Source organism: Vibrio variabilis (genome assembly GCF_003263785.1).
Classification (GTDB): Bacteria; Pseudomonadota; Gammaproteobacteria; order Enterobacterales; family Vibrionaceae; genus Vibrio; species Vibrio variabilis.
The window spans coordinates 1-57,671 of sequence record NZ_JYJK01000049.1 but is presented as its reverse complement, the minus strand read 5'-3'; the positions used below and the strand labels follow the sequence as shown (position 1 = coordinate 57,671).

The following is a 57,671-nucleotide window of genomic DNA, read 5'->3' as shown; positions in this document are numbered from 1 at the left end:
CACTTTTCACCACTGACCTTAAGCACACCATTTGGCATCACTTCATGGACGGTGACCGTAATAGCGCCCTCAAGCTTATTACCTTGTGAGCTAGCGGCGCTGCCGTCAAAAGCACGGTTGCCGCTGATGCCTACCGCCGTCTCATTGATCGTGGTACCGCCTATGTTGGCTGCACCAAAATCCACGTTCGATGACTTACCAAACTTGGTATCGGCTTTTTTACTCGACTGGGTTTCTTCCACCAGCAAAATAGTGAGCACATCGCCGACGCGGTAGGCGCGGCGATCTTGAAATAACGTGAGGTTGTATTGATGACGGTACAAACTGCCATTGGTTGCCTCAGGCAGCGCGTAGTTTAGCTCTGGCGGCGCATACTTCTGCTCATCTGGCTCGGGCGGCACAAACTCGGGTCTGGCTGCACATCCAGCGAGCAGCAGCACCGTCAGTGCCACTATGCCTTTTTCTATTAGGCGTCGCGAAAACCCTTTCATATTACTACTTCCTTTCACGTTATCTCCCGCTCACTCAACTCATTACTCAACGAATTTGGTTTCCGAAATTCGTTACACCGCTTGCGCGACAAACTTGAGCATGTCATCGGCCGCCGATACGACCTTAGCGTTCATTTCATAAGCGCGCTGGGTGGTGATCATATCGACCATCTCTTCCACCACTTGCACGTTTGAACCTTCCAGTGCGCCTTGTTTGATGCTGCCTGCACCTTCTTCACCTGCAATCAGCTCTTGTGCCTGACCGCTCGCTTCAGTCTCTTTAAACAAGTTGCCGCCAATGGCTTCAAGACCAGCTGGGTTGATGAACTTAGCTAGGGTAATTTGACCCAGTTCTTGTGGTGCAGGGCCGTCGGCAGTGGTTGCCGTCACCGTGCCATCGACACCCACAGAAACCGTCAATGCGTTGTCTGGGATTTGTACTTGCGGCTCAAGCGGTAAGCCTTGGCTATTGACCATCAGGCCTTCAGAGTTGACATGAAACTGGCCGTTACGGGTGTACATGATCTGGCCATCGGAGTTTTCGATTTGGAAAAATCCCTGTCCCATGACCGCTAAATCCAGCTCTTGCCCTGTGTTTTGTGAGCTGCCCTGTGTGAACACTTTTTGAGTGCCCACAACACGAACACCACTACCCAACTGAACACCTGTTGGGAGTTCGTTTACTTGGTCTACCTGAGCGCCGGGCTGGCGCTGAATGCTGTAGAACAAGTCTTCAAATACCACTCGGTCACGCTTAAAACCAACGGTATTAACGTTGGCAAGGTTGTTGGAAATCGCCGTCATTTTAGTGTCTTGGGCGGCCATCCCTGTTTTACTGACCCACAATGCTGAATGCATGGTTTACTCCTGTTGGCGAGCCTTCTAGCTCGCACTCATTAATTTGTTTCCGGATTGCGCTAGGGTTTCCGCGGTTTTCATCATGCGGATCTGCATCTCGAAGTTGCGAGTGAGAGACATCACGCTCAGCAGCTCATCAATCGCTGAAACGTTACTGCTTTCGATATGCTCAGGCGCTAGATTGACCGTCGCATCCGCCGCAAACGGCTGACCATCAAGGCTGTGCAGTAGCTGTCACTCTCTTTTTGCAGCTGAGTGATCTCCGGCTTGACCAGTTTTAGCGTGCCGACTTCCACTTCTGCGCCGCCACCCGGTGGGATCACCGACACACGGCCGCGTTCACTGATTTCCACTTTTTGAAATTCAGGCAGCACCATAGGGCCGTTATCACCAACAACGGCAAAACCATTGATGGTCATGGCACCCAAATCATCGACTTTGATATTACCGGCGCGGGTATAGGCTTCGTTGCCCGCTGGGGTTTGAACACTGATGTAGCCTTCACCCATGATGGCAATGTCGAGCGGGCGACCGGTTTTCACCACGTCGCCTGAATCAAATCGCGTCGCGGCTGAGTTGGTGACCACCATAGTGCGGCCATCGAAACCTGAGCCTTGCAATGGAACGCTGTTAACGCGTTCCATATCGGCACGAAAGCCCGCCGTATCGGCGTTCGATAAGTTGTTAGAACGAACATGCTGCGCTTTAAGGACGCGACTCGCGCCCGTGGTCGCAGTAAATAGCAAGCTATCCATGGCCTACCTCTATACCGCGTTAAACAGCGCTTGAGTCAATTTGTCAGACGTAGAGATCGTCTTCGCGTTCGCTTGGTAATTGCGCTGCGCCGTCATCAAGTTCACAAGCTCTGAAGTCAAATCAACGTTTGAACCTTCCAGTGCGCCCGGAGTCAGATCGCCCAACACGCCCGTACCCGGCGTGCCCACCACTGGCGCACCCGAGCTAAAGCTTTGTGTCCAAGCGGTACCGTTAGTTTTCGCCAAGCCTTGAGGGTTTGCGAAGTTCGCTAGCACCACCTGACCTTGCAGCTGTGACTGACCATTGGTGTAAGTCGCGAATACCATGCCGTTGTTTTCAACACGCACACCCGCAAGCTCACCAGAGGTGTAACCATTTGGGCTGTTGGTGCTCACGCCAAACGCAGCGCCAAATTGAGTGCTGCCAGCAAGGCTGATATCAATACTCATACCGCTAGCACCTGCCGCAGGGAAAGCAACATTAAAACTGCCCGTTGGAGAAGCAAGAGTACCGTCAGTGTTAAAGTCGACTTGCTGCGTTGTCGCAGGCGTCGTCGGCGAACCATCTACCTCAACATTCACCTGCCATGTGTTATCAGCCGTTTTGGTGAAGTACTGGGTCACTGTGTGTGAGTTGCCCAGTGAGTCGTACACTTTTGAGGTGTAAGAAGAGTTAAATGAATCCGGATTTGAGGAATCAAATGGCGTAACGGTTTGGTCAATCGCTGTCGCACTGGCATCGAAGTTGGCGATAAAGTCCAACTTATCCGTTGCTTGTGCCGCTAGAGAAGAGGTGCTGATCTTGATGTCGCCGACAGAGCCTTCAAGTAGGTTGTTGTTGCTATCAACACTGTAGCCTTGCAGCTTAGCGCCGCTATTACCGACTACGTAGTTGTCTTTATCGGTGCCAAACACGCCAGAGCGGGTGTACAGTGTTTGTCCCATACCATCTTTAGTGACAAAGAAGCCGTTACCATTGATGGCCAAGTCCATCGCACGACCTGTGCCGGATACCGAACCATTCTTGTCGAAGTTTTGTGAAATCGATGCCACTTCCACACCGCCTGCCTGCATACCGTTATAGACGGCAGAAAACTCGGTACGCGCTTGTTTAAAGCCGTACGTCGATGCGTTGGCAATGTTGTGACTGATAGTGTTTAGCTGAGTATTGGTAGCATCCAAGCCACTTAAAGCAATATTAAAACTCATGATGTCCTCTTAATTCTGATAATTATGGGTTTTACACTCGGCGCTAAGCACCAAACTGACTGATTTGATAGAAAGGCACATTGCCCACGCCAGCGACATTGACCATCGCCGCGCCGCCTGTGCTAGGAATACGGACTTGTTGAACTTCACCTGCCAGCAGCAAATTTGGCTGCGCTTGACCGTCTTGCACTTCGACTGAGATAGAGTACTTGCCCGGCTTAAGACCCAGCTCTTCTGGGTTAATGGTGAAATCCACATCACCGGCAGGATGAGCGCCAAGTGGCACCTTGGTTTTCTGACCAAACTCGTCCTCTACCACCACGTTGACTTGGCTCGATGAGTGCGCAAGCTCAATACGACCTTTTTGCGCGCCGTCCGCCAGTTCAACCTCATTGCTGCCGACATACACGGTTTGACCCACTAGGCTTGCCGTCGATAACACCTGCATGTTGTCGAGAAGCACCATGCTGTTTTGCATCAGCGTCGACATGTTCTCGGTACTTTGCACCTGAGAGAACTGCGCCAGCTGGCTCACGTACTCGGTGCCATCAAGCGGGTTAAGCGGATCTTGGTTTTGGATTTGCGCCACCATTAAGGTGATAAACTCGTTTTGTAGCGAGCTGGCGCTGTTGGCGTCTTGCGGATTCGCAGACACGTTGGCGTTAGTTTGCTGAGTGACGGGAGAGTCCGCATCCAGCGCGGTGAATTGTGCAATACTCATTAGCTGCCCTGCCCTAAACGAAGTAATCCTTGCTGCATGCTTTTCACATTCGACAAGACTTCGACGTTGGTTTCGAAGCTGCGCGATGCTGACATCATGTCTGCCATTTCCGCCACCACATCAACGCCCGGGTAATAGACATAACCCTCTTCATTAGCGAGTGGGTTATTGGGCTCAAAACGCTGCTCAGCCTTAGCGCCACTCTTCACCACATCGACAATGCGCACTTCGGCATTGGGGTACACCCCTTGCTCACTCGCCAGTTGAGTTTGGCTATATACCGTGGCAAATACCGGCTTGAGCGGTTTATAAGCATCATCTGGGTTGGCCGACACGGCGTCTGCGTTGGCAAGGTTACTGGCCACGGTATTGAGTCGTACCGTTTGCGCCGTCATGGCCGAGCCTGCGATAGAATAAATATCGGTAAATGACATGATTAACGTCCCTCAATCGCTTTCGCTAGCCCATTAAACTTCATGTTCATGAAGGTCAGGCTAGTTTGAAAATCCATGTTGTTTTGGGTGAATTTGGCCTGTTCAACGCCCAGCTCCACCGTATTACCGTCTTTGCTGTTTTGGTACGGCACGGAATATTGAGTGGCAATGTCCAACTTTGGTGTCGTGCTGTGCACGCCATTGGCACTGGCTTGCTTCATCACCGTGGTAAAGCTCAGGTCTTTTGCTAGGTACCCAGGTGTATCGACATTTGCTAAGTTACTGGCTAACACCTTAGTTCTCTGAACTCGAAAATTGAGTGCTTCGGGATGCACGCCTAACGCACTGTCAAAACTGATTGCCATCTCTTTGTCCTTAAATGGGCGGTCGTCCCTAACTAACAACAAGATGCGTGCCAGTTTTTTATTTAAATAAAAACAATGAATTACACAAAACAAAGGAAGAGGAACTTCCGATTCACGGAAGCGAGATATGACATGGGGAAATGGATCATAGGTCTATTATTGGGGACAATATCACTGTCTGCTTTCGCCACCAGCCACGCAAAAATGACGCGGCTGGATATCGAGCAAGCGGTGCGCCGCGCGCTTGATTTGGAGATTGAGCAGCTCGCCGAACGCCATCGCTGGGGTAAGCACGACGCCAAACTGGTGATATTGGTTCCAGAGTCAGCAAAACATCTCGACCAGTGCCTAGCACCGCTCATCATCAGTAGCCGTGACCATCAAACGCTGCCTGTAGGCAATTTAAAACGCAGCGTCAGCTGTGAAGACGGCGTGAATGATTGGCGCATCAACGCCAGCATCAAGGCGACCTTATCCTTGCCTGTGGCAGTGGCAACCACCACGCTCAATCGTCATACCACGGTGGATGCCAAATCGGTTCGACTCGAAACGCGCACCTTGTCGCGCGCGACCGCCTTCGTCACCGACGTGTCGACACTGCGTGGCAAACAGGTCACTCGAAGAATGCGCGCAGGCAGATCATCGATGCCAAGTTTGTCAGCAATCCCCGTTGGTCGAAAAGGGCAATGAAGTGGTGATCATCGCCGCCAAGGGAGGCTTTAATGCCACGACCAAAGGCGTCGCTCTACAAACGGGAGGTGAAGGTGAACAGATCAAAGTGCAAAATAGCCAGTCGAAGAAAGTGATTCGCGCCGTCGTCACTGGCTTGAACCAAGTTCACACTCAATTTTAATTTTCTGACTCAAGGTAACAGTTTTCACTCAGCACGCTCGAAATCGATGCAGAGATTAAGATAGAAAAAAAGGGCAACAATTTAGGTGGGCAGATTTAATACTGTCGCTCGCTTTGTCGCCCTATACTGTTATCGACATCTTGATAGGACAGCAACACCATGAAAATCGACAAAGTGGCTGGCGGACATGTTCCACAAACCAACTTCAACCAGTCTAAAACTCAAACCGCAGAAACGCCGCAGCGTAAAACCGTGTCTGAAGCGGCATTCAATGCCAACACAGCCGCACTAGACAAGGCACAAGCCGAACTCGCTGCTATGCCCAATGTGGATATGGCCAAAGTCGAAGCGGTGCGTAGTGCGCTGGCAAATGGCGAATTGGGTCTGGATGTTAAAGCCCTGTCGCAAGCGGTGATGCGTTTTCATACTGGTCACGAATCCTAAGCAAGCGACCCCATTGAGTGGAGTAACCGACCATGGCCGCATCGAAAACTGAGCTAGTACAAACGTTCGTGCTGAGCATTTCTGAAGACATTAAGTTGTACCGAAAGTTGCTCGCACTACTGCAACATCAAAAAGCCTTGTACCTCAAGTTCGATGGCGAATCGCTGAGCGACAATATCCAGAGCCAACTGCCAATATTGAATCAACTTGGCCGCAATGCCAGCGAGCGAAGTCAGGCACTCACCCAATTGAAACTGCCTTGCTCGGAAGTTGGGGTTGAACGCTTGATTAAAGCACTGCCTGCAAAGCTGTCAGACAACGTGAATAAGCAATGGCACATCCTTGAGTCCTTGATTACACAGTGCCAAAAATACAATCAAAACAACGGACAAAGCTCCGCCGCTTTCCAAGAATTACTCGGCGAGTTGACGGGTCAAAAGCAGCACAGTTATGAGGAACATGCTCGCGCGGTTTAGCCGTTATTGGAGCCGACCTCACTGGTATGCTTTGCTAGTGATAAGTTTGCTGTGCTTTGGGCACAGCGTGAGCTATGCCAAACCGACCAAGGTGCCCCTACCCAAGCGGACATCGCCCCACACATCGCCACCTTAAAACCCTATCAAACCCATATCACTAATAAGTTTGAAGAGTTCAGTCCTTTAGTGGATGAGATCTTCAAACAGCTAAGCAAAAGATCACTACCTGAAAGCTTAGTGCTGGTGCCTATGCTGGAGTCTTCCTATAATCCAAAAGCTGTCTCGCCAGCCAAAGCCGCAGGACTTTGGCAACTCATGCCGGCCACCGCCAAACGCTTTGGGTTAACCGTAGACCAAAACCTCGATCAGCGATTTGATATTGAGCCGAGCACACGTGCTGCGATGCAATATCTGTCATTTTTATATCGCAAGTTTGACGGTGATATTAACCTGACTCTGGCAGCCTACAACGCGGGAGAAGGGCGAGTGCAGCGCGCGATCAACAAAGCGGGCAGTCGTGAGTTTTCAAAGCTCGTCCTGCCCAATGAGACCGTGCACTATGTAAGGCGCTTCTACGCCTTGATGAGTCTGGTCGACATTTCATCACTCAAAGGAAACCACGTCGATACTTTATGGTTGTTTGCCAGTGAACCTTCATGGCAACAAGCTCCATTGATCGATCTGACACCGCTGCCACCGCTGATCTCACTTTAGTTGAGCTCGCTGCAATCTTGTGTGATTCGTCACCACAAACTGCTGTTTTCAGAATGCCATTCACTGGTAAGATGCAGACATTGTTTACTCCATCCTAACGCTCACTCTTCATGCAAAACGAACGCAAAGCCCTGCTGTTTGGGTTATCTGCTGTCCTACTGTGGTCTACGGTCGCGACGGCATTTAAACTCACATTGGCTGAATTTACGCCTGCGCAAATGGTCGCCGCTGCATCGGTTGCCTCCACCATCGCTCTGGTCATTGTTTGTGCCGTAAAAGGAACACTCTCCCAACTTAAAACCACGTTTTTTTCCAACCCTTGGTACTACCTATTATTGGGCTCATCAACCCACTCGCCTATTACCTCATTTTGTTTAAGGCATACGACTTATTGCCAGCATCGCAAGCACAGCCTATCAACTACAGCTGGGCAATAACGTTAACCTTAATGGCGGCCGTGTTCCTAAAACAAAAAATCCGCCCGCAAGACTGGTTTGCGTGTGCACTCGGCTATTTAGGTGTGGTGGTCATCGCCACCAAAGGGGATGTGCTTGGGCTGCAATTCGATAGCCCAGCAGGTGTGGCTCTAGCGCTGCTTTCTACTTTGCTATGGGCGGGCTATTGGATCCTGAACACCAAAAACACGGCCGATCCGGTTGTTGGTGTACTGCTTGGTTTTTTGGTGGCGTTGCCATTTGCTTTCGGTGTCGCGATCTATGAGGGCGCGGCTTGGTCGAGTATCACCCTAAAAGGCTGGCTAGCGGTGAGCTATGTGGGTCTGTTTGAAATGGGGATCACCTTTGTGCTTTGGCTGAGCGCTTTGAAGCTGACGCAAAACACGGCGCGTATCAGTAACCTGATCTTTGCTTCGCCATTTATCTCATTGATGCTGCTTGCCACCGTTATCGGTGAAGAGATCCACCCATCGACACTCGTCGGCTTAGTGTTGATTGTGATTGGACTGGTTGTGCAGCAGCTGAAGAGAAAACCTAAAGCCTAATCGCTTGATAGCACCTTATTACTACCGTCGCGAGCCTTTGTGTTCGCGACACCTTCCAATATTTTTCCTACTCTTTTTTGCCAGCCTCCCATGAGGATGCATTATCCACCTCAAGGTAATCAGCACAAACATCCACTTTTAACTCATTTTATAGATACACCGACCAAACCAAGGCGTCCTTTTCATTCCGCCACATTGCATCCTGCTGAAATTACTGTAGAAATAAATGGGTTGGAAATAATTTTTTATCGTTTCGTAAATAATTTTTTACAGCGATTGCAGTACGGATAATAATCATAAAGGACTCATGTCATGGATACTTCACTCCCTTCAGAGCCAGCATCACGCACAGGCTTATCTCACTTAGTACGTTCTCTTGGTCCAGGCATTATGATGGCAGCGGCCGCCGTTGGTGGTTCTCACCTTGTCGCTTCTACTAAAGCAGGCGCCATCTATGGCTGGCAACTCGCCGCACTGATCTTGCTCGTTAACCTGTTTAAATACCCATTTTTTAGAGCTGGGGTTCAGTACACCGTCGGTACAGGCAATAGTCTGATTCAAGCTATGAAGGATTAGGCCGTGGATACCTTTGGGTATTTACGCTACTGACGGTCATTTCCGCGGTAGTCAATACGGCAGCACTACTCTTGTTTAGCGCTAGTTTGCTCGGTTACTTCTTACCCTTCGAGTTGTCCTCGCTTGCCCTTTGCGGTGTTGTGCTGGTGACCTGTATTGGGATTTTATTCGCCGGTCACTACAAAGCGCTCGACGGACTGTCCAAAACGATTATGGCCACATTAACAGTGGCAACCGTGACAGCGGTGATTATCGCAGCGTCTAACGGCAGCGTTGCACCCGCCGATTATCAAGCGCCATCTCCATGGACCATTGCCGCCATTGGCTTTATCGTAGTCACCATGGGCTGGATGCCAGCACCGATTGAGATCTCCAGCATTACATCCATGTGGCTTAAGAGTCAGTGTAAAAAGCAAACCGTGACCGCGCAGTCGGCACTGTTTGACTTTAATGTTGGTTACATCGGTACGGCTATATTGGCCTTGGTGTTTGTTGCATTGGGTGCACTGGTTATCCACGGCTCAGGAACGGAGCTGTCGGCATCGGGCGTAGGGTTCTCACATCAATTGGTGGGCATGTACGCATCAACCATTGATGAATGGTCACGCTACCTAATCGCTGTGATTGCCTTCTTCTGTATCTTTGGCAGCACCATTACCGTTATTGATGGCTATTCGCGTGCGATTGCCGAGTCACAGCGACTATTGCAAAACCAATCAGAAGAAAATCCAAAGAGCTATCAAGCTTGGGTCATCCTGGTGTCTGTTGCGGCTATATCGATTATTGCTTTCTTCGCTAAAGCACTGATGCCAATGCTCAACTTCGCGATGATCATGGCGTTTGTTACCACACCGATATTTGCACTACTCAACTACATTTTGGTCTCTAAAACCGAGCTGCCAAAAGCGCTGCAAATGGGCAGTAAACTCAAGGCGCTATCCATTATCGGTCTTATTTACCTATTTGGTTTCCTTGCCGTGTTTATTTGGTGGAAATGGTTGATGTAGTTGACATTACACCCTTGATATCAAAAGCCTAGGGACAGTATCGTCACCTAGGCCTTTTTTGTAGAGGGAGGAAAAGGTATTCGGCGCTTACGCCATCGCCTCCAAGAACTCATTCACCTCTTGCGCACGGATGCTACGTGACTGCCGAAGATGATTTGAATGTTTTGGCCTTTGTTGACCAGACCCATAGGGTTCGATTCTTGGATTTTCGCCTCATCCACCAAAGATGAGTCGCGAACCTCCACACGCAATCGGGTGTAGCAGTTTTGCACATCTACGATGTTATCTTTACCACCTAGACCTTCAATGATAGCAACCGAGTTGAACTCACCGACTGCGCTATCAATTGCCGCTGTTTTGTTGCGGTTCTTGTAGTCTCTTTGGTTTGTAGCTTCATTTCAGCTTCACCACGACCAATGGTTTTCAGGTTAAGGTGCGTGATCAGCGCGCGGAACACAAAGTAGTACACGGCTAGCTGAACCAGACCAATCGCCACGTACATCGGCCAATCGGTTTTGTCTGTACCTAGTGGAATGTTGTAAACGATGAAGTCGATAAGACCGCCTTTACCTACCGCCACGACATCCAGCAGAGACAACACAGCCATGAATAGACCAGTTAGGATAGCGTGCACAACAAATAGAATTGGCGCGACGAAAAGGAATGAGAATTCAATCGGCTCAGTAACACCCACCAAAATAGAAGACAGCACTGCAGGGAACACAATCGCTTTCACTTTTTCGCGCTTGTCTTGGTCAGCACAGTGGTACATGGCGAGACCCGCACCCGTCAAACCGAAGATTTTTACTAGGCTGCGTGAATCAAACACGATTGAGCTAGAAAGACGCGTCGTCTCTGGGTCACCAATTTCAGCAAGGAAGATGTTCTCGATGCCGCAGTAGTTTTGACCAGCCACCATGGCACAACCACCAAGATCAGAGAAGTGCATTGGCACCCAAAGCAGGTGATGAAGACCCGTTGGAATAAGTATACGCTCTAGGAAACCGTACACGCCAACGCCCATAGAACCTGCGCCGCGAATGCTCTCGCCAAAGCCGAAGATAGCATGCTGAACCGGTGGCCAGATGTGGGTAAACAGAATACCAAGGCCAATCGCAACTGGGATCATGATGATAAGTACCAGACGAGATTCACCGTATAGTGATAGCGCGCCTTTCAGTACCTTTTGGCTGTATTTATTGTGGAAGTAAGCGTTAACAATACCGATCAGCATGCCAACGAAGATACCTGTATCAACCACTTGCAAGCCAAGGATGCTCGCCTGACCGGTGCCCCCTAAGTCACCATCTAATAGCAGACCATTAAACTTCATATAGGTATGCATGGTGTACAGGTAGATGAAGTAGATGATCAGCGCGTTAAAGCCAGCGAGGTGCTTGTCTTTTTTCGCAAGCCCCATCGAAATACCGACAGCAAAGATGATATGCAGGTTAATAAGAACGCTCAGCGTCGACCAAACCAACACTTCCCCCATCCCTTTAAAGAAAGGGGCATCTAAGAAAGGCAGTACTTCGACAATGCCAGGGTTGGTTGTTGCCGCTCCGATAGCAATCACAAAACCCACTAGTGGAAGGACATATATCGGTGCCAACATGGCGCGCGATAAGTCACTCATATAAGTGGTTATAGCTTCTTTGTTCATTATTGATGTTCCTAAATACGCTATTAATTATTTTATTTCTGCAAATCACTTTATTCAGAAAAGAAGTCATAACAACTTTGTTGTACCGAGAATGTGATGAATGACCTAATATAGAACCAATTTATTATGTTATTGTGATATTGATATAACCAATAATTTTTGGAAATGACATCGTGCTATACGTAAAAGTATTAGAGAGCTTAAAAGAGAAGATCAACGCGGATGTATACTGCGTTGGCTCAGCATTACCGACAGAAAAGCAGTTAATTGAAGAGTACCAAGTCAGCCGCATCACCATTCGCAAGGCAGTGGATGAACTGGTTAAACTCAAGCTGGTCGAAAAGCGCCGTGGTTCTGGTACCTATGTACTGGAAAAGCAATATTCGCATCAGCTTAATAGTTTGGCCGGTACCTCTGAAATTCTGACTCACAACAATAAGACCGTGAAGTATCAGGTGACGCAATTTTTGATGAGTAGTGATAATGCACCCGTCCATAAACTCCTAGGACTCAAACCTAATGAGCCTTGTATTATATACGTCGAGTGAAGTTTATTGATGACCAGCCAAGGATTGTCGAAGACAGCTATATGCCAGTTGCACTGTTTCCCGACCTCAATATCTCTACGTTACAGAAGTCGAAATTCGATTATGTCGAACATGAGAAAGGAATGCTGATACAAGGCAGTCGCCAAGAGTTCACCGCCGTCGACTCTGATGAGGAGATCATGGCCTTGCTTGGAATGGAGAAAAGCCACCCAATCATGAACCTGCGCTCAATATCCAACCTCGAAGATGGGCGTTATTTTGATTATACCGAGGCTTGGTTTCACCCTAACGCTCACAAGCTGGCTATCTACTTATCTCGTAAAAGAGGGCATAGAAAACCCGTATTTCCATAACCAATCCCAACTATTGTTTGAATACGATCACACATTAAAGGTATTTAATTTGTCACATCAAAACAAATCCATAGGATAAGACCTATTCAAGATAGGTTATAAATCACATGACCTTTTAAATATCCGAACAGCATTCAAAAACACATTGGAGTTGGTTATGACCAAACAACCACAAATCATCGCAATCGCAGGCGGCGGCTCAACATACACTGCCGGTATCGTTAAAGCTCTTCTAATGAAAGGGGATGACTTCCCTATCGCGGAAATCCGCATGTACGACATCGATGCACAGCGCCAAGACAACGTTGCAGTATTGGTGGACTACGTGGTCAAGACTCATGCTCCACACGTGAAACTGACAGTGACGACGGAACCGGAAGTGGCTTTCTCTCACGCTGACTTCGTGTTTGCTCAAATCCGCGTCGGTCAGTACAAGATGCGTGAAACCGACGAGAAGATCCCACTGCGTCACGGCTGTGTAGGCCAAGAGACTTGTGGTGCAGGTGGTCTGGCTTACGGCATGCGTACTATCTTCCCAATGATTGAGCTTATCGATCATATGGAGCGCTTCGCTAAAGAATCTTGCTGGATGCTGAACTACTCAAACCCAGCGGCGATTGTGGCGGATGCAGTTCACCGCCTACGTCCAAACGCTCGCGTACTTAACATCTGTGATATGCCAGTGGCGATTGAGCGTAACCTATCAAACATCCTTGGTGTGAACCGTTATGATCTCGACGTTGAGTACTTCGGTCTGAACCACTACGGCTGGTTTACTTCTATCAAGGTTGATGGCGAAGAAAAGATCCCATTCCTTCGTAACCACATCCAAAAATTCGGCATGTTGACTGAAGAAGAAGTGGAGAACGCGTGTCACTCTGAACCTTCTTGGATCAAGACCTTCAAGAACACTCAGCCTCTGATGCAGATGTTCCCAGAGTACGTGCCAAACACTTACCTTCAATACTACCTAATGGCCGACGATATCGTGGCTCAGTCTAACCCAGAGCACACTCGTGCTAACGAGGTCATGGAAGGTCGTGAGAAGAAGATGTTTGAAGCGATTGAGCAGATCAAAGCATCAGATGGCAACGTAGAGGGCAAGTTCCACGTTGGCGTGCACGGTGAGTTTATTGCAGACGTTGCGATGTCTATGGCTTATGATCTACGCCAGAAGTGGCTAGTGATCATTCCTAACAACGGCATCATCAAAGGCTTGCCAGATGATGCAATGGTGGAAGTACCTGCGCTACTCGGCCGCGATAAAGTTTACCCAATCCAAGTGGGTGAAGTGCCACACTTCTACCAAGGCATGCTGCAGCAACAACTCATGTCTGAGAAGTGCTTGGTTGATGCTGCAATTGAAGGCTCTTACGACAAAGCACTCCAAGCCTTTGCGCTTAACAAGACCATTCCATCAGCGAAAGTGGCGAAGCTTATCCTTGATGACATGATCGAAGCGAACAAAGAGTACTGGCCGGAACTTAAGTAATCCAATCCTGACCCTTGAATGAGAAGACAAGAGAACGAATGATGAAAAACAAACAAATCAAAGATCTTAATGCCTCAGCGGTGGGTTTTGGCTGCTGGGCAATCGGCGGGACTTGGAACAACGTCTCTGACAATGAATCCATCAACGCAATCAAAGCGGCAATCGATAACGGCATCAACTTTTTCGATGTTGCACCGGTTTACGGTAAAGGTCATGCGGAAACGGTACTCGGCCAAGCGCTGAAAACCGAGTCTCGCGACAACATCATCATCGCGACCAAATGTGGCCTGCCATGGTCTCAAGATGAGCGTAAAAAGACCCGTAAAGATCTGACAAAAGAGAGCATCTTCAAAGAAATTGATGACTCACTCACGCGCCTGCAAACTGAATACATCGACCTGTACCAAGTGCACTGGCCAGATCCAAACACGCCAATCTCAGAAACCGCAGAGGCACTGGCTGAGCTTAAACGACAAGGCAAAATTCGCCACGTTGGCGTGTCGAACTACTCGCTCGATATGACGCGTGAAATGATGGCAGGCGTTGAAGTGGCGACCTTCCAAGGTCTCTACAACCTACTTGAGCAAAACCCAGAGCATTACCACAACATTCCATTGCAGTACCGTGCGCGTGAAGAAGCGCTGCCGTTCTGTAAAGAGCACGACATGAAATACCTGCCGTACTCACCGCTGATGCAAGGTCTGCTGACGGGGACGTTAAAACGCTCTGGTAACTGGGATGAAAACGACGACCGTCGCAACAATCCAAAACTCAACGGCGACGCGTTTGAACCTTACTTCAACTGTGTGAAAGAACTAAAAGCACTGGCCAAAGAAGCCAACATTCCGCTTTCCCACCTAGCTATCCACTGGCTTGTGGCGCAAGAAGAAGTAGGGCCTGTGATTGCCGGTGCGCATACCGTAGAGCAAGTGATTGATAACGCGGCGTTTATGCAATCGACATCGAGCACTGAGCTGCTAGCACGTGCAGAAGCGATTGTCGCGAAGTGGGAACTTAACTAACTCGCATGCAACATCAGTTGGCTTAAAAACGACAAAAGCCGCATCCTAGGATGCGGCTTTTACATTTGATTCGATTGTTGTGTTGGAACGATTAGACGTGCTGACCCGCAACAAAACCTGATGACCAGCACCATTGGAAGTTATAGCCGCCCAGCCAACCCGTCACGTCCATCACCTCACCGATAAAGTACAAGCCTTGGATAGACTTACACTCCATGGTTTTAGATGAAAGATGGTTAGTGTTCACGCCACCCAGCGTCACCTCTGCGGTGCGATAGCCTTCGGTACCATTAGGTGCAATCGTCCAGTTTTCTAGAGATTCGCGAATCGCCACCAGCTCTTTTGGGTTGTACTGCTTCAGCGGTTTATCAGCAAAGACTTTACGCTCAATCAGCACTTCGACCAAACGCTTTGGCAGCACACGCGCCAAGGTATTTTTCAGGCTTTGGTTAGGGTGTTTTTCTAGTGATCGCGTTAGAAGCTTTTCAATATCCGCCTCTGGCACTAGGTTTACCGACACGTTTTGTCCCGGCCTCCAGAAGGATGAGATCTGCAGCACCGATGGGCCAGACAATCCACGGTGAGTAAACAGCAGAGCTTCTTTGAAGAGCGTACCATCATTTGCGGTGATTTCCGCTGGAATCGCGATACCAGATAGCTCAGCGAAGTCTTCTTTGTCTTCTTTATGCAGCGTAAACGGCACCAGACCCGCTGTCGTCGGCACGACTTCCAGACCAAACTGCTCAGCTATCTTATAACCAAATGGCGTCGCGCCCAGTTTTGGCATTGAAAGGCCGCCTGTGGCCACCACTAAAGAGTCACATTCAATCGTGTCGGTATCGGCGTGTAATGAGAAGCCTTGCTCAGTTTTCTCAATGCTGTGCACATCCGTTTGGTAGCGGAACTGAATGTTTGGAGATTCACACTCAGAGAGCATCATCTTAACGATGTCTTTCGCTGACTCTAAGCAGAACAGTTGTCCATGGTCGCGCTCTTCAAACTCAATGCCGTACTTACTCACCAGCGAGATGAAATCCCAGTTGGTGTACTGCGACAGCGCCGACTTTACGAAGTATGGGTTCTGACACAGGTAGTTGTTTGCCGACACGTCGTAGTTAGTGAAGTTACACTTACCACCGCCAGAGATCAGAATTTTTTCGACCCGGTTTTTTGGCATGATCCAGCACCAGCACGCGACGACCTCGCTTACCCGCTTCTGCTGCACACATCAACCCCGCAGCGCCTGCACCAATAATTACCACATCAACTTTCTGATTCATCACGGTTTTCCGACAAAATTTAAATAAAAAAAGGATGTGCGTATTGCACATCCCTTCAACAATCTGGCGCTATTCTAGCGGCTTAATCGACTAAAGCCAACTCCTCCAGCATTGCATCTCAAGCTGGAAACTGACACCAGGTTCATTGCCACGCTTACGCCTGCAACGTGCCCTGTTTAATGCTCTTCACCGTCTGCTAAAGCATGAAACCTGCGAGCAAGGTTACCCCAATCAACGCGACGCAGAGCACAAACAGCTCACGCACGCGATCGCACTTTTCGGTAAACACCGGATCATGGTGGTGATGGTATTCTTTGCTTTTGAGATAGTGAAACAGCCTCACTTGCTTCGACATGTTGCCGTGCGTCGTGAAAAATCCGCGTCCGTCGACTTGCTGGTACAAGAGCGGATGCGCCTCACGCATGATAAAAATAAGTGAGCGTAGTGCTGTGAGATACCTCGCCATATTGACTGAGGTAATGAGCATCAATGCTAATAGAATAGTGTCTCCACTGATCATCTTTTCCTCCCTACGTCCTCCTAGACACCCAAGAGAAAAAGACAATCAATGGTCTTTTAAGCGCTGATATTACTCAGCTGGGGCGTCCATAATGGAAGAAGAACCCTCTTTTGCTAACGTTGCCAAGTCCTTGTCGATGAAGAACAGCGCCTGTCCATTCTCACCTACGAGTTCTAGCTTATCTAAGATCCCTTTAAACAATTTTTCTTCTTCATGCTGCTCCGCAACATACCACTGAAGAAAGTTGAACGTTGAGTAGTCTTGAGCCGAGAAGGCAACGTGCGCCAGCTTGTTGATTTTCTCCGTAATCATCTGCTCATGTTTGTACGTTTCGCGGAACACATCGCCCAGGCTTTCAAAATCGTGACGAGGTGCTTCAATACTGCCCAAGATTGGCAATGCACCGGTTTCGCTTACGTAGGTAAACAATCTTTGCATGTGCTGCATTTCTTCGTCCGCATGCTTACGAAGAAATTCTGCCGCGCCTTCAAATCCTTTGTCTTCACACCAAGCACTCATTTGTAAGTATAGGTTGGATGAAAAGAATTCGAGGTTAATTTGCTCGTTCAGGTGTTGAACCATAGATGGAGAAAGCATTTACGACTCCTAATTTCGTAACTGGAATTAACGCCACTATAACATAACTAATTGAGGAGTCTTCTGATCTCATGCCCAAACCTGGCAACATCTGTGTACTCAGCGCTTACTTTGATTCTAGAAAACTTTGGCGACTTTGCTCACATTTTGTCGTCTTGTTGTTGAGAAAATTATTCAGAGACGCTCGATTCGTTTAGTAACGACAAGGCAGGGTTTTATAGCTATGACGACTGATTTGGGATCACATCAGCATAATTTTTGGGCGCTTAATGCTATGTTTTTAGTAGGACGAACGTCAGGAGGAGTGCGTTATGAGTTACAAACATATTATGGTCGCATTAGATCTCTCAGAAGAAAGCAAAATGCTCATAGACAAAGCGGTCTCACTCGCGAAACCACTGGATGCCGAGGTGTCATTTATCCATATCGATGTCAACTACGCCGAGCTTTACACTGGCTTGATTGACCTCAATATGGCTGAGACGCAGCATCAGGCCATGGAGGCCTCGATGACTCAGCTAAGAGAGTTTGCTGAGTACGCGAATTACCCGATTAAACATTCTTTGGTTGGCAGCGGTGACTTAAGCAATGAGCTGCGCGATACCATCGGTGAATACAATGTCGATTTGGTGGTGTGTGGTCATCATCAGGACTTTTGGAGCAAAATCCTGTCGTCTACCAGACAGCTTATCAACACCTCACCCGTCGACATGTTGGTCGTGCCAATCAAAGACTAAACCTTCTATCGGGTCTCAAGTGAGGCCCGATTTGATCCGTCCTCTTTCCCATCACAAAAGTGTTACACTAGCGCCCATCTTTTAATCGAACGATGAGATTTTCGATGGGTTATCTCTATTCTGTCACTCTGCTGTGGGCGTTCTCATTCAGCCTTATTGGAGTGTATCTCGCGGGTCAAGTTGACTCTTGGTTCTCGGTACTCATGCGTGTGGTATTGGCCGCACTGGTGTTTATTCCGTTCACTAAATTCAAGCAAGTGCCCAATTCACTTAAAGCCAAATTGATGGCGATTGGTGGCATTCAGCTAGGATTAATGTACTGCTTCTACTATCAATCGTTCTTGCTGCTCTCTGTACCGGAAGTACTGCTGTTCACTGTCTTCACTCCGATCTACGTGACACTCTTTTACGACTTGCTCAAAGGTCGCTTCTCACCATGGTATTTGGTAACGGCGGCAATTGCGGTCGCTGGCGCGGCGTTCATCAAGTTTGCTGGCATTAACGAAAACTTCTTGATGGGCTTCTTGGTCGTGCAAGGCGCGAACCTTTGTTTTGCTATCGGTCAGGTGGGTTACAAATACGTGATGGAGCAAGAGCAGGTTGAGCTGCACAGCACAGCGTGTTTGGTTATTTCTACATTGGCGCGACTGTGGTGGCGACCATCGCATTCTCGATTTTTGGTAGCTTCGATAAGATGCCGACGACGGGTGTGCAGTGGGGCGTGCTTATTTACCTAGGCACCATTGCTTCTGGGTTGGGCTACTTTATCTGGAACAAAGGCGCGACAATGGTTAACGCTGGCGCATTGGCGGTAATGAATAACCTTCTGGTGCCAGCAGGGCTTATCGTTAACATTGTGATTTGGAATCGCGATGTGGACTTGGTGAAACTGTCGATTGGTGGTGGGATTATCTTGCTATCACTGGTGGTGAACGAGCTTTGGGTCAAACCAAAAGCAGAAGCCCAACTGGCAAACAGCTAGGCTTCACTCAACACAAAGACCTTATTAGTGCAGCTGTTCTGGCTGCACTTTCATTACCTGCTTTTCGACCGTGGCTGCCGCTAACTGATACTTGTGCTCCAGCTTGCTCTGTTTGCGCAGTAGCTTCTGACTTTTCTTCAGTACTTTACGCAATTTCTTCTGTGCCTTTTTCTGCGCTTTGAGTGCTTTTTTGGCACGCTTCAGCGACTTCTTATCGATTGTTTCTAGGCTTAACTCTTCGGCCATTGGAACATCGGTCGCGGATTTAGGCTCGGCTTTGTTGGCCGTCTTGGTGAGTTTCGGCGTGGTTTTGGTTGGTAGCGCTTCGGCCAACACGCCACATTGCTGCTGTTCAGTCAGAGGCTTGCTCTGGCAAGATGCTGGCGGGATGGCAGCCGGTTTGCAAAGAGTGGATTTATCGGCGGATGAACGTGAGCAAGAGCGGCACAGGAACTTAGGTTCTGCGACCAAACGATGGATGTCACCAAGGTTGTCACTGATATCGCGACGATTCAACTTGCACAGACGTTTAGTCATACTACTCAATCTCCAACTAACCACAACGAAAACAGGAATGATTCTTAGTTAGATATAACGTCAATTAGCAGCGGTTGCAAGTAACTTGCTCCAGTTACACCAGAGCAAGTTACTCAAAAAACATATAGGAAAGGATTAACTCATTGATGCGTTAACATAAACATCGAAGCGATTTTTTTTGGTCTCAATCGCCATTGTCGGTTTTTTCTCATCCAGCCATTCAGCGTAGTCTGGACGTTTGACCACAACGCGTTTTGCCGCAAGCTTAAGAGCTGGCTCCAACAGTCCGTCTGCATCGGTATCTGCGCCAACCAAAGATTGGAAAACACGCATCTCTTTTTTCACCAGCGCCGATTTCTTTTTGTTCTCTGGGTGTGGATACATAGGGTCTAGATAGACAACATCTGGCTTGATAAAGGCGTTGTCATCGGCAAGTTCACCTAAGGCAACTAAGCTCGACGCATGCAACAGAGACATACGCTCACTCACCCACTCGCCAATTTCCGGATCTTGTTTGGCGCGCTCAAGACCGTCATCAAGCAATGCGGCGACCACAGGGTGACGCTCCACCATCTGCACCTTACAGCCAAGAGATGCGAGAACAAAAGCATCGCGCCCTAGGCCTGCAGTACCATCAAGCACCGTTGGTGTCGCTCCCTTGTTTAAGCCCGCAGCTTTGGCGATAGCTTGACCTTTGCCACCACCAAACTTGCGTCTGTGCGCCACCGCGCCCCCGCAAGGTCAACGTAAATCGCACCCAGCTTCGGCTCATCCAGCTTTCGAAGCTCGAGTCTTTGTTCGGTCAACACCAACGCAAATTCGGAATCGTCAGACGCCACCAATCCCCAACGCTCAGCAAGTTGCTGAAGCTCTGGTTGAAGTGGTTGATGTTCGCAAATGAGTTGAATGTGCAAAGTGAAGCTCCGATAAAAGGCAATGGGCGCCAGTGTACCTCAAGTCGATAGCGCGACCAATAAGCGTGATCGACACAAAGACGGCTGCGCAAAAATAGTGATAAGCTTGTGCACCAATGAAACGGCACGTGTTCAGCGATGTCGCCCATTCACTCAGACAAAGGATTCGATATGCACGGCACCAACAATCTCGACGATCTGGATAAAGCGATCCTAAAAACCTTGATGGAAGACGCTCGTCGCCCGTATGCCGAAATGGCAAAACAGTTTGATGTGAGCCCAGCGACGATTCACGTGCGTATTGAGAAGATGAAAGCGGCCGGGATCATTGAAGGTACAGAAGTAGTAGTGAACACCAAAAAGCTCGGTTATGACGTGTGCTGCTTTATCGGTATCAACTTATACGCCGCGCGCGACTATCACTCGGCGCTAGAAAAGCTCAATGCCTTGGATGAAGTGGTCGAAGCCTACTACACCACTGGTGCGTATAACATCTTCGTGAAGTTGATGTGTCGCTCGATTGAAGAGCTGCAGCACGTGCTGATCGATAAGCTGCAGGCGATTGAAGAGGTGCAATCGACGGAGACGTTGATTTCGTTGCAGAATCCGATTAGTCGGAATGTGAATCCTTAACCGTTCACCTCAACAAAAAAGGCGCTCATCAGAGCGCCTTTTTTACTATTTCAAGTGAGAGATTAAACCCACTTAGTCTTAGTTGCTTCTTTCACTGCTGACATAACCAGCGTCGGTAATGATGCTGCCATGATAACACCGAATAGGTGACCTGCTGCGAGTGCTTCCGTGTTGAAGATTAGCTGACCTAGACCTGTGTAGATAACCCCTAGCGATAGAATCGCTGACACCGCGACTGCACCTAGTAGGTACGGGTTGGTGAATGGGTTTCTGCGGTATAGCGACGTAAATGTACGTGAGTCAAATAGGTGCCATAGCTGTGCAAATACTAGCATCGCAAATGCCATTGTCTGTGCGTAGTTCGCAGAGAAGCCGTTAGTTAGTGCCCAGTTGAACGCCATGTAGCTCATGCCACCTAGTGCTAGACCACGAGTTAGGATACGAGTACCTAGGTGGTCGCTGAAGAAGCTCTCGTTACGTTTGCGAGGCTTACGCTCCATCAGATCTTTCTCTTCTGGCTCAACACCTAGCGCAAGCGCTGGTAGACCGTCTGAGACCAAGTTGATCCATAGAATCATCAGTGGAGTTAGCGGCAAGATAGCCTCTGGCCCCATCATTAGAAACGCAAACAGGATAACCGATACTTCACCCACGTTCGCAGTCAGAGCCTGACGAATGAACTTACGAAGGTTATCGAAGATTTGACGACCTTGACGAACCGCTTTCACGATAGTGCTGAAGTTGTCATCCAGTAGAATAAGGTCACCTGAGTCTTTCGCTACAGACGTACCAGTGATACCCATAGCAACACCGATATCTGCACGGCGCAGTGCTGGTGCATCGTTCACACCGTCACCTGTCATCGCTGCGACTTCATTGTTGAACTGCTGAGCCTGAACGATACGCAGCTTGTGCTCCGGCGTTACGCGAGCAAATACCGCTACTTCTGGACAGATTTGACGAAGCTTATCATCGTCCATCTCATCAAGCTCTGCACCGGTCACAACCAGATCTTTCTCGCTACGGATGATACCGATATCACGTGCAATCGCTGCCGCTGTTAGCGCGTGGTCACCAGTGATCATTACCGTTCTCACACCTGCTTGGTAGCAGCTTTCAATCGCATCGCGTACTTCTGGACGCGGTGGATCCATGATGCCGTAAAGACCCAGTACCGTAATGTCTTTCTCTAGCTCTTCGAAGTCACGTTCTAGGTCTGCTTCTGTTAGCTCTTTGAAGCCAACGGCTAGCGTACGCAGTGCGTCTTGAGCAAAGTTCTCAATTGCCGCTTCGTAGTTTGCAACGATCTCAGCACTTGGGCTCGTCGCTAGTGCAAGGTTGCCGTCCGATGCTGCTGTCGTATGCTCAACAGACGTGCCGTCAACCATAAAGCCTGCTGCGTTGCGAAGAATCACATCTGGCGCACCCTTGATAGCAAGGAAGTGGTTGCCTTCAGGGCCTTTCACGATAACCGATGCCATCTTACGAGAAGAATCGAATGGGAATTTTTCAACGATAGAGTAGCCACCTGACGTTAGCATCTCAGACTGGTTCAGACCTGCCTTCGCTGCTGCCACAATCAGTGCACCCTCAGTTGGGTTACCACGCACGGTCGACTTGTCGCCGTCCATGATGTACTCAGAATCGTTACATAACGTCGCGACAACTAGACCTTTCATCATCTCAGGCTTTGCTTCGCATCTGTGCTGTGCGATAGCGGCTTGAATTGACCTTCAGGGCTGAAGCCTTTACCGCTGACTTCCCAGTAACGACCGCTTGCATCGTACGCCTTCATTACCTGCATTTGGTTTTGAGTTAGCGTACCTGTCTTATCTGAACAGATAACCGTGGTCGAACCTAGCGTCTCAATCGCAGCCAGCTGCTTAGCAAGCGCATTGTTCTTCACCATACGAGTCGAACCCATGGTTAGAACGATAGTGATTACCGTAGGAAGACCTTCAGGAATCGCAGCTACAGACAGTGAGATACCTGTGTTTAGGATTTCTAGCCAAGGCATGCCGTAGTAAAGACCAATAGCACATACAACCGCTACCACGCCCAGTGCGACTAGCATTAGCGTCTTGGCGATGGTGTCCATGCGCTCTTGCATTGGCGTCTTGGTTTCTTCGGTGTTCGCCATTAGGTCAGCAATGTGACCTACTTCGGTCTGCATACCGGTCGCAACCACTACACCTAGACCTGTACCCGATGTCACCATCGTGGTCATAAAGCCCATGTTTAGCTGGTCGCCAAGACCCACGGTTTCGTCTTCGATAACCTTAGACGTCTTGTCTACTGGCTCAGACTCACCTGTTAGCGCTGCTTCGTCGATAGATAGACGGTTAGCCTCAAGAATACGTACATCAGCTGCTAGGATGTCACCTGTGCTGATTTTTAGGATATCACCCGGAACGATGTCGCTCGCTGGGATGTCCATCCACTCACCATCACGCTTAACCTGTGCCGATGGTGCCGCCATTTGACGTAGCGCTTCCATGCCTTTCTGAGCTTTGAACTCTTGCCAGAAAGCAATCAACGCGTTGATAAAGATGATCGCCGTAATCGCGATTGCATCCACTAGGTGCCCAGTGAAATAGGAAACAATGGCACCGACACCAAGAATGAAGATAAGTGGATTCTTAAATTGGTGAAGAAACAGCTCAAGCGCAGATTTGCCCGCCTTCTCTTGCAGCTCGTTTTTTCCGTATTGTGATTGACGCTCGGCGACTTCCTTTGAAGTCAAACCTTGCTCCGTCGACACGCCCATCATCTGCTGGGTATTCTCAACGGTTTCAGTAAACCACTTTTTAGTCATGGGGTAACTCTCCAAGTAAATTCAGTCGACATCGGTAGAATGACAAACCAATAAAAAACAATCGCTGAATAAAATGATGAAAACGCCCCGCTCTGAATTTGCATTTTTATTAACAATTAATGCGTAAGCGGAAAGCCAAATTACGTTACCTGAAACCCAATATCCTTGTAATTAACTTTCGGAGTGCTTGCATGCACTCTAGGACGCTTCTTTGACTCACAACAAACTTAGATTTTATTCGAACCTCAAACTCAGCAAGGCTTTGTAAGCAAAATTAAATAACACCTAATTTTGGCTGAAAGGATACTTCTGTTTTTCGAAGTGTGAAAGTGGGTGACATTATCGGGAGGATGGTTGGGGAGTGCATTTTGATAACGAAATGGGTTTTGGAGGTTTTTATTCAATAGTTATTCAACTGAAATATATCATTTGGATCGAAAAAGCCCCCAACCAAAGGTCAGGGGCTCTCATCTATATCAAGCTTATTAACTAAGCACTAATCCCAGAATGACGCAGCAATGCATCAATCTCAGGCTCACGACCTCGGAAGCGCTTAAACAGCTCCATCGGCTCTTCACTGCCACCCATTTCCAGGATGTTGTTTAGGAAGCTTTGACCTGTCTCTTTATTAAAGATGCCCTCTTCTTCAAAGCGAGAATATGCGTCTGAAGACAACACCTCAGCCCATAGGTAGCTGTAGTAACCAGCACTGTAGCCACCAGCAAAGATGTGGCTAAAGCTATGCGAGAAGCGGTTCCACTCTAAGCTTGGTAATACGGCGACTTTAGACTTCACATCCGCTAGTGTCTCAAGTACACGCGCGCCAATGTCTGGATCGTATTCTGTGTGTAACGTGAAGTCGAACAGACCGAACTCAAGTTGGCGCAGGATAAACATCGCCGATTGGAAGTTCTTCGCTGCCAACATCTTGTCGAGCATGGCTTTTGGTAGCGGCTCACCCGTCTCGTAGTGACCGGAGATAAACGCCAGCGCCTCTTCTTCCCAGCACCAGTTCTCTAGGAACTGACTTGGTAGCTCAACCGCATCCCAAGGCACACCATTAATGCCAGATACCGCACCGGTATCGATCTTAGTCAGCATGTGGTGAATACCGTGGCCAGTCTCGTGGAATAGTGTTACCACTTCATCGTGAGTGAACATGGCAGGCTTATCGCCACTGGTTTGTTGAAGTTACATGTTAGGTAGGCCACTGGAGTTTGCAGTTCGCCGTTAGCATTGATGCGGCGCACTCGGCATTCGTCCATCCATGCACCGCCACGTTTGTGCTCGCGTGCATACAGATCTAGGTAGAAGCTGCCGCGCAGTGTGCCTTCACTATCGAAGATATCGAAGAAACGTACCGACTCATGCCAAGTATCCACACCTTCACGTTCAGTAATTTTCATGCCGAAGACGCGGTTAAGCACCTCGAACAGACCGCTAACCACTTTTGATTCTGGGAAATATGGGCGCAGCTCTTCATCTGAGAACTGGAATAGGTGCTGCTTTTGCTTCTCGCTGTAGTAAGCGATATCCCAAAGGTTTAGCTCAGTGACGCCGAACTCTTTTTCAGCAAACTGGCGCAGCTCTTCAACTTCACGCTCACCTTGAGGCTTCGCCTTGGTCGCTAGGTCGTTCAAGAAGCCAAGCACTTGCGCTGGGCTCTCTGCCATTTTGGTTGCCAGTGATTTCTCACTGAAGGTGCCAAAGCCAAGCAAACGAGCAATTTCATGGCGCAGTTTTAACTGTTCTGAAATGATATCTGTGTTGTCCCACTGACCTGCAGTCGGGCCGCGATCAGAGGCGCGAGTGACATACGCTTCGTACAACTCTTTGCGCAGCGCTTGGTTATCACAGTATGTCAGAACCGGAAGATAAGATGGGATATCGAGTGTTAATAGGTAGCCTTCAAGCTCTTTGGCTTCAGCGGCCGATTTCGCTGCTGCCAGCGCCGATTCCGGCATGCCCGCAAGCTCTTTCTCATCGGTGATGTGCTTGGTCCAACCCATAGTGGCATCGAGGACATTGTTAGAGAACTGCGAGCCTAGCTCTGACATGCGTTTGCTGATTTCGCCGTAGCGATGCTGCTCGTTAGCTGGCAAACCAATGCCTGAAAGCTCAAAGTCTCGTAGGGAATCTTTGATGGTTTTTTGCTGAGCTTGACTGAGCGCAGCAAAATCATCGCTGGCCTTGATCGCTTTATAAGCCTCATACAGGCCTTTGTGTTGACCCACCCAAGTGCCGTACTCTGACAAAATAGGCAAACAGCTCTCATACGCTTCACGCAGCTCGTCGCTGTTGACCACAGAGTTCATATGGCTCACTGGTGACCAAAGGCGGCTTAGCTTGTCATCAATCTCTTCGATTGGCGCAATAACATTGTCCCAAGTCGGGTTGGTATTGCCTTCAAGCACAGCATCAATTTTTGCGCGGCAGGCATCAATCGCTTGCTCGACTGCTGGTTTCACATGTTCTGGTTTAATGTGTGAAAAAGGAGGTAAGTCGGTAAACGTCAGTAGTGGGTTTGACATGCAGCGTCCCTTTTTAGTTATTGGGTTCCCTCACTCATTGGGTAGCAAGTGAGCGTAATTATTAAATAAATGTAGTCTTTGGACTCGAATTTCAATCCTTGCGACATAACGAAGTTGTAAGATCTCTGCCGCTTCGAGAAAGAAGAGGTTATACTTCGTGCATTATTGTCTAACCGAGTCTTTATTTTGCTGAGCTATCGTCACAGTTTTCACGCGGGCAACCATGCCGATGTCGTGAAGCACATAGTACAAAGTCTTATCCTTAATTCTCTAAAAAACAAGGAAAAGCCATTCGTTTATCACGACACCCATTCGGGCGTAGGTCGCTACGATCTGACCCACGAATGGTCAGAGAAAACGGGCGAATACAAGCAAGGTATCGGCAGGCTTTGGGGTAATTCAGACATCCCAGAAAACATCGCCAGCTACATCGAGTCGATTGATACGCTAAATAACGGCGATGCACTGCGTTACTACCCAGGTTCACCGCGTGTAGCACGCGCACATCTGCGCCCGCAAGACCGTATGGTACTGACCGAACTGCACCCAAGTGACTTCCCGCTACTGGAGCAAGAGTTTCATCGCGACCGTCAGGTGAAAATCTTTAAAGAGGATGGTTTTAAACGCCTTAAAGCGAGCCTGCCACCAGCAGAGCGTCGCGGCTTAGTACTGATTGACCCGCCCTACGAGCTCGCTAGAGAGTACCGCGATGTGGTAACTGCTATTGCACAGAGCCATAAGCGCTGGGCAACCGGTATTTACGCGATTTGGTACCCAGTGGTGAATCGCTACGACATCGACGACATGATTGATGGTCTAGAAGGGCTCGGCATTCGCAAGATCCTTCAAATAGAGCTTGGGGTCTCTCCTGACACCAATGAGCGCGGCATGACGGCTTCGGGCATGATTGTTATCAACCCGCCGTGGATGCTAGAGCAGCAAATGAAAGAGATTCTGCCATACCTTAAAGAGAAGATTGCCCCAGCAACAGGTCACTTTAAAGTCGAATGGATTGTGCCGGAGTAATCTAACTCTGCCCCACTTCCAACGCAGCAGACTGATCTCTGCTGCGTTCAGTTTCCATCAACCTCAGCAATCGCCCTTTCTTAATATCAATCGCTATTAGTCATAATCAACTCCGCTTTTTCCCATTAGAGAAAGTTGCTAGACTCGATTTATCATACGGACAGAGATTGTTGCTCACATTTTGGGTCGTTGAGTTCTGACGAAATCGCCCCAATATGCTTTAGTACTAGCAATCAAAATATTTATAAGCTCTTGGAGAACGTAATGGCAACGCATTTTGACTATATCTGTATTGGTGGCGGCAGCGGCGGTATCGCATCTGCAAACCGTGCGGCAATGTATGGCGCGAAGGTTGCGCTTATCGAAGCGAAAGACCTAGGCGGTACTTGTGTAAACGTTGGCTGTGTACCTAAAAAAGTGATGTGGCACGGCGCGCAAATTGCTGAAGCATGAACCTATACGCGGAAGACTATGGTTTTGACGTTGACGTTAAAGGCTTCGACTGGAACAAACTGGTTGAGAGCCGCCAAGCGTACATTGGTCGTATTCACCAATCTTACGATCGCGTACTCGGTAACAACAAAGTAAACGTTATCAAGGGCTTTGCTAAATTCGTTGACGCAAAAACCGTCGAGGTTGATGGCGAGCTATATACAGCAGACCACATCCTAATCGCAGTCGGTGGTCGCCCAACGATTCCAAACATCCCAGGTGCTGAATACGGTATCGACTCAAACGGCTTCTTCGACCTAGATGCACAACCTAAGCGTGTTGCTGTTGTAGGTGCAGGTTACATTGCTGTTGAGATCGCAGGCGTTCTAAGCGCACTAGGTACAGAGACACACCTGTTCGTTCGTAAAGAGTCGCCACTGCGTAGCTTCGATCCAATGATCATCGACACCCTAGTCGAAGTGATGGATGCAGAAGGCCCAACACTGCACACTCAATCTGTGCCAAAAGAAGTGGTTAAAGAAGCAGACGGCAGCCTGACTCTTCACCTAGAGAACGGCGAGAGCCAAAACGTTGATCAGCTTATCTGGGCGATTGGTCGTCATCCAGCAACAGACGCAATCAACCTAAGCGCAACAGGCGTTGAGACTAACGATCGCGGCTACATCAAGGTAGACGAATACCAAACAACCAACGTTGAAGGCATCTACTGTGTGGGCGATATCATGGAAGGTGGTATCGAGCTAACACCTGTGGCAGTGAAAGCGGGTCGCCAGCTTTCTGAGCGCCTATTTAACAACAAGCCAAACGCGAAAATGGACTACGACCTAGTTCCAACCGTGGTATTCAGCCACCCACCAATCGGCACTATCGGTCTCACTGAGCCAGAAGCGGTTGCGAAATACGGCGAAGATAACGTGAAAGTGTACACATCAGGCTTCACAGCGATGTACACTGCAGTCACTAAGCACCGTCAACCTTGTAAGATGAAGCTCGTATGTGCGGGCGACGATGAGAAAGTGGTTGGCCTGCACGGCATCGGCTTTACCGTTGACGAGATGATTCAAGGCTTTGCGGTAGCGATGAAGATGGGCGCAACCAAAGCAGATTTTGATTCAGTGGTTGCTATCCACCCAACGGGCTCAGAAGAGTTCGTGACTATGCGCTAAAAGCCGCGCAGCACACCTACTATGATTACAGCCCAGTTTCGACTGGGCTGTTCTACATCTAAAGTTTCGAACCACAACGCACCTTTGTGTAATCCAGCAATAACACATTCCTATCTAGCTTGAAACGCCTCGCAACGCTCTCATCACATCCTCAGAATTAATGGTTTTCACAGTAACTAGCACATAGCCTTTGTTTTAGTTTTTTCTGCTAGCTAACAGTTCTCATCCAGCATGAGCCTCTGCAAACTAGCCAAACTAAATAAAAGGAACGTGAAATGAAACCTTCTCATTTGTTGGCGGCTGCGACACTCGTTAGTGCCAGCTTGCCCGCTTTTGCAGTCAACCCACAGCCCGATCCAACCAACCCCACGGGTTACGTGTTACTGCGCAGCGAAGTACAAGCCAGCGAAGCCGCCCAAACCAGTGACCCTATGTATGCGGTATGGGCAAACGCCCTCTCCACGGCACCAAACACTGTCGTCAATGCGATTGACGCAGGATTGGCGACCAATCCCGCAACGTAAAACGTGCCGAGCGCGTCTTCCCACGTTCAGAATGGGACTTTCTTACTCAAATGGCCGCTCCAGAGTACACCTACCAGCGTTTTTTGCAGGCCATCGGTAAGTTTCCTGCGTTTTGTGGCGACTACACCGATGGACGCAATGCCGACGCCATCTGTAAGCGCTCTATCGTCACTGCCTTTGCGCATTTCGCCCAAGAAACTGGCGGACATATCGCGCTTGATAACACTTGGGATAACCCACTTGCTTTGGAAGAGTGGCAGCAAGCTTTGGTTCATGTGCGTGAGATGGGATGGTCTGAAGGGCAAGAAGGCTATACCACTGGCTGCGGCCAAAATGATTGGCAAAACAAGCGCTGGCCATGTTCACCGAACCAAGGCTATTTCGGTCGCGGCGCCAAACAGCTTTCCTACCATTTTAACTACGGTCCTTTCTCGGAGGTGATGTTTGATGGTGACGCGACGGTACTACTTAATAATCCCGCTCTGGTTGCCGATTCTTGGTTAAACCTTGCGTCTGCGATTTGGTTCTTCCTAACCCCACAAGCACCTAAGCCTGCAATGTTGCATGTTATTGATCGTACTTGGACACCCTCACAGCGTGAGATAGACGCAGGCATTGGCTATGGCTTTGGTACCACGATTAATATCATCAACGGCGGCATTGAATGTGGTGAGCAAAACAAAACCAAAGGCCAACCGGTTAACCGTATTCGCTACTGGGAAGGACTTGCAGCACACTACCAGATCCCTATTGAAGCCGATGAAGCCAATACCTGTTGGCAACAAACACCTTATGGCAGCCTCAATCTCAATGGTGCGACCGATGTTCTTTACACCAACTGGGAAGCTAGCTGGAAATACCATGCCGATCGTCCGGGTGGTGTCTCGTTTGAATGTAATCTAGTGGGCTATCAAACCGCCTATTCGGCGCTGGTTCCAGGCGATTATGAAAAGTGTGTCACTAACTTCTACGGCTCTCACGCTAACTGGCCAGAAGTGCGCATTGTCGATGCATTGCCAACTGATGATGGCACCGGTGGTGGAGACACTGGCGGAGGTAATGGTGGTGGCGACGCCGGTTCAGGCACTCCCTCTGGTGTCATTATATGGGAGGCTGGAGTCACTCAAGCTAAGGTAGGCGATACCGTGACCCATCAAGGAAAGTGTTTTACCGCCAAAAACAAACCCGGTATTTGGGAAACACCGACGCAAACTAACTGGTTCTGGCAGCAAGTGAATTGCCCGGCTTAAAAATATCACCAAAATCTATAAATTACTGATTTATTATAGAAAATAGAGCGGCAGTTCGGTATCCTTTAGCCTGGTTAAAAAGGACGCATTGGCCAGACATTGAAACATGGACATCGCACTGAGCTGCTGCTCAACTTCCACTATATGGATGAGGCTGAGCAAGCCACATATCTTGATAAACTAAAATTCTCAGATCCCAAGTTACACCAGGAACTGCTCAGTGAACAGAGCAGCGTACATTCCGATCTAACGCAAATATTAGGTCGACACGCCAGTGTGCATGTCGATGGCTCTGCGATTGCTCAAACCGAACTCGGACCCTATCGAATAAGTGAGCGGATTGGGCGCGGCGGCATGAGCCAAGTCTATCTGGCTGAGCGTTGTGATGGCCGATTTGAGCAATCCGTCGCTATTAAAGTGTTTGAGCCTCATCTAACCAACATGGTTGGCAAGGCTATGCTGTATTGGGAAGCACAGCTTCTGGCCAAGCTCAATCACCCTAATATTGCCAATGTATTGGATGCCAACGAAACCGACTCCTCGGTATTTTTGGTGATTGAGCATGTAAAAGGTCAATCGCTTACTCACTGGCTTACCACCAACCCCAGCTATAGCGTGAAACTAGCACTGTTTTACGATATTACCGATGCCATTCACCACGCTCATGCGCAAGGCGTGTTTCATGGAGATCTCAAGCCAGAAAATATCCTGGTCGACGAGAATGGCGACGCCAAGGTGATCGATTTTAGTATCGCTACCCATGATGCTCGCTATACCGACCTGCACATTTACAGTGCTGACTATGCCAGTCCAACGCAAAAACAAACCGGTAAAGTCGATGCCTCAAGCGACATTTATGCCCTTGGTAAAATTTTCAACAAACTGTTTCCCAGCCACCAGCACAACTCTGAAGCGCAATGGGTCTATCATAAATGTACTCAGCCAAGTACATTTCAGTACTTTCGAATTGCAGAGTTGAAGTCGGACATAAAAGCTCTTCAGCACAATAAGCCCATCGACCACCCCGATGCAAACGCCCTTTATCGATGTCGTAAGCTGTTAAAGCGCAGACCTCTCGCCAGCGCCTTGACAGTACTACTCTTGACTTCCGGCTTAGGCTTTGTTTCTGCTCTAATTAATAAGAACCTTGAACTCCAACAGCAGCAACGCGTCTCCAATGAGCTCCTGCTTGAAATGACCCAACTGCTGTTCCACGGCCATCGCAGCGATGCCGTCTCTTTGAAAACCATGCTGGATTTAACCAGCATGCGTTTGCTGAATCATCAAGATTTACCGATTGATATCAAGCAAAAGCTGGTACTGGCGATGTTAATGCCAGATCAGAACTCTGCCGAACAAGAACAAAAAGACATAGGTACAACCTCAGAATGAAGCGTATGAATCCTACCTGGATGGCTATGGTGGCCTCCCTTGCGAGTACGCAAGTTTTCGCAACTGATATTCAAATTGGACATTTTATCGATGCGCCAGTCACAGGCCTTTACTACGAAACCAGCTCCAAGCTCAGCGGCTACACCCAACAAGGCCAATTTGAGTTTAAAGACGGCGATGAAGTGCGTTTTTATTTAGGCAGCACAAATCAACATAAACTGCTGGCTACAGTGGCAGCCCAAAAGGTAGTGACACCAAATCTCGCCTCAACCACCCCGAGTAAAAGCCTCAATATGGTTCGACTCTTGCTCGGCATCGATACCGAACCTAACCGAGAGGATCTCATCAATCTCGACAGTGAGTGGCTATCTTCAGATAAGGTTCAAACACTACTCAAAGCACTGGATCTCAACAACCTACCTGAAAACCTCAGCGTGTCAGATAAACCGCTCGCCAGTGTGCAAGAGGCGGCAAAACACCTAGAGAGCAGTCAACAATACATAGAGCAGAACTTTACCTCCAAACAGGTACTCACGGCGCCAGTGGACGTCAAACTCGTCAACACCATTCTCAAGCGCCGTGATTGGCGAGGCAACCTGTGTTTTTACGATACCGCGCGGCGCGACGAGCCCAATTATCACGGCCCGATTGGCAGCACAACCTACAAGATTGTTGATGGCGGCATGATTCTTTATCCAGATGTGGGCGACTACTATGGCAGCCGTGATGGCTCCGTAAGCAGCTGTGAGGTCAATGTCAGTCAAAGCTACCAAGAACAAGAGTTTGAGAAGATAGATGACTATTCCGACTGGGGCGGACTCATCGCTTGTGCCCACACTGGCTGCACCCATCGAGACCTCAACGGATTCGATATCGAAGATTTTGATGATGAAGGCGACTGGAAGTACCGTACCGTGGCAATCAGCTACAACACCACCACCAAACTACTGACTCAAAAGTCTCAAGGACTAGGCAAGAAAGCGCAGGTAGAGCACGACAATCTAACCGAGCACCTATGGTTTACCTCGGCTGTAAATGAAAAGCAGTCAATTGATTTCCAAGGGTATTGGCGACAGCGGAATCTGGCATCTGGCGATACGCGCTGCCTGTACATAGCCGATCAACGTGTAATGCAAAGCAAGAATGAAGCCTGTACAAAGAACCGCCAAAACTACACCCAAGATGTCACAGCAGAGTTTGGCGACATGTGGTGGCTTAGCAATGACGTAGGCACCGCGAGCATTGAACAGCTCAACAGCGGCGTAAAATGGTACGCCAGCGACAACACGCCCCTTTACAGCTTGTGGGAGTTCTTACCGACCCAGAAGGAGTGGAGCGACGGCAAGATCTATCGCCGCTTCCAAGACATTCAAGTCGACCAGTTCGGCAAGCAACAAGCTCGAACCACCGCAGTGTTTGAGCTTGAACGATTAGCAAACGATTCGTGGATATAGGTAAGCCAATGCAACTGACTGATATCATTGTCCGTTGGCACAACGGTGATAAGCAGGCTGAGGGGCTGCTGTTTCATTATGCCTATGAACAACTAAAGAGCATCGCCCACAAAGAACGGGTACGTGCTCTGGATAAATTTGGTGAAAATGCTGAGCACCACGAGCAAGAGGTAAACAACACCACCGCTTTGATCCATGATGCTTACGTCAAGCTGTCCCAACACGACGTTAGCTATCTTCAGAATCGGAAACAGTTTTTCTTACTGGTCTCCAAGGTCGTGCGCCAGATCCTTATTGACCAGTCCAGAAAGCGCCTCGCACAAAAGCGCCAACCGACAACGACGACAACACGAGACCAACAGAACTTTGAGCAACTGATGAGCTTTGATAGTGCGTTGGGAGAACTCAAAAAACGCTTCCCCCGCCAATCAGAGGTACTCCAACTGCGCTACTTTGCTGGCCTTAAAAACAAAGAAATCAGTGACATGATGCAATGCAGCCCCAGCCTTATCGAGAAAGACCTCAAGTTCTCTCGCAGTTGGATGCAATCACAAATCTAATTTTATTTTTACGGCTTTTTGCTGCAATTACGTTCCTTGTTGCTCAATGGATAAATGATTAAAAAAGGTCATTAACCGAGTGAAACCAAACAAGGAACGACCCTATGAAACAACTTAGCGCAATCGCCATCGCGGTTTCTTTGATTCTTACTGGCTGCGGCGGAAGCGATAGTGGTGATGATGGCACCTCAACTGGCGGCGGTGAACAAACTAAGCCGTCATTGCAGCGACAAGCTCTTGATGGCTACTTAGTCGATGCTGATGTCTACGTTGACCGTAACCGCAACAACATTGCTGAAACCGATGAGAAGTTGACGGCGACCACCGATTCACAGGGTAAGTTCACCATTTCAGAAGCCGATGCTGAGTTCCCAGTCATCGTCCGCGCCGTTGCGGGTCGCAGTTACGATACCGATAAAGGTGGTAGACTGATCAACACATTTGAGATCGCGGCACCAGCGGGTACCGCCGTTGTCAGCCCATTCTCAACCATTGCCGTTCTCGAACAGAAAACGCTGGAAGAAGTTGCGGCAGATTTAGATATCGACAGCACCATCTTAGATGCAGACTACGTAGCGGCAAAACAAGCTAACACCGATGCGAAACAAGTGCATGCCATTGCTCGCTCACTGACGCTTCAGCTAGATAGTGATCTCGCGAGCTCAGAAGCAAACCTTTCTGACATCAAAACTCAGCTCACAAACATCCAAGATAAAATTGCTGAGCAGGTCAATAGCAACGTCGATCTAGACACCATCATCGTCGATGAAAAAGGTAACGTTAGCGAATCTCCAAAATCCGTCAAAAACATGATGGTTGGTTCGACCTATTACTATGTTTCGACCAACGATTACTATTTCCATAAAGAGGGCATTTCAGAAATCACCTTCCACGAGAACAAAGTGAGCTTTATTGATGACAACGGCAAGGTTGGTGAGCAGCCTCTTACCTACACCGATACTGGTTACATTACTTCGGACGGCGAAGAGACCATCATTTTGCTTGGTGAGAAACTCAGCCTAACTGTGACACCTCAAAACGATCTGTTTGTGGCAAGCCAGGTTAACTTTGGTGACAACGGCTACGAAAAGCGTGCGGTAACAACTTCTGATTTCGCAGGCAAAACACTGTATCACTTCTGGGATGACTCTACGTCGAGTAAGGCGGATCCTGATATGGCAAAAATTGTTCTCAATGAAGACGGCAGTGGCGTGATTGTGGAAAGAAATGGACTCAATTGGCCAGAGACTGAAATGCAAGGCTCATGGCGCATTAGCGACCAAGGAGACCTCGTTCTCAGCGCTAGTGACTTCGATGAAGATTGGGTTATCTCATTCACGACATTAACAAGCCAAGGCTTGCATGTGGCGTACGAAGACAGCCGCAACCAATCTAAGCCGCTGCTGTTCACTGAAAACCACGACCTGGCTGACAATCTATATAGAGAATGGCTTAAACTCGCGAAGTAACGCGAGACCCTCAAACTGCCCTGCGGGGCAGTTTTTACACAACTCTGATCCCCTCTCCCTTTCTTAGTTGGAAAAACTTCCTTATAGTTTGTGAAGACTGTAAGGAGTTGTTAATGGACAAAAAACACGTTTATTTCTTTGATGCTATGCGCTGTGTAGCGGCGCTGGCGGTGATCATCATTCATGCGCTTGGGCCTTACCGTCATGAACTTGGACAAATCCCAATGGGCGAATGGGTAACGGCGATTACCTTCAATGGTTTCAGCCGCTGGGCAGTGCCGGTGTTTATCCTGATCACAGGCGCTCTTATGCTTAACGATACGCGTCCTTTCGATCTCAAATACTACCTGTCACGACGCTTGGGTAAAGTGCTGATCCCATTTCTGGTTTGGTCACTATTCTACGCCTATTTGTCCGGTTGGACGATTGAGGGCTTTAATGGTGACACAGTGAAAGAGGTGTTAGCAGAGAGTTATCATCACCAAACCTACTACCATCTTGGCTTCTTTTATTACTTCATCCCACTGTATGCAGCGATTCCGTTCCTGCAAATCTTCGTGCGTAAGTTCGATGATGGGGCACTTTATGCGTTCACTGGGCTTTGGCTACTGACCACGTTACTGTTTTTGATGCGCATTGACGGGCCGTGGAGTGAGCAGTTCTGGCTGTATATGGGATTGTTGCCACTGGGCTACATTTTGTATCAAAAGCTACCTGCTAGTCGCGGCGTGGTGGTGCTTTCCGTCGTCCTTGGTGTGGGTGCAATGGCGCTAAGCAGCTATATGGTGGTGCAAGGCAGTATTGAAGCCGATCGCTATTATGTCGGCCGCTGGTTCTCGTACAAAACGCTGAATACGGTTCTAGCAGCGAGCATGATTTTCATCTTGTGTAAGGCGTACGCGGACAATCTAAAGCCAAAAGTGAAGAAGGTGGTGAGCTTTATCAGCCAATACAGTTTAGGTGTTTATATTCTGCATCCACTGTTTTTATGGCCGATGAATGAGCTAGGGCTGCACCATGGGCACCCGATTTATATGATCCCATTCTGGGTTATCGTCAGCGGCAGCTTGGCATTGGGTACCAGCTGGTTACTGGCTCGCAGTGCTAAAACACGTTGGTTGCTACCATAACGCTTACTTCCCGACACACACGACATTCAGCAAGGTGTTGCCTTTAAGCGGTGACACCTTGCCATTAGTAAACAGTCCCTTCTGACCATCTCCCCAATACGGCATCTGCATTGGCCATTGATTGTTCGCCATAACCTGTGAGCCAACAAGCGCTTGCCACTCGTCATTACTCACCAAATGCATATCGAGATCGCTACACACCTTAATCGCGCTGTTATAGCTTAGTCGATTCCACGCTTTATCATGTTCCATGTAGAACTGGTGATCGCCACCAGACAGGTAAGGCACAGCATAGCGTTTCCCCCGATCTGGGTTGAGAGCCGAACTGACAAGGAAGAAGATTTGTTGGTAGGCAAAGCTGGAATGGTTGCCGCTTTTTTGACCGGCTTTGGCGCTGTCGATTGGGATTGAAGTGGGGCTTGCTTGGGTTGAGAAGGCTTGGACTTGTCTTGGCCGGACTGAGGCTTACTGGCAAGGGGTTTCTCAGAGGCTTGTGGTTTACTGAAGGCGGCTTTTACACCGGTGGAAGTAGAGGGCTTTGCAACGTTGGAAGATGCAGCGCTCACCGTGTTCCCGCTGCGCTCAACCACACGAATAAATGCATCGCCGTAGCCGCTTACCCCTTTAACCTCGATTAAGTCCTGCTTGGCTTTATTCACATCGGTGTAAGGGCCAATCAAACAGCGGTAACTGCTTTTCTGTGGCAGCATCCAAACATCGGAGGATATTTCCGAGTAAAGTGGCATTGCCTGTTCAAGAGGCATCGGTGTTTCAAGTATCCCACATTGAATCCAGTAAACAGCGTCTTTCGACTCCGGAACTTTGCTTCCCCAAACCCCGTTACCGATAGGGCAATTTTCCGCCAGCACTGGGAGTTGGTTCGTAGAAGCTTGGCTTGCATCGCACAGAGCATCGTCTGCCAATACGTTCGTCGACACGGTCAATACCCCAAGCAGAACACTACTACGCAGCCAGCGTGATGAAACGCTTGCCAATCCTTTAACTCTGCTGAAAGAGCCCATACCTATCCCCTGAACACTTCATCTGGAATTTGCAGCACAAATAAAAAGAGCCGCAATCATTTGCGACTCTTAGTGTAGTGAGGATTGGGTTTAAAAATCAATCACTCTTGATCACCCTTTGTAGATTTTCGGGTTAAATACATCACGTAACCAGTCACCTAATAGGTTGATGACTAGTACTAAAGTGATCAGAACGAGACCTGGGAACGCCGTGATCCACCAAGCGCCCGAGAAGATGTACTTAAAGCCGATGCTGATAAGGGCACCCAATGACGGTTGGTCAACCGGCAGACCAAGTCCAAGGAACGACAGCGCCGCTTCTGACATGATCGCATTCGCCACCTGTACTGTTGAGATAACCAAGATTGGTGACAGACAGTTTGGAAGAATGTGACGGAACATGATGCGTGGCGCTTTAAAGCCCATCACGCGTGCCGCTTCCACATACTCTTTCTTCTTCTCAGCCAGTACCGAAGCACGAATGGTACGTGCGTACTGCGGCCATTCAGCAATACCAATAATCACCACCAGCATCAGCACGGCATACTGACTGAAGAACTCGCTACCAAAACTCGCCTTAAAGATTGCCGAGACAATGATCGCGACCATCATGGTTGAGAACGACAGTTGAACATCCGCAAAGCGCATTAGGAAGCTATCAACACGGCCACCAAAGTAACCTGCTGACAAACCAATAACGGTACCTAGAAATAGCTGAAGACCTACTGCTGCAAAGCCAATCGTCAGCGATAGACGAGAGCCGTAAAGAATCGTCGACAGAATATCACGACCTTGCTCATCGGTACCCAGCGGGAAGGTTGCGTCGCCGTCTTCCATCCAAGATGGTGGCAGCTCAGCATCCATAATGTCGATGGTACTGAGATCATACGGGTTATGCGGTGCAATCAACGGCGAAGCCAACGACATCACTAGAATCACCATAAAGACAGTGAAACTCGTCATCGCAACCTTGTCGCGCTTAAAGTAATACAGAAAATCCGATTGTTTGAAACGCTCCCAACGTGAAGGAACGGCTTGTACTGCTTGTGTCATGGTTATGCTCCTTTACCAGTTAGGTTTACTGTTGGGTTAATCAAGCCGTATAGCAGGTCGACGATGGTGTTAGTCACTACGAAGATAAGACCTACAAAGATAACGTACGCGGTGATAAGCGGTGTATCTACGCGGTTGATTGCCTCTAGGAAAAGGAAGCCTGTACCAGGCCACTGGAAGACGGTTTCGGTTAGGATGGTGTACGCCACCATAGTACCGATTTGTACGCCACCTACCGTCAATACCGGTAGCATGGTGTTTTTAAGCGCATGTTGGTAGTAGATCTTATGCAAAGCGAGACCTTTTGCTTTACCAAACTTAATGTACTCAGAGCTCAGCACTTCTAGCATCTCTGCACGCACTAGACGAATAAACAGCGGCAACATAATGGAAGCCAGTGCGATACACGGCAGCACCAAGTGTGCCAGACCATCAAGCGTTAAGAAGCCAGAGTCCCAACCAAACCAGTTGGCAGTTTCACCTCGTCCGTAGGACGGGAACCAGCCCAGTTCGATAGAAAAGACATACATCAACATGATTGCCGTTAGGAAAACAGGAATCGAGATACCGATGCTGCTGCCTGCCATGACGACTTTGGTAAAGAAGCTCTTCGGGTTAATTGCAGAGTAAACCCCAAGAGGAATAGATAAACAGATTATGATTAACGTGGCACCAAATACCAGCTCTAGCGTCGCCACTAGCTTGCTCGCAATCACTTCAACCGCTGGACGCTTGAAGAAGTATGAGTTGCCTAAATCACCTTGTACCGCGTTACCAAGAAAACGCGCGTATTTCGTAATGAAGGGATCGTTGAGGCCCATTTCATCACGCATCGCTTGACGCTCTGCTTCTGAAACCGACTGACCTACAAGTTCACGCAACGGGTCGCCCAGGTTATCCTGAATGGCAAACGCCACCAAACTGATCACAAACATCACTATCAGTGCCTGAAACAGGCGCTTGACCAGAAACGAAAACATTCCTTGCCCCTTATGTATCCATTACATTAAAAATTCGTTCAGCCTAAAAAAACGCGCTCTGCTCGCTGAACAAAGCAGAGCGCGATTATCTGTCGCTTACTCAGCGAGAGAGTGCCGCTTACTTAACGACTAGGTCACCAAAGTATGGGAAGTTCATGCCGTTGATGATTGGGCCAATCTCAACGTTAGACTTCGCTGCCCATGATGGATCTTGCCAGTGTAGAGGAACAAACGCCGCTTCATTGTAAAGCGTTGCTTCTACTTGCTTAAGCATCGCGCTACGCTTCGCTAGATCTGTCTCAGAGTTAGACGCTTCAACAATCTTGTCCACTTCAGGGTTCGAGTAGTGACCACAGTTGTACTGACCACGACCCGTCGCTTCGTTACGAGTCATCGTTAGGAACTCTGTGAAGTTCGCTGAATCTTCTGTATCTGGGTGCCAGCCGATCATCATCATGTCTGCTGCACACTTATCAAACTCTGGCCAGTATTGCGCTTTAGGCATTGTCTTCAGATCAACCTTGATGCCGATCTTAGACAGCATTGCTGCCGCAGCTTGAGCAATCTTGTCATCGTTCACGTAACGGTTGTTTGGCGCCATCATAGATAGCGTGAAGCCGTTCTCGTAACCCGCTTCCTTCATTAGCTCTTTTGCTTTCTTCAGGTCGTAGCGTGGCTTAAGATCTTCGTTGTAACCCGCGTAACCAACTGGGCTTTGCTGACCTGCTGGTGTCGCAGCACCTTTCATGATCTTCTTAGCAATACCTTCGTTGTTGATTGCGTGAACGATAGCTTGACGAACGCGAACGTCTTTCAGCGCTTCGTTGCTGTTTTGGTTCATTTGGAACGTGATGACACGCGTACCAGGCATAGTGTATAGGTTGATGTTGCTCGCGCTATCCACACGCTTGTAGTCGTTTGGTGCGACTGGAGCAATCATGTCTACGTCACCAGAAAGAAGTGCTGCTACACGCGTTGCTGCTTCTTTGATTGGTACAAGTGTTAGGTTATCAACGTTACCTTTTGATGCAGTATCCCAGTAGTTAGGGTTACGCTCAAACTCAACCTTGATACCTTGCTCACGAGATTTAACCGTGAATGGGCCAGTACCAGAAACGTTAGTAGAAGCAAAAGAGTTACCGTGCTTAACGATTTCGCCTTTGTCTTTACCGTCTTCTGTTGTGCCAGAGTAGAACTTGCTGTCCATTGGGAAGATGTACGTTGCCACGTTCTCAACTAGCGGGTAAGTACCGTCAGTCTTGATTTCGATGGTGTAGTCGTCAACTTTTGTCAGTGATACTAGCGGCGCAAAGATACCTTTGAAGTCAGCAGACTTCTTAAGACGCGCAAATGTCCACACTACGTCGTCAGCCGTTAGCTCGTTACCAGAGTGGAACTTAACGCCTTTACGTAGGTTGAAACGCATAGTTTCGTTGTCGACGCGTTCCCAAGACTCAGCCAAACGTGGCTCAAATTCCATGTCTTGGTTAAAACGTACTAGTGGGTCAAATACCATGTGTGAAAGCTGCATCACACCACCAGATAGCTGCTCTTGTGGATCAAGCGTTACTGGGTCAGCGTCGTATGCTACGGTGATGTTTGCTGCTGCAGCGCTAAAGCTTAGGCCAGCTGCCATCAAAGCCACTGCTAATTTACTTTTCATGGTTTTCATTATGCATAACTCCTTCATGCGGGGATCCGGATCCCTTTTTGTTGTGTTTGCTTCTGCTTATATTTCCGATTAGGAACTTATTTGGCTTACGCCGTTTTTACTACGTCTTCTCTTAAACCTGTAAACTCAGGCATCAAGGAAATCAGTTGCTTGCTGTATTCGTGTTGTGGGTCGGTAAACAATTGCTCAGTAGGCGCCACTTCCAGTAGCGTACCCATTTGCATCACACCCACTCGATCACACATCTGACGGATAACCGGTAGATCGTGACTGATGAACAGCATGGTCAGGTTCAGCTCTTGCTGAAGGTCTTTAAGTAGGTTCAAAATCTGCGCCTGAACCGATACATCAAGCGCTGATGTCGGCTCATCACAAATCAATAGACGCGGACGCGTTGCCAATGCGCGAGCGATAGAGATACGCTGACGCTGACCACCGGAGAACTCGTGCGGATACTTCACACCCGCCATCTTGCCAAGACCCACGTGCTCAAGCAGATCTTCAACAATCTGTTTGGTTTCTGACTCGTTAGCGGTCAGTTTGTGGAAACGAATTGGCTCAGCGATGATGTCGTAGATCTTCATACGCGGGTTCATTGAGGTGTACGGGTTTTGGAACACCATCTGCATCTGACGACGCATTGGACGACGCTCTTTCTCCGACTTAAGCGAAGTTAAGTCGACACCCTCAAACGTCACCTTACCTGAGTTTGGTGCGTAAAGACCGGCGATAACACGCGCGATGGTAGATTTACCAGAACCTGACTCACCTACCAGACCAAATGTCTCACCCTCATGAACTTCAAAGCTCACATTATTAGACGCCTGAACATACTCTCGACGGCTTTCGAACAAAGAATCTTTGGTCACAAAGCGTAGGTTTACATTCTCTACGTTAAGGAGTGGGCCTGTGTAGTCACGGTGATCTTGGCTTTGACCTAACCAGTGGTTTTTCACATCAAGCGGCTCCATTTCGTGAGCTTCTTCGATGTAGCTAACCAGCGGGAAGCGATCCAGTTTCATGTCTGAACGAGGAACCGCGGAAATCAGGCTGCGTGTGTATGGGTGATCTGGGTCGCCCAGTACTTTCTTAGTCGCGCCAAACTCCACCAGGTCACCACGATACATTACCGCTACGCGGTCAGTCACGTTAGAAACCACACCCATATCATGCGTGACTAGCATACAACCCACGTTGTTCTTGATGCACAGTTCACGAATCAAACCTAAGATTTGATCTTGAATTGATACATCCAGTGCCGTGGTCGGCTCATCTGCAATGATAAGATCAGGCTCACCCGCTAGCGCGATAGCGATAACCACACGCTGACGCATACCACCAGAGAACTGGTGCGGGTACTGTTTAAGACGGTTTTCTGGTTGTGGGATACCCACTTGCTTCATTAGGTTAAGCGAGCGCTCATAGGCTTGCTCATCCGTCACCTTCATATTGGCGTGGATGGTCTCTTTTAATTGTTGCTCAACCGTGAAGAGTGGATTAAGTGAGGTCATTGGGTCCTGGAAAATAAACCCGATTTTTGAGCCACGAACTTTTCGCATCTGTTCAGGAGATAGACCGGAGATTTTTTCTCCGTCTAGGAACACTTCACCACCAGCGATCGTTCCTGGAGGCGACAACAGATCGATAACCGCATTACCGACGGTCGATTTACCGGCGCCCGACTCCCCCACAACACCAACTATTTCACCGCGCTCAATATTGAACGACAAATTTTTAACCGCGGCATGTACCCCATGGCGAGATGGGTATTCGATACGAAGATCTTTAACTTCTAATAATGACATTACCAGACCTCTACTGCTTTGGCAGTTTTCTGCCCCTGTCTGAAAAATTGAATCCATTCTTAGACAGCATTTTCTACTGACTAATTACAAGGGCATCAATTTGGCAAATCTTTCACAGAAAAGCAACAAAAATAGGATAAAAATTCGAATTAAGGCAAATCTAAAGCAGTATAAATAAATATTTATGCACATTAACTACATATAGCAATGGTACGACCTATTGAAAAACTTGATGTAGCACCAATAAAACCCACTACCAAACGATCATAAATCGCTATACATCACGGCATTAGCCATATTAATAACTAACAAGCCGCGAATAGTTATTCCATGACAACTTTAACACTATGGAAACATAAATTTTGTCGCAAAGTCATTTGCAGAACTAAAGTCTAGATCTTAATCACACTTCCTAAGCTAAACGCTCTTAATCTGAAAGGGAGCAACATTTTCCCCTACATTAAATTGCAACATAGCCGTTGCTATCATTATGAACAAAACTCTAGCTTTTCCAGAAAATGCAGAGCGAAGCACCATTTCTTATCTCTCAAGAATCGTAGAAATGTTATTCAGCCTATTGCAAGAGACACATCAGGCTATTTATAGGAAGAAAAAGCGCCAAGAAGATCGATTTCTCGCGTTTTAATCTCAGCAATCATATGAAACCAAGCTGGAGAAAGGGATGAAATCGAGTTCATGAGCTCCCCTGAGCTCACTCATCTACGCTACCTCAAGCGTTTTCCAACCATCAAAAACGATTAAACTTCGCCTTTCGACAAAGCCTTGAATAGCGGTTGGTGAAGAGGGATTCGATGCGACTGGGCTTCCAGCCCCCGACTCGTATGGGTTCTTCTCAAAACCTGCAAAACCACATACGAAAAAAGCCTCGTCTTTCGACGAGGCTTTCGAATGGTGGTCGGTGAAGAGGGATTCGAACCCCCGACCCTCTGGTCCCAAACCAGATGCGCTACCAAGCTGCGCTATTCACCGACAATTTTTACTACGCTTTACAACGTAAAGGGGAGCACTTTAATTTGAAAGGCTACCAAAATTAATGGGGTGGCTAACGAGATTCGAACTCGCGACCACCGGAATCACAATCCAGGGCTCTACCAACTGAGCTATAGCCACCACAAATTTTGCTTTGTCACCGTCAATACGATAACTAAAATAGTGGTCGGTGAAGAGGGATTCGAACCCCCGACCCTCTGGTCCCAAACCAGATGCGCTACCAAGCTGCGCTATTCACCGACGATGTTCTTTTCAGAACGATTTCGTTTCGATTAAATCAAAACTGGGGACAAAAGTCACCGAAATAATGGGGTGGCTAACGAGATTCGAACTCGCGACCACCGGAATCACAATCCAGGGCTCTACCAACTGAGCTATAGCCACCATTATGTTTTGCCAATAATTATACCCGGATGGCACGCCCGAAAGGATTCGAACCTTCGACCTTTGGCTCCGGAGGCCAACGCTCTATCCAGCTGAGCTACGGGCGCATGCCCTATCGGCGGATGGGAATAATACGGATATCACACTATGTCGTAAAGTACTTTTTCAACTTTTTTTCTCGTTTGTTGTCTTTTTCAGCACTTTGGTACAGAAAATAGTAGCTTTACGATGTGATTCACCCCGTGAAGCTGAAAACTTGTGGTTTATTGCAACAAGTTAACAGGATATAATCACCCAATGTTTACATTGATTTAACAGTGGTTAGATCAGCAAGCAGAATAAAATCGTATAAATGAATAGCAAGCACCGACTTGCTACCTTGTTGGATAGTAAAGTGAGTTTAATGGATATGTCTCGTCGAATCTTAACTGTGTTGGTCGCTGCACTAACTTTTTCTACTGCCTCTTTTGCAGCAGATGTGAGCCAAGAAGAATATGACGCTATCGCAGAGCGTATTAAACCTGTTGGTGGTGTTTACTTAGCTGGCAGCGAGCCAGTTGCTGCCGAGCCAACTGGTCCACGCGATGGTGCCACTGTTTACAACACCTTCTGTACTGCTTGTCACTCTATTGGTGTGAGTGGTGCGCCAAAAACAGGTGATGCCGCCGATTGGGCTCCGCGTATTGCACAAGGCAAAGACGTGTTGGCCGATCACGCGATCAACGGCTTCAACGCAATGCCAGCGAAAGGCTCTTGTATGGATTGTTCGGATCAAGAAATCATCGATGCTATCGAGCACATGATTGCCGGTCTGTAATTCAGAAAAAGCACTCTATATAAAGAAGGGCTCACTAACTAGTGAGCCCCTTCTTTATATAGAGTGCGAATGGTCGCTACTTCTTATTGAACATCGCACGAATATTGGCGATATGCGCTTGGCCTTTTTGCATCCGCTCTTCTGCAGAGACGGGCTTTTTAGATTGCTCCCAGTCGACATCATCAAATGGGAGTTCGTCCAGGAAGCGACTATGCTCTGGCTTAATCAGCTCACCAAACTGACGACGCTCTTTACAGATAGTAAATGTCAGCTCTTTTTGTGCCCGGGTGATACCTACGTACATCAGACGGCGCTCTTCCTCGACGTTGTCCTCATCAATACTGGTTTGATGCGGCAAAATCCCCTCTTCCGAGCCAATCAAATAGACATAAGGGAATTCTAGGCCTTTTGAAGCATGCAGCGTCATAAGCTGAACAGCATCGCTGTCATCTTCTTCTTCACCACGCTCCATCATGTCACGCAAAGTAAGACGCTGAACCACTTCTTTGAGTGTCTTCTCCTCTTTATCGTAATTGTCGCCTTCTAGGTCTGCGACAATCCAGGAATAGAGATCAGACACGTTTTTCATACGCATTTCAGCCGCTTTTGCGCTTGATGAGGTTTCGTAGAGCCAGTCTTCGTAGTTAATATCACGAACTAAGGCGCGCACAGCTTCAACCGTGTTTCCACGCTCTGCATTATCGCCAATGGTCACTATCCATTGGGTAAAGCGACGCAGGTTCTCAAGACCTCGGCCAGTGAGGTACTGCTCTAGCCCTAACTCAAAACTGGCTTCGAACAAACTCTTGCCGCGCATATTGGCGTAACTACCCAGCTTCTCTAGCGTCGCCGGCCCAATTTCTCGACGCGGCGTATTGACGATACGCAAGAATGCATTGTCATCATCCGGGTTCACCAACACACGCAGGTAAGCCATGATGTCTTTGATTTCGGCACGGGCAAAAAACGAGGTGCCGCCAGAGATCTTATAAGGCACTCGGTTTTGCATCAGCGCCTTTTCAATCAAGCGCGATTGATGGTTGCCTCTATATAAGACGGCATAATCACGATACTCGGTGCGATTTACAAAGCGGTGCGCAATGAGCTCACCCGTGACACGCTCTGCCTCATGCTCTTCATTCTTGGCTTTGAGAACCTTGAGCTTTTCACCATCAGGGATCTCTGAGAACAGTGACTTCTCAAATACGTGTGGGTTGTTGGCAATCAAGATATTCGCCGCACGCAGAATTCGACTCGTCGAACGATAGTTCTGCTCTAGCATCACTGCTTTAAGGTTTGGGAAGTCTTTGTTAAGCAGCACCAAGTTTTGAGGCTTAGCGCCACGCCATGAATAGATAGACTGGTCGTCATCGCCTACCACGGTAAAACGTGCTCGCTCACCAACAAGCAACTTAACCAACTCATACTGACTGGTATTGGTATCTTGGTATTCATCCACCAGCAAATACTGAATGCGTTTTTGCCAGCGTTCGCGCACTTCTTGATTGGTTTTAAGCAAAATCACCGGTAACGCAATCAGATCATCAAAATCGAGCGCGTTGTACGCTTTCATCTGGATTTGGTACATCTCGAAGCAATACGCAAATAACTGTTCTTGCTCGGATCGCGCACTGCCTTTGACCTGCTCAGGGGTGAGCATGTCGTTTTTCCAGTTCGAGATTGAACTCAGTAGTGAGCGCAACAAATCTTTATCACCGTCAAGCTGCTTTTCTGTCAGCTCTTTAAGTAACGCCATTTGGTCTTGGTCATCAAACAGAGAGAAACCTGCTTTCAAACCCAGCGCTTTGTACTCGCGGCGAATGATATTCAGTCCCATGGTGTGAAAGGTCGACACCATCAAACCTTTAGATTCATTTTTACCTAATGTCTGCCCTACACGCTCTTTCATTTCACGCGCAGCTTTATTAGTAAACGTCACCGCAGCGATATTTCTTGCCTTATACCCGCAGTTTTGCACGAGGTAGGCTATCTTATTAGTAATAACGCGGGTTTTGCCTGACCCTGCACCGGCCAGAACCAGACATGGACCAGAGACGTATTTAACCGCCATATCTTGCTGCGGATTTAGCTTCATTGAAGTGCTCACTAGTGAAGTTTTGTAACGCGCACATAATAGACTGCGAATGCAGACAATGCCATGTCCCGTAGGTTTTTTTAACCTTTATAAAAGAAGGTTAAAAAATAAGTTGCACAAATATGCCCAGATTGTTTTATAATGAATGAACGTTCATTCACTAGTAAGCGGATGGCTAATGATGGCAATCAATACCAACGACAAACGACTGCAGATCCTAGAAGCGGCACAAAAAATGGTCGCCGAAGTAGGGATACAGGGCGTGTCGATGCAAAAGCTCGCCAATAAGGCAGGAGTCGCAGCTGGCACAATTTATCGATACTTCGATGATAAAGACCATCTTTTAGAAGAGCTACGACAGTTTGTTGTTTCGCGCATGGCAGAGGCCGTGCAAGAAGGCGTGGATGCGGACAAACCGCTCAAGGAGCAGTATCGCACCATGTGGCTCAACATATGGCGCGTAGCGGCTTCCAATATCGACTCGTTGAAGACTCGTGTCCAATACGATTCGATTCCTTCAAAAAATAGTTATGAAACTCGGGAACAGGAACGAAAAATGTTTGCCCAAGTGGATAACCTATTCACAGAGGGAAAGAAACAAGGGGTTTTCAAAAACCTCGATAATGAAATTCTGTCTGGACTAAGCTTAGAAGCAAGCGTATCGCTTGCCCGCAAGCATGCTCTGGGTCTGTATCAACTTGATGATGCATCGCTGGAAGCAGCGATTGAAGCAAGTTGGGATGCAATTATAAAACACTAATGTGGAGTTCTCGTTAGAATGAAAAAGTGGACATTTTTCATGCTACTTATCGCAATACTGCTGTTCGGCAGTGTGATAGGTTTCAACCTGTTCAAGCAACAGAAAATTGCTGAGTATTTAGCTAACCGCCCGGAGCCTGAGTTTCCAGTCACCGTGACCACCGTTAAACCTGTGGATTGGGTACCGGTTATCGAAGCCATCGGTTTCGTAGAACCTAACCAAGGTGTAACACTGACTTCAGAAACCAGCGGCGTGATCAGCAACATCTCGTTTGCATCGGGCTCTATGGTTGAAAAAGATCAGCTACTTGTCTCTCTGGATTCAGACGTAGAAAAAGCCAACCTCAAGAGTTCGCAAGCACGTCTGCCTGCAGCGAAAGCGAAATATGAACGCTACCAAGGTCTTTACAAGAAAGGCTCTATCTCGCGCGAAGCATACGATGATGCAGAAGCAAGCTACTTCTCTCTATCGGCTGACATCGAGAGCCTAAAAGCACAGATCGACCGTCGTGAAATCAAAGCACCATTCTCTGGTGTCGTTGGTATCCGTAACGTATTCCTTGGTCAATATCTACAACCAAGTGATGACATCGTGCGCCTTGAAGACACTAGCCTAATGAAGCTGCGCTTCACGGTTCCTCAAACCGATTTCTCGCGCATTTCGATTGGTCAGGATGTCGACATCTTTGTTGATGCGTATCCAAACCAACCGTTTAAAGGCTCTATCTCTGCTATTGAACCTGCGGTTAGCATCCAAAGTGGCTGATCCAAGTTCAAGCGGATATTCCAAACAACGATGGCAAACTGCGTAGCGGCATGTTCGCCCGTGCGAACATCATTCTGCCTAAGCTAGAAAACCAAGTAACGCTGCCGCAAACCGCAATCACGTTTACGCTATACGGCGACAACGTGTATGTCTTGACGGATGTTGATGGCGAGAAGCGCGTCAAGCAGCAAGTCGTTAAAGTTGGTGAGCGCACTGGCGATATCGCCCACATTCTAGAAGGCGTAAGCCCAGATGACATCATTGTTACCTCTGGTCAGGTACGTCTAAGTAACGACGTGAAAGTCAAAGTGGTGGAGAGCGATGCAACCGTACCACCAGCTGAGACACCGATGCTGTAATTGGAGGCAAAATGCGTTTTACTGATATTTTCATAAAACGTCCTGTTCTTGCGGTATCGATCAGCTTCTTGATTGCCTTGCTTGGCTTACAAGCAGTATTCAAGATGCAGGTACGTGAATACCCAGAAATGACGAATACGGTTGTCACCGTGACAACCAGCTACTACGGTGCAAGTGCCGACTTGATTCAGGCTTTATTACTCAGCCTTTAGAGCAAGCCGTTGCCCAAGCCGACAACATTGACTACATGACGTCACAATCTGTGCTCGGTAAGTCAACCATCACAGTCAACATGAAGCTGAACACCGACCCGAATGCGGCATTGTCAGATATTTTGGCTAAGACCAACTCGGTTCGCTCTCAGCTTCCTAAAGAAGCCGAAGACCCAACGGTAACCATGTCGACAGGTTCGACAACCGCGGTACTTTATATCGGCTTTACTAGTGATGAGTTAGCATCGAGCCAGATCACCGACTATCTAGAGCGTGTAATCAATCCGCAGCTATTTACCGTTAATGGCGTATCTAAAGTGGATATGTACGGCGGTATGAAATACGCACTGCGCGTTTGGCTAGATCCACTTAAGATGGCCGCGCTGAAAATGACCGCAGCAGACGTGATGAACGTTCTGAATGCCAACAACTATCAGTCTGCAACCGGTCAAGCAACGGGTGAATTCGTTCTGTATAACGGCAGTGCCGATACTCAGGTATCGAACACCGACGAACTGAAGAACCTTGTTGTGAGTTCAAGTGACGGCCAAGTAATTCGCTTAGGTGACATCGCGAAAGTGACGCTTGAGAAGAGTCACGATGTATACCGTGCAAGTGCTAACGGCCAAGAAGCCGTAGTAGCAGCGATCAACGCCGCACCGAGTGCTAACCCGATCAACATTGCAGCCGATGTGCTTGAACTTCTTCCTCAGCTTGAGAAGAACCTACCAAGTAACATCAAAATGAACGTGATGTATGACTCAACGGTTGCGATCAATGAATCGATTCAAGAGGTTATCAAAACCATCCTTGAAGCGGCATTAATCGTACTTGTGGTTATCACTCTGTTCTTAGGTTCATTCCGTGCAGTTCTGATCCCTATCGTCACTATCCCGCTCTCCCTAATTGGTGTTGCTATGGTGATGCAGGCGATTGGCTTCTCATGGAACCTGATGACGCTGCTGGCGATGGTACTGGCCATCGGTCTAGTAGTAGATGATGCGATCGTTGTACTTGAGAACGTCGACCGTCACATCAAACTGGGTGAGTCTCCGTTCCGTGCCGCTATCATTGGTACTCGTGAGATTGCGGTACCGGTTATCGCGATGACACTAACCCTAGGTGCGGTATATGCGCCGATTGCCTTGATGGGTGGTATCACCGGCTCGCTGTTTAAAGAGTTTGCTCTGACGCTCGCCGGTTCGGTATTTGTCTCCGGTATCATCGCATTGACGTTATCGCCAATGATGTGTTCCAAGCTACTTAAAGCGAACGAGACACCTAACCGTTTCGAGCAGAAAGTGCATCATGTACTTGATCGCATGACCGCTCGCTACGAGAAAATGCTAACGGCAGTTATGCAGCACCGTCCGGTTATTATCGGCTTTGCGGTTATCGTGTTCGCGTCACTTCCGATGCTGTTCAAGTTCATTCCAAGTGAACTGGCACCGTCAGAAGATAAAGGTGTTGTGATGTTGATGGGTACGGGTCCGTCGAATGCGAATCTAGACTATCTACAAAACACCATGAACGATGTGAACAAAATTCTGAGCGACCAGCCTGAAGTGGCATTTGCACAGGTATTTACTGGTGTACCTAACTCAAACCAAGCGTTTGGTATTGCGTCAATGGTTCCATGGAGTCAACGTGAAGCTAGCCAAGCTGAAGTGGCGAACCGTGTAGGTGCTCTCGTCGCTGAAGTACCGGGCATGGCTGTGACTGCGTTCCAGATGCCAGAACTTCCTGGTGCAGGTTCAGGTCTGCCTATTCAGTTTGTTATCACGACACCAAACAGCTTTGAGAGCCTATTTACTATCGCGACTGACATCTGGGGTGAAGTACAACAAAACCCACAGTTTGTTTACTCAACACTGGATTTGAACTACGACTCCGCCACGATGAAAATCAATATCGACAAGGACATGGCTGGCGCCTACGGCGTGACCATGCAAGATATCGGTATTACGCTGAGTGCAATGATGGCCGATGGCTACGTGAACCGTATCGACCTAAACGGTCGTTCTTATGAGGTGATTCCTCAGGTTGAGCGTAAGTATCGTCTAAATCCAGAGTCGATGAACATGTACTTCGTGCGTTCCGACGACGGTCAAGCTATCCCACTAGGTAGCCTTATCAGTATCGATGTGGTTGCAGAGCCTCGCTCACTGCCTCACTTCAACCAGCTGAACTCAGCAACGGTGGGTGCGGTACCGTCACCGGGCGTGGCAATGGGTGACGCGATTGCATGGTTTGAATCGATTGCAGAAAGCAAAACTGCCAAGCGGCTACAACCATGACTACATGGGTGAAGCACGTCAGTACGTAACTGAAGGTAGCGCACTGTACGCAACGTTTGGTCTAGCCCTGGCAATCATCTTCTTGGTACTGGCTATTCAGTTCGAGTCGATTAAAGACCCATTCGTTATCATGGTCTCGGTACCACTAGCGATTTGTGGTGCTTGATTGCTCTGGCTTGGGGCGCAGCGACCATGAACATCTACTCGCAGGTTGGTTTGATTACCCTAGTTGGTCTCATTACCAAGCACGGTATTCTTATCTGTGAGGTAGCGAAAGAAGAGCAGCTTCTGCATAAGAAGAGCAAGATGGAAGCCGTCATGGAAGCGGCGAAAGTACGTCTTCGCCCAATCCTAATGACCACGGCGGCGATGATCGCAGGTCTTATCCCACTGATGTACGCATCAGGTGCGGGTGCAGCTCAGCGTTTTAGTATCGGTATCGTAATCGTTGCTGGTCTTGCGATTGGTACACTGTTTACGCTATTTGTACTGCCAGTTATCTACACCTACTTGGCAGAGCGTCATAAGCCACTACCTGTATTTGTTGAAGACAAAGACTTAGAGAAAATTGCTCGAGTTGACGAAGCTTCAGCTGCATGCAAAGAGAATCGCGTATAAACAGTTAATGTGATTCTACGTTGTTAGTTAAAAACAGCGTTACTTAGAAAAAGGCCACATTGTGGCCTTTTTTATTACGCTAAATAACGACATTGCCCGGTGGATTACATAGAATAGTGGGATTACTTAAGGAGTTACCAGACATGTTTGACCCAAAGAAACTTGAACAGATTGCTAAGCAGATTCACGACTCTATGCCACAACCCGTGAAAGAGCTTGGTGCGGATGTTGATCAGAAAGTACGTCAAGTGATTCAAGGCCAATTGAATAAGCTTGATGTGGTTAGCCGTGAAGAGTTTGACGTGCAGACTCAAGTACTGCTTCGTACTCGCCAAAAGCTAACTGAAATGGAGCAAAAGCTTGCAGAGCTAGAACAAAAGCTAGCTGACAAGTAATCACTTGTTCGCTGCATTCCGAGCATTAGGCTCGAATGACACAGACAAAAGAAAGGGGCTACCGATTGGTAGCCCCTTTTACTATGTTGTGTTTACTTTTTTATCTAATTCTTGGTCGGCTTAGCCGCCTACAGCGATGCGTTTCATGTCTGTCATGTAGCCACGTAGCTCTTCACCGATATACTCAACTGGGTGGTTACGAATAACGCTGTTTACTTCGATCAGCTTGCCGTTATCTACTTGGTTAGATGTCTCACCTAGACCTTTACCGATTACGTCAGTACCTACTGATGGCATGAACTTCTCGCGAAGAAGTGGTGTTGCTACGTTCGCGAATAGGTAGTTACCGTACTCTGCTGTGTCAGAGATAACTACGTTCATTTCGTATAGACGCTTACGTGCAATCGTGTTTGCAATCAGTGGTAGCTCGTGCAACGACTCGTAGTATGCAGACTCATCGATGATGCCTGATGCTGTCATTGCTTCGAATGCTAGCTCAACGCCCGCACGAACCATAGCCACCATTAGGATGCCGTTGTCGAAGTACTCTTGCTCAGAAATTTCTACATCTGATGCAGGGTAGTTTTCGAATGCTGTTTCAGCTGTCTCTGCACGCCAACCTAGAAGGTTCACGTCGTCATTTGCCCAGTCAGCCATCATAGTGCTAGAGAATTCGCCTTGGATGATGTCATCCATGTGCTTGTTGTAAAGCGGACGCATTAGGTCTTTTAGCTCTTCAGACAGGTCAAACGCTTTCACTTTCGCAGGGTTAGATAGACGATCCATCATGTGCGTGATGCCACCGAATTTCAGTGCTTCAGTGATGGTTTCCCAACCGAACTGAAGTAGTTTACCTGCGTAGCTTGGGTCGATGCCGTCAGCAATCATCTTCTCGTAACATACGATTGAACCTGCTTGCAGCATGCCACATAGGATAGTTTGCTCACCCATTAGGTCAGATTTAACTTCAGCAACGAATGAAGACTCTAGAACACCTGCACGGTGGCCGCCTGTTGCTGCTGCCCATGCTTTCGCGATTTCAAGACCATCACCTTGAGGATCGTTCTCTGGGTGAACAGCGATAAGAGTCGGAACACCAAAGCCACGCTTGTATTCTTCACGAACCTCAGTACCTGGACACTTAGGTGCAACCATGACAACCGTTAGGTCTTTACGGATTTGCATACCTTCTTCAACGATGTTGAAGCCGTGAGAGTAACCTAGAGATGCGCCTTCTTTCATTAGCGGCATTACCGTCTCAACCACGTTAGTGTGCTGCTTGTCTGGAGTTAGGTTAACCACTAGGTCAGCTTGAGGGATTAGGTCTTCGTAGCTACCAACAACGAAGCCGTTGTCTTTCGCGTTTTTGAACGATTGACGCTGCTCATCGATAGCTGCCTGACGAAGTGCGTACGACACGTCTAGACCAGAATCACGCATGTTCAAGCCTTGGTTAAGGCCTTGAGCACCACAACCAACAATGACTACTTTCTTACCTTTTAGGTAATCCGCTTCTGAAGCAAATTCAGAGCGATCCATAAAACGACAACGACCTAGTTGGTCTAATTGCTCACGCAAGTTAAGAGTATTGAAATAGTTAGCCATAGTCGGGCTCTCCTGTTGAATTCTGTCCGTAGTGTCGATGCTTATCATCGAATGACTTCATACTAAAACAAGAGACTAAATTGCTTAAAGTGATATATTCACAATTTGTCATTGCAATTAATGCAACTACCGATATCTTTAATGTTATGAATATTAAAAGCCTTCAAGCTTTTATCCATCTTTGTGAGAGTAAAAGCTTCAGTAAAACCGCGACCGCGATGCATGTCAGTGCATCAGCACTAAGTCGTCAGATTCAAAAGCTAGAGCAAGACACCCATCAAAGTCTGTTCTTGCGTGATAACCGCTCAGTAGAACTGACGCCGGCGGGAAAGAAATTATTGCCTATCGCCGTTAACATCGTGAGTGAGTGGCAACAGTTTCAATCAGATAGTCAACATGGTGAGCAGGAGCTTCGCGGCAAGTTACGACTGTTTTGTTCGGTCACCGCAAGCTACAGCCATCTGCCCGAACTATTGGCAGAGTTTAGGCTGCTCTATCCCTATATCGAGTTTGAGCTCTCAACAGGCGATCCCGCGCAAGCAATAGACAAGGTCATGAACGATGAGACCGACATTGCTATCTCTGCTTTGCCCGAATTGCTTCCTGCACGACTGGAGTTTGAGACCATTAGTGAGATACCGCTATCCGTTATCGCGCCTGCAGGCGTCAGCAGTTTTGGTTCTGAACTTGCCGATGGTATGCCAGATTGGAGTAAGATCCCGTTTATCGTCCCAGAAGCGGGGACTGCTCGCGAAAGAGCCAATCTCTGGTTTAAAAAGATGCGCATTAAGCCCAACATCTATGCACAGGTATCAGGTCATGAAGCCATTGTTAGTATGGTGGCACTAGGGTGTGGTGTGGGTATTGCACCAGAGGTCGTTATCGTCAACAGTCCGGTTAGAGACAAAATCCAGCGTCTGAAACTAGAACCCATCAAGCCATTTAAGCTAGGGGTGGTGTGTAAACGTTCGAATCTCGATAACCCACTACTCTCCGCTTTTTGGAAAGTCGCTGAGAAGATCTATATCCAGCCTTGATAAGGCTCCATAGCATGACACAGTTGGGATACTTTATTACCCTGGTTATCGATACTATACGATGGATTTTCAGCTCAATAGGCTCATTGTTATATGCTCACATTTAAAAAAACTGCTCTCGCTTGTGCGTCTCTTGTTCTAATAGGTTGTGCGTCTGCAACAGACAGTGTGCCCTTATCTGAGAAGGACTATTGCGCAGAACTTACTAACAAAGAGCGCCAGCCACTCTCTCACTATACTCAGCCTTTCGAGACTCAAATGAGCAGCAGCACAGGTGTTTATGTCCTAGAGCAAGGAGCAGAAGCGATGATGTCGCGAGCTTGGTTGACCGAGCGAGCAGAAACATCTATCGATGTGCAGTACTTTATCTTCTCAGTCGACAACGTAGGTCTCATTGCCACTGACTACCTTGTCAGAGCCGCTGAACGTGGCGTTAAGGTTCGAGTATTGGTAGATGACATCATGCTCGACGCTAAAGGGGATGAACTGCTCATGTTGGCCGCTCATGACAACTTTGAGATAAAGATATACAACCCTAACGCTAACATTGGCAAAAACATCGTGCAGAAGATGACGACAGTCCTAACTGATTTCCACGGTATCAATCAGCGAATGCACAACAAGGTCTTTTTAGTCGATGACCAAGTTGCCATTACTGGTGGAAGAAATATTGCTGATGAGTACTTCGGCTTCGATCACGAATATAACTTCCGAGATAGAGATGTGTTCCTCGCAGGCAAAGCTGTCAAAGAGATCGACACCTCCTTTGAGGAGTACTGGAACAGTTCCCTCAGTGTCTCTGTCGAAGATCTCTTTAAATCCAATCCCTATGGCAGCAATCCAAATTTTTCGCGATTACATTCCTATGCCTGTAACCCAAAACACTTCCATCCTGAGATAAGAGCTGAGATAGATAAGGTACCGGAGACCTTTCAGGCACTGTCTCAAGAGGGCAAGTTCTTGTTTGTTGATAATGTTGAATACATCGCAGACGAGCCCGGAAAGAACAATCGTCAGACCTTTTTGGGTGGGGGTAGCATTACTCGCGACAAGCTGATTGATCTTGCAGAGAGCGCTCAAGCGTCGATCTTGATACAAACACCCTATCTGGTGACGACTAAAAAGGATCGTGAGTTTCTAAGTGGTTTAGTTGAGAAGGGAGTTTCAATAAAGATCCTAACCAATAGCCTAGCTTCCAATGACAACTTAGCTGCGTTTAGTGGCTATCAGAGAAATCGGAAGCAGCTTCTAGCGACTGGTGTCGAGGTGTATGAGTTTAAACCTGATGCGGAAGTTAGGCAGCGGGTAATGACCGAGCACATGTACAAGAAACTGCCGACGACACCTATCTTTGGTCTCCACGCAAAAACCATGACGATTGACGATAGTATTACCGTTGTTGGTACCTACAACCTTGATCCACGCAGCGCTCATTTAAACACGGAGAGTTTTGCTATCATCCACTCACCAGAGATCACCGAGCACGTGTCAAAAGCGATGAGGGTAGAAATGGAACCTGAAAATGCATGGCGAATAACGAAAGACTTTAACCCTGATAATGAAGTCAGCGTAACTAAAAGAGTTGGCGTAAAACTGCATCGCATCGTGCCTAAGAACATTCTTTAACACTAGTATCGCTAGATGAGATTGAACAACATAGGGATAAAACGAAAAAGGCTCCGACCTAAGTCAGAGCCTTTGAATATGGCAGGGTGGAGAGATTCGAACTCCCAACACGCGGATTTGGAATCCGCTGCTCTGCCAATTGGAGCTACACCCCTAAATTGTTATCTAATCTATGCTATTTAATGGCTTAAATCAACACGTTAGATT

Annotated in this window: 41 protein-coding genes, 6 tRNA genes and 12 pseudogenes (1 of these 59 running past the window's edge); 29 read left to right on the top strand and 30 right to left on the bottom strand. The window is 48.1% G+C overall.

Going from position 1 to position 57,671, the window contains the following annotated elements:
* The 7 genes and pseudogenes from flgH to flgB all read right to left on the bottom strand — a co-directional run.
* Positions 1–491, bottom strand: partial view of a flagellar basal body L-ring protein FlgH gene (gene flgH, locus TZ48_RS07485; protein WP_112478735.1) — the 5' portion only. The gene continues 199 nt to the left of window position 1, outside the view; 491 of the gene's 690 nt are visible here — the first part of the coding sequence; it begins with the start codon at positions 489–491; the stop codon falls past the left edge of the window.
* 72 nt (positions 492–563) lie between these two features.
* A complete protein-coding gene (flgG, locus tag TZ48_RS07480; protein WP_042502044.1) occupies positions 564–1,349 on the bottom strand; it encodes a flagellar basal-body rod protein FlgG in 786 nt (261 codons plus the stop codon).
* 24 nt (positions 1,350–1,373) lie between these two features.
* Positions 1,374–2,104: pseudogene (locus TZ48_RS07475) on the bottom strand (flagellar basal body rod protein FlgF).
* A gap of 9 nt (positions 2,105–2,113) precedes the next feature.
* Complete coding sequence (flgE, locus tag TZ48_RS07470; RefSeq protein WP_112478734.1) at positions 2,114–3,313, bottom strand: flagellar hook protein FlgE; 1,200 nt, start codon at positions 3,311–3,313, stop codon at positions 2,114–2,116.
* A gap of 43 nt (positions 3,314–3,356) precedes the next feature.
* Positions 3,357–4,034: a flagellar hook assembly protein FlgD gene (flgD, locus tag TZ48_RS07465; RefSeq protein WP_112478733.1), complete on the bottom strand. Its 678-nt coding sequence runs from the start codon at positions 4,032–4,034 to the stop codon at positions 3,357–3,359.
* Positions 4,034–4,468, bottom strand: coding sequence for a flagellar basal body rod protein FlgC (gene flgC / locus TZ48_RS07460; protein WP_112461423.1), 435 nt, complete (start codon positions 4,466–4,468; stop codon positions 4,034–4,036). Before flgC ends, flgD begins: the two co-directional genes overlap by 1 nt.
* A 2-nt stretch (positions 4,469–4,470) precedes the next feature.
* Positions 4,471–4,833, bottom strand: a complete 363-nt coding sequence (flgB, locus tag TZ48_RS07455; protein ID WP_112478732.1) for a flagellar basal body rod protein FlgB — start codon at positions 4,831–4,833, stop codon at positions 4,471–4,473.
* Between the two features lie 132 nt (positions 4,834–4,965).
* On the opposite strand from flgB, the gene TZ48_RS25765 reads away from it, so the two are divergent.
* The 7 genes and pseudogenes from TZ48_RS25765 (at position 4,966) to TZ48_RS07425 (ending at position 9,903) form a co-directional block, all read left to right on the top strand.
* On the top strand, positions 4,966–5,523 hold the full coding sequence (locus tag TZ48_RS25765) for a flagella basal body P-ring formation protein FlgA (RefSeq protein WP_275426421.1): 558 nt from the start codon (positions 4,966–4,968) through the stop codon (positions 5,521–5,523).
* Positions 5,504–5,686, top strand: coding sequence for a flagellar basal body P-ring formation chaperone FlgA (flgA, locus tag TZ48_RS25760; RefSeq protein WP_275426420.1), 183 nt, complete (start codon positions 5,504–5,506; stop codon positions 5,684–5,686). The genes TZ48_RS25765 and flgA overlap by 20 nt, the downstream gene beginning before the upstream one ends.
* A 159-nt stretch (positions 5,687–5,845) precedes the next feature.
* Positions 5,846–6,130: a flagellar biosynthesis anti-sigma factor FlgM gene (gene flgM, locus TZ48_RS07445; protein ID WP_112461424.1), complete on the top strand. Its 285-nt coding sequence runs from the start codon at positions 5,846–5,848 to the stop codon at positions 6,128–6,130.
* 32 nt (positions 6,131–6,162) lie between these two features.
* Complete coding sequence (locus TZ48_RS07440) at positions 6,163–6,606, top strand: flagellar protein FlgN (RefSeq protein WP_112478731.1); 444 nt, start codon at positions 6,163–6,165, stop codon at positions 6,604–6,606.
* Between the two features lie 6 nt (positions 6,607–6,612).
* Entirely contained in the window at positions 6,613–7,320 is a 708-nt protein-coding gene (locus TZ48_RS07435; RefSeq protein WP_112478730.1) for a lytic transglycosylase domain-containing protein, read from the top strand.
* A gap of 110 nt (positions 7,321–7,430) precedes the next feature.
* A pseudogene (locus TZ48_RS07430) lies at positions 7,431–8,320 on the top strand (DMT family transporter).
* 312 nt (positions 8,321–8,632) lie between these two features.
* Positions 8,633–9,903 (top strand): annotated as a pseudogene (locus TZ48_RS07425) (NRAMP family divalent metal transporter).
* A gap of 113 nt (positions 9,904–10,016) precedes the next feature.
* Here TZ48_RS07425 and TZ48_RS24845 read toward each other — a convergent pair.
* Both TZ48_RS24845 and TZ48_RS07420 read right to left on the bottom strand, forming a co-directional pair.
* Complete coding sequence (locus TZ48_RS24845; protein ID WP_239670738.1) at positions 10,017–10,250, bottom strand: PTS sugar transporter subunit IIB; 234 nt, start codon at positions 10,248–10,250, stop codon at positions 10,017–10,019.
* Positions 10,199–11,566 (bottom strand): PTS transporter subunit EIIC, encoded by a 1,368-nt coding sequence (locus tag TZ48_RS07420; RefSeq protein ID WP_239670736.1) that lies wholly within the window; start codon positions 11,564–11,566, stop codon positions 10,199–10,201. The genes TZ48_RS24845 and TZ48_RS07420 overlap by 52 nt, the downstream gene beginning before the upstream one ends.
* A gap of 173 nt (positions 11,567–11,739) precedes the next feature.
* On the opposite strand from TZ48_RS07420, the gene TZ48_RS07415 reads away from it, so the two are divergent.
* The 4 genes from TZ48_RS07415 to TZ48_RS07400 all read left to right on the top strand — a co-directional run bounded on the left by TZ48_RS07415 (position 11,740) and on the right by TZ48_RS07400 (position 14,981).
* Complete coding sequence (locus TZ48_RS07415; RefSeq protein ID WP_162674514.1) at positions 11,740–12,114, top strand: GntR family transcriptional regulator; 375 nt, start codon at positions 11,740–11,742, stop codon at positions 12,112–12,114.
* Entirely contained in the window at positions 12,111–12,467 is a 357-nt protein-coding gene (locus TZ48_RS07410; RefSeq protein ID WP_162674513.1) for a UTRA domain-containing protein, read from the top strand. Before TZ48_RS07415 ends, TZ48_RS07410 begins: the two co-directional genes overlap by 4 nt.
* A 157-nt stretch (positions 12,468–12,624) precedes the next feature.
* Positions 12,625–13,959, top strand: a complete 1,335-nt coding sequence (locus TZ48_RS07405) for a 6-phospho-alpha-glucosidase (protein ID WP_042502015.1) — start codon at positions 12,625–12,627, stop codon at positions 13,957–13,959.
* 38 nt (positions 13,960–13,997) lie between these two features.
* Positions 13,998–14,981: an aldo/keto reductase gene (locus TZ48_RS07400; RefSeq protein WP_239670735.1), complete on the top strand. Its 984-nt coding sequence runs from the start codon at positions 13,998–14,000 to the stop codon at positions 14,979–14,981.
* 91 nt (positions 14,982–15,072) lie between these two features.
* Here the strand turns inward: TZ48_RS07400 and TZ48_RS07395 are convergent.
* The 3 genes and pseudogenes from TZ48_RS07395 to ftnA form a co-directional block, all read right to left on the bottom strand.
* Positions 15,073–16,261 (bottom strand): annotated as a pseudogene (locus TZ48_RS07395) (BaiN/RdsA family NAD(P)/FAD-dependent oxidoreductase).
* Between the two features lie 196 nt (positions 16,262–16,457).
* Positions 16,458–16,781, bottom strand: a complete 324-nt coding sequence (uspB, locus tag TZ48_RS07390) for a universal stress protein UspB (protein ID WP_112478727.1) — start codon at positions 16,779–16,781, stop codon at positions 16,458–16,460.
* A gap of 69 nt (positions 16,782–16,850) precedes the next feature.
* Positions 16,851–17,378, bottom strand: coding sequence for a non-heme ferritin (ftnA, locus tag TZ48_RS07385; protein WP_042502012.1), 528 nt, complete (start codon positions 17,376–17,378; stop codon positions 16,851–16,853).
* 311 nt (positions 17,379–17,689) lie between these two features.
* Between ftnA and uspA the strand changes: the two genes are divergently transcribed.
* A complete protein-coding gene (uspA, locus tag TZ48_RS07380) occupies positions 17,690–18,115 on the top strand; it encodes a universal stress protein UspA (protein ID WP_112478726.1) in 426 nt (141 codons plus the stop codon).
* 104 nt (positions 18,116–18,219) lie between these two features.
* Positions 18,220–19,097 (top strand): annotated as a pseudogene (locus TZ48_RS07375) (carboxylate/amino acid/amine transporter).
* Between the two features lie 24 nt (positions 19,098–19,121).
* Here TZ48_RS07375 and TZ48_RS07370 read toward each other — a convergent pair.
* Positions 19,122–19,634 (bottom strand): hypothetical protein, encoded by a 513-nt coding sequence (locus TZ48_RS07370; RefSeq protein ID WP_112478725.1) that lies wholly within the window; start codon positions 19,632–19,634, stop codon positions 19,122–19,124.
* A gap of 135 nt (positions 19,635–19,769) precedes the next feature.
* Positions 19,770–20,548: pseudogene (locus TZ48_RS07365) on the bottom strand (class I SAM-dependent methyltransferase).
* A gap of 171 nt (positions 20,549–20,719) precedes the next feature.
* Here TZ48_RS07365 and asnC point away from each other — a divergent pair.
* Complete coding sequence (gene asnC, locus TZ48_RS07360; RefSeq protein ID WP_042502002.1) at positions 20,720–21,181, top strand: transcriptional regulator AsnC; 462 nt, start codon at positions 20,720–20,722, stop codon at positions 21,179–21,181.
* Positions 21,182–21,243: 62 nt separating this feature from the next.
* On the opposite strand, the pseudogene TZ48_RS26105 reads toward asnC, so the two are convergent.
* Positions 21,244–23,996: pseudogene (locus tag TZ48_RS26105) on the bottom strand (cation-translocating P-type ATPase).
* Positions 23,997–24,485: 489 nt separating this feature from the next.
* Positions 24,486–26,527, bottom strand: a pseudogene (gene prlC, locus TZ48_RS07350) (oligopeptidase A).
* 186 nt (positions 26,528–26,713) lie between these two features.
* Between prlC and TZ48_RS07345 the strand changes: the two are divergent.
* The 8 genes and pseudogenes from TZ48_RS07345 (at position 26,714) to TZ48_RS07310 (ending at position 36,951) form a co-directional block, all read left to right on the top strand.
* Positions 26,714–27,553 carry a 23S rRNA (adenine(2030)-N(6))-methyltransferase RlmJ gene (locus TZ48_RS07345; protein WP_112478740.1) on the top strand — a complete coding sequence of 280 codons (840 nt, stop codon included), beginning with the start codon at positions 26,714–26,716 and terminating at the stop codon, positions 27,551–27,553.
* A 264-nt stretch (positions 27,554–27,817) separates the two neighbouring features.
* A pseudogene (gene gorA / locus TZ48_RS07340) lies at positions 27,818–29,172 on the top strand (glutathione-disulfide reductase).
* A 275-nt stretch (positions 29,173–29,447) separates the two neighbouring features.
* Positions 29,448–30,946 (top strand): annotated as a pseudogene (locus TZ48_RS07335) (glycoside hydrolase family 19 protein).
* Between the two features lie 99 nt (positions 30,947–31,045).
* On the top strand, positions 31,046–32,338 hold the full coding sequence (locus TZ48_RS07330) for a serine/threonine protein kinase (RefSeq protein WP_162674512.1): 1,293 nt from the start codon (positions 31,046–31,048) through the stop codon (positions 32,336–32,338).
* Positions 32,335–33,792 carry a chromosome partitioning protein ParA gene (locus tag TZ48_RS07325; RefSeq protein ID WP_112478723.1) on the top strand — a complete coding sequence of 486 codons (1,458 nt, stop codon included), beginning with the start codon at positions 32,335–32,337 and terminating at the stop codon, positions 33,790–33,792. Before TZ48_RS07330 ends, TZ48_RS07325 begins: the two co-directional genes overlap by 4 nt.
* Positions 33,793–33,800: 8 nt before the next feature.
* Entirely contained in the window at positions 33,801–34,352 is a 552-nt protein-coding gene (locus TZ48_RS07320; protein ID WP_112478722.1) for an ECF-type sigma factor, read from the top strand.
* A gap of 104 nt (positions 34,353–34,456) precedes the next feature.
* Positions 34,457–35,821 carry a hypothetical protein gene (locus tag TZ48_RS07315; protein ID WP_112478721.1) on the top strand — a complete coding sequence of 455 codons (1,365 nt, stop codon included), beginning with the start codon at positions 34,457–34,459 and terminating at the stop codon, positions 35,819–35,821.
* Between the two features lie 113 nt (positions 35,822–35,934).
* A complete protein-coding gene (locus TZ48_RS07310) occupies positions 35,935–36,951 on the top strand; it encodes an acyltransferase (RefSeq protein ID WP_112478720.1) in 1,017 nt (338 codons plus the stop codon).
* 3 nt (positions 36,952–36,954) lie between these two features.
* Here the strand turns inward: TZ48_RS07310 and TZ48_RS24830 are convergent, their stop codons facing one another.
* From TZ48_RS24830 to TZ48_RS07260, 11 genes are all read right to left on the bottom strand, one after another.
* A complete protein-coding gene (locus TZ48_RS24830) occupies positions 36,955–37,203 on the bottom strand; it encodes a hypothetical protein (protein ID WP_239670732.1) in 249 nt (82 codons plus the stop codon).
* Complete coding sequence (locus tag TZ48_RS07305; protein ID WP_239670731.1) at positions 37,173–37,973, bottom strand: SPOR domain-containing protein; 801 nt, start codon at positions 37,971–37,973, stop codon at positions 37,173–37,175. The genes TZ48_RS24830 and TZ48_RS07305 overlap by 31 nt, the downstream gene beginning before the upstream one ends.
* Before the next feature lie 111 nt (positions 37,974–38,084).
* Positions 38,085–39,026, bottom strand: coding sequence for an ABC transporter permease (locus TZ48_RS07300; protein WP_112461464.1), 942 nt, complete (start codon positions 39,024–39,026; stop codon positions 38,085–38,087).
* A gap of 2 nt (positions 39,027–39,028) precedes the next feature.
* On the bottom strand, positions 39,029–40,006 hold the full coding sequence (locus TZ48_RS07295; protein WP_042477785.1) for an ABC transporter permease: 978 nt from the start codon (positions 40,004–40,006) through the stop codon (positions 39,029–39,031).
* 118 nt (positions 40,007–40,124) lie between these two features.
* The gene (locus TZ48_RS07290; RefSeq protein WP_112478719.1) at positions 40,125–41,678 is read right to left on the bottom strand and encodes an ABC transporter substrate-binding protein; all 1,554 of its coding nucleotides are present in this window, start codon (positions 41,676–41,678) and stop codon (positions 40,125–40,127) included.
* Positions 41,679–41,764: 86 nt separating this feature from the next.
* Positions 41,765–43,483, bottom strand: coding sequence for a dipeptide ABC transporter ATP-binding protein (locus tag TZ48_RS07285; RefSeq protein ID WP_112478718.1), 1,719 nt, complete (start codon positions 43,481–43,483; stop codon positions 41,765–41,767).
* Positions 43,484–44,396: 913 nt separating this feature from the next.
* Positions 44,397–44,473, bottom strand: a tRNA-Pro gene (locus tag TZ48_RS07280).
* A 65-nt stretch (positions 44,474–44,538) separates the two neighbouring features.
* A tRNA-His gene (locus TZ48_RS07275) sits at positions 44,539–44,614 on the bottom strand.
* A 43-nt stretch (positions 44,615–44,657) separates the two neighbouring features.
* Positions 44,658–44,734, bottom strand: a tRNA-Pro gene (locus TZ48_RS07270).
* Positions 44,735–44,802: 68 nt separating this feature from the next.
* A tRNA-His gene (locus TZ48_RS07265) sits at positions 44,803–44,878 on the bottom strand.
* A 30-nt stretch (positions 44,879–44,908) separates the two neighbouring features.
* Positions 44,909–44,985 (bottom strand) — tRNA-Arg (locus TZ48_RS07260).
* A gap of 296 nt (positions 44,986–45,281) precedes the next feature.
* On the opposite strand from TZ48_RS07260, the gene TZ48_RS07255 reads away from it, so the two are divergent.
* Positions 45,282–45,695: a c-type cytochrome gene (locus TZ48_RS07255; RefSeq protein WP_112478717.1), complete on the top strand. Its 414-nt coding sequence runs from the start codon at positions 45,282–45,284 to the stop codon at positions 45,693–45,695.
* A 76-nt stretch (positions 45,696–45,771) separates the two neighbouring features.
* Here the strand turns inward: TZ48_RS07255 and rep are convergent, their stop codons facing one another.
* Positions 45,772–47,790 carry a DNA helicase Rep gene (gene rep / locus TZ48_RS07250; RefSeq protein WP_112478716.1) on the bottom strand — a complete coding sequence of 673 codons (2,019 nt, stop codon included), beginning with the start codon at positions 47,788–47,790 and terminating at the stop codon, positions 45,772–45,774.
* A 181-nt stretch (positions 47,791–47,971) separates the two neighbouring features.
* Here rep and TZ48_RS07245 point away from each other — a divergent pair, with 181 nt between their 5' ends.
* From TZ48_RS07245 to ubiK, 4 genes and pseudogenes are all read left to right on the top strand, one after another.
* The gene (locus TZ48_RS07245; protein ID WP_239670737.1) at positions 47,972–48,550 is read left to right on the top strand and encodes a TetR/AcrR family transcriptional regulator; all 579 of its coding nucleotides are present in this window, start codon (positions 47,972–47,974) and stop codon (positions 48,548–48,550) included.
* 18 nt (positions 48,551–48,568) lie between these two features.
* Positions 48,569–49,674 (top strand): annotated as a pseudogene (locus TZ48_RS07240) (efflux RND transporter periplasmic adaptor subunit).
* 11 nt (positions 49,675–49,685) lie between these two features.
* Positions 49,686–52,801 (top strand): annotated as a pseudogene (locus TZ48_RS07235) (multidrug efflux RND transporter permease subunit).
* Between the two features lie 143 nt (positions 52,802–52,944).
* The gene (gene ubiK, locus TZ48_RS07230; RefSeq protein ID WP_042477776.1) at positions 52,945–53,196 is read left to right on the top strand and encodes a ubiquinone biosynthesis accessory factor UbiK; all 252 of its coding nucleotides are present in this window, start codon (positions 52,945–52,947) and stop codon (positions 53,194–53,196) included.
* Between the two features lie 120 nt (positions 53,197–53,316).
* On the opposite strand, the gene ilvC is transcribed toward ubiK, so the two are convergent.
* Positions 53,317–54,801, bottom strand: coding sequence for a ketol-acid reductoisomerase (ilvC, locus tag TZ48_RS07225; RefSeq protein ID WP_112478714.1), 1,485 nt, complete (start codon positions 54,799–54,801; stop codon positions 53,317–53,319).
* Between the two features lie 146 nt (positions 54,802–54,947).
* Between ilvC and ilvY the strand changes: the two genes are divergently transcribed.
* Both ilvY and TZ48_RS07215 read left to right on the top strand, forming a co-directional pair.
* Entirely contained in the window at positions 54,948–55,838 is an 891-nt protein-coding gene (gene ilvY, locus TZ48_RS07220) for an HTH-type transcriptional activator IlvY (RefSeq protein ID WP_112478739.1), read from the top strand.
* A 93-nt stretch (positions 55,839–55,931) separates the two neighbouring features.
* Positions 55,932–57,464 (top strand): phospholipase D family protein, encoded by a 1,533-nt coding sequence (locus TZ48_RS07215; RefSeq protein WP_112478713.1) that lies wholly within the window; start codon positions 55,932–55,934, stop codon positions 57,462–57,464.
* Positions 57,465–57,543: 79 nt separating this feature from the next.
* On the opposite strand, the gene TZ48_RS07210 is transcribed toward TZ48_RS07215, so the two are convergent.
* Positions 57,544–57,619 (bottom strand) — tRNA-Trp (locus TZ48_RS07210).
* Positions 57,620–57,671: the final 52 nt, after the last annotated feature.

Excerpts from the sequence above, each read along its gene's own strand:
- flgG (WP_042502044.1), bottom strand. The coding sequence starts at position 1,349 with ATGCATTCAGCATTGTGGGTCAGTAAAACAGGGATGGCCGCCCAAGAC.
- flgE (WP_112478734.1), bottom strand. The coding sequence starts at position 3,313 with ATGAGTTTTAATATTGCTTTAAGTGGCTTGGATGCTACCAATACTCAG.
- flgD (WP_112478733.1), bottom strand. The coding sequence starts at position 4,034 with ATGAGTATTGCACAATTCACCGCGCTGGATGCGGACTCTCCCGTCACT.
- flgC (WP_112461423.1), bottom strand. The coding sequence starts at position 4,468 with ATGTCATTTACCGATATTTATTCTATCGCAGGCTCGGCCATGACGGCG.
- flgB (WP_112478732.1), bottom strand. The coding sequence starts at position 4,833 with ATGGCAATCAGTTTTGACAGTGCGTTAGGCGTGCATCCCGAAGCACTC.
- TZ48_RS25765 (WP_275426421.1), top strand. The coding sequence starts at position 4,966 with ATGGGGAAATGGATCATAGGTCTATTATTGGGGACAATATCACTGTCT.
- flgM (WP_112461424.1), top strand. The coding sequence starts at position 5,846 with ATGAAAATCGACAAAGTGGCTGGCGGACATGTTCCACAAACCAACTTC.
- TZ48_RS07440 (WP_112478731.1), top strand. The coding sequence starts at position 6,163 with ATGGCCGCATCGAAAACTGAGCTAGTACAAACGTTCGTGCTGAGCATT.
- TZ48_RS07420 (WP_239670736.1), bottom strand. The coding sequence starts at position 11,566 with ATGAACAAAGAAGCTATAACCACTTATATGAGTGACTTATCGCGCGCC.
- TZ48_RS07405 (WP_042502015.1), top strand. The coding sequence starts at position 12,625 with ATGACCAAACAACCACAAATCATCGCAATCGCAGGCGGCGGCTCAACA.
- TZ48_RS07400 (WP_239670735.1), top strand. The coding sequence starts at position 13,998 with ATGATGAAAAACAAACAAATCAAAGATCTTAATGCCTCAGCGGTGGGT.
- uspB (WP_112478727.1), bottom strand. The coding sequence starts at position 16,781 with ATGATCAGTGGAGACACTATTCTATTAGCATTGATGCTCATTACCTCA.
- ftnA (WP_042502012.1), bottom strand. The coding sequence starts at position 17,378 with ATGCTTTCTCCATCTATGGTTCAACACCTGAACGAGCAAATTAACCTC.
- uspA (WP_112478726.1), top strand. The coding sequence starts at position 17,690 with ATGAGTTACAAACATATTATGGTCGCATTAGATCTCTCAGAAGAAAGC.
- TZ48_RS07370 (WP_112478725.1), bottom strand. The coding sequence starts at position 19,634 with ATGACTAAACGTCTGTGCAAGTTGAATCGTCGCGATATCAGTGACAAC.
- asnC (WP_042502002.1), top strand. The coding sequence starts at position 20,720 with ATGCACGGCACCAACAATCTCGACGATCTGGATAAAGCGATCCTAAAA.
- TZ48_RS07325 (WP_112478723.1), top strand. The coding sequence starts at position 32,335 with ATGAAGCGTATGAATCCTACCTGGATGGCTATGGTGGCCTCCCTTGCG.
- TZ48_RS07320 (WP_112478722.1), top strand. The coding sequence starts at position 33,801 with ATGCAACTGACTGATATCATTGTCCGTTGGCACAACGGTGATAAGCAG.
- TZ48_RS07315 (WP_112478721.1), top strand. The coding sequence starts at position 34,457 with ATGAAACAACTTAGCGCAATCGCCATCGCGGTTTCTTTGATTCTTACT.
- TZ48_RS07310 (WP_112478720.1), top strand. The coding sequence starts at position 35,935 with ATGGACAAAAAACACGTTTATTTCTTTGATGCTATGCGCTGTGTAGCG.
- TZ48_RS24830 (WP_239670732.1), bottom strand. The coding sequence starts at position 37,203 with ATGGAACATGATAAAGCGTGGAATCGACTAAGCTATAACAGCGCGATT.
- TZ48_RS07305 (WP_239670731.1), bottom strand. The coding sequence starts at position 37,973 with ATGGGCTCTTTCAGCAGAGTTAAAGGATTGGCAAGCGTTTCATCACGC.
- TZ48_RS07300 (WP_112461464.1), bottom strand. The coding sequence starts at position 39,026 with ATGACACAAGCAGTACAAGCCGTTCCTTCACGTTGGGAGCGTTTCAAA.
- TZ48_RS07295 (WP_042477785.1), bottom strand. The coding sequence starts at position 40,006 with ATGTTTTCGTTTCTGGTCAAGCGCCTGTTTCAGGCACTGATAGTGATG.
- TZ48_RS07290 (WP_112478719.1), bottom strand. The coding sequence starts at position 41,678 with ATGAAAACCATGAAAAGTAAATTAGCAGTGGCTTTGATGGCAGCTGGC.
- TZ48_RS07285 (WP_112478718.1), bottom strand. The coding sequence starts at position 43,483 with ATGTCATTATTAGAAGTTAAAGATCTTCGTATCGAATACCCATCTCGC.
- TZ48_RS07255 (WP_112478717.1), top strand. The coding sequence starts at position 45,282 with ATGGATATGTCTCGTCGAATCTTAACTGTGTTGGTCGCTGCACTAACT.
- rep (WP_112478716.1), bottom strand. The coding sequence starts at position 47,790 with ATGAAGCTAAATCCGCAGCAAGATATGGCGGTTAAATACGTCTCTGGT.
- TZ48_RS07245 (WP_239670737.1), top strand. The coding sequence starts at position 47,972 with ATGGCAATCAATACCAACGACAAACGACTGCAGATCCTAGAAGCGGCA.
- ubiK (WP_042477776.1), top strand. The coding sequence starts at position 52,945 with ATGTTTGACCCAAAGAAACTTGAACAGATTGCTAAGCAGATTCACGAC.
- ilvC (WP_112478714.1), bottom strand. The coding sequence starts at position 54,801 with ATGGCTAACTATTTCAATACTCTTAACTTGCGTGAGCAATTAGACCAA.
- ilvY (WP_112478739.1), top strand. The coding sequence starts at position 54,948 with ATGAATATTAAAAGCCTTCAAGCTTTTATCCATCTTTGTGAGAGTAAA.
- TZ48_RS07215 (WP_112478713.1), top strand. The coding sequence starts at position 55,932 with ATGCTCACATTTAAAAAAACTGCTCTCGCTTGTGCGTCTCTTGTTCTA.